Source organism: Pseudomonas sp. REB1044 (genome assembly GCF_038813925.1).
GTDB lineage: Bacteria > Pseudomonadota > Gammaproteobacteria > Pseudomonadales > Pseudomonadaceae > Aquipseudomonas > Aquipseudomonas boreofloridensis.
Genome location: NZ_CP046139.1, coordinates 4,696,297 through 4,753,967, shown reverse-complemented (window position 1 = coordinate 4,753,967; position 57,671 = coordinate 4,696,297). Strand labels below are relative to the sequence as shown.

The 57,671-nt window shown below is 64.3% G+C and carries 40 protein-coding genes, 4 pseudogenes and 1 riboswitch (2 of these 45 only partly in view); of the genes and pseudogenes, 26 read left to right on the top strand and 18 right to left on the bottom strand.

Annotated features, from left to right (window positions below; genetic code table 11):
- From yccS to GKC70_RS21550, 7 genes and pseudogenes are all read right to left on the bottom strand, one after another.
- Nucleotides 1-583 carry the 5' portion of a YccS family putative transporter gene (gene yccS, locus GKC70_RS21580; protein WP_304484429.1) on the bottom strand. Its footprint begins 1,601 nt before the window's first position, so 583 of the gene's 2,184 nt are visible here — the first part of the coding sequence; the start codon lies at nucleotides 581-583; its stop codon lies off the left edge, out of view.
- Between the two features lie 117 nt (nucleotides 584-700).
- Nucleotides 701-1,882 (bottom strand): NAD(P)/FAD-dependent oxidoreductase, encoded by a 1,182-nt coding sequence (locus GKC70_RS21575; RefSeq protein ID WP_295486737.1) that lies wholly within the window; start codon nucleotides 1,880-1,882, stop codon nucleotides 701-703.
- Between the two features lie 43 nt (nucleotides 1,883-1,925).
- Nucleotides 1,926-3,263 carry an ATP-dependent RNA helicase DbpA gene (gene dbpA, locus GKC70_RS21570; RefSeq protein WP_342651561.1) on the bottom strand — a complete coding sequence of 446 codons (1,338 nt, stop codon included), beginning with the start codon at nucleotides 3,261-3,263 and terminating at the stop codon, nucleotides 1,926-1,928.
- A 111-nt stretch (nucleotides 3,264-3,374) separates the two neighbouring features.
- On the bottom strand, nucleotides 3,375-4,802 hold the full coding sequence (mdtD, locus tag GKC70_RS21565) for a multidrug transporter subunit MdtD (RefSeq protein ID WP_295486740.1): 1,428 nt from the start codon (nucleotides 4,800-4,802) through the stop codon (nucleotides 3,375-3,377).
- Nucleotides 4,803-4,872: 70 nt separating this feature from the next.
- Nucleotides 4,873-6,204, bottom strand: coding sequence for a TldD/PmbA family protein (locus GKC70_RS21560; RefSeq protein WP_342649873.1), 1,332 nt, complete (start codon nucleotides 6,202-6,204; stop codon nucleotides 4,873-4,875).
- Complete coding sequence (locus tag GKC70_RS21555) at nucleotides 6,204-7,646, bottom strand: TldD/PmbA family protein (RefSeq protein WP_342649872.1); 1,443 nt, start codon at nucleotides 7,644-7,646, stop codon at nucleotides 6,204-6,206. Before GKC70_RS21555 ends, GKC70_RS21560 begins: the two co-directional genes overlap by 1 nt.
- A 55-nt stretch (nucleotides 7,647-7,701) precedes the next feature.
- Nucleotides 7,702-9,477 (bottom strand): annotated as a pseudogene (locus GKC70_RS21550) (acyl-CoA dehydrogenase); the annotation flags it as partial.
- A 231-nt stretch (nucleotides 9,478-9,708) separates the two neighbouring features.
- On the opposite strand from GKC70_RS21550, the gene GKC70_RS21545 reads away from it, so the two are divergent.
- Entirely contained in the window at nucleotides 9,709-12,615 is a 2,907-nt protein-coding gene (locus tag GKC70_RS21545; protein WP_342649871.1) for an RHS repeat-associated core domain-containing protein, read from the top strand.
- A gap of 72 nt (nucleotides 12,616-12,687) precedes the next feature.
- Here GKC70_RS21545 and putA read toward each other — a convergent pair whose 3' ends face one another.
- A complete protein-coding gene (gene putA / locus GKC70_RS21540; RefSeq protein ID WP_342649870.1) occupies nucleotides 12,688-16,638 on the bottom strand; it encodes a trifunctional transcriptional regulator/proline dehydrogenase/L-glutamate gamma-semialdehyde dehydrogenase in 3,951 nt (1,316 codons plus the stop codon).
- A gap of 354 nt (nucleotides 16,639-16,992) precedes the next feature.
- On the opposite strand from putA, the gene putP reads away from it, so the two are divergent.
- The 9 genes and pseudogenes from putP (at nucleotide 16,993) to GKC70_RS21495 (ending at nucleotide 27,660) form a co-directional block, all read left to right on the top strand.
- Nucleotides 16,993-18,471 (top strand): sodium/proline symporter PutP, encoded by a 1,479-nt coding sequence (putP, locus tag GKC70_RS21535; RefSeq protein WP_342649869.1) that lies wholly within the window; start codon nucleotides 16,993-16,995, stop codon nucleotides 18,469-18,471.
- Nucleotides 18,472-18,576: 105 nt separating this feature from the next.
- The gene (gene rlmJ / locus GKC70_RS21530; RefSeq protein ID WP_342649868.1) at nucleotides 18,577-19,413 is read left to right on the top strand and encodes a 23S rRNA (adenine(2030)-N(6))-methyltransferase RlmJ; all 837 of its coding nucleotides are present in this window, start codon (nucleotides 18,577-18,579) and stop codon (nucleotides 19,411-19,413) included.
- Nucleotides 19,414-19,522: 109 nt separating this feature from the next.
- On the top strand, nucleotides 19,523-21,280 hold the full coding sequence (locus GKC70_RS21525; RefSeq protein ID WP_029612817.1) for a carbamoyltransferase: 1,758 nt from the start codon (nucleotides 19,523-19,525) through the stop codon (nucleotides 21,278-21,280).
- A complete protein-coding gene (locus tag GKC70_RS21520) occupies nucleotides 21,264-22,394 on the top strand; it encodes a glycosyltransferase (RefSeq protein WP_342649867.1) in 1,131 nt (376 codons plus the stop codon). The genes GKC70_RS21525 and GKC70_RS21520 overlap by 17 nt, the downstream gene beginning before the upstream one ends.
- The gene (locus GKC70_RS21515; RefSeq protein ID WP_342649866.1) at nucleotides 22,394-23,290 is read left to right on the top strand and encodes a GNAT family N-acetyltransferase; all 897 of its coding nucleotides are present in this window, start codon (nucleotides 22,394-22,396) and stop codon (nucleotides 23,288-23,290) included. The genes GKC70_RS21520 and GKC70_RS21515 overlap by 1 nt, the downstream gene beginning before the upstream one ends.
- Nucleotides 23,287-24,738 carry a PIG-L family deacetylase gene (locus GKC70_RS21510; protein ID WP_342649865.1) on the top strand — a complete coding sequence of 484 codons (1,452 nt, stop codon included), beginning with the start codon at nucleotides 23,287-23,289 and terminating at the stop codon, nucleotides 24,736-24,738. Before GKC70_RS21515 ends, GKC70_RS21510 begins: the two co-directional genes overlap by 4 nt.
- Entirely contained in the window at nucleotides 24,735-25,691 is a 957-nt protein-coding gene (locus tag GKC70_RS21505) for a glycosyltransferase (RefSeq protein WP_342649864.1), read from the top strand. The genes GKC70_RS21510 and GKC70_RS21505 overlap by 4 nt, the downstream gene beginning before the upstream one ends.
- A gap of 56 nt (nucleotides 25,692-25,747) precedes the next feature.
- Nucleotides 25,748-26,520, top strand: a pseudogene (locus tag GKC70_RS21500) (glycosyltransferase family 2 protein).
- 48 nt (nucleotides 26,521-26,568) lie between these two features.
- Nucleotides 26,569-27,660: a glycosyltransferase gene (locus GKC70_RS21495; protein WP_342649863.1), complete on the top strand. Its 1,092-nt coding sequence runs from the start codon at nucleotides 26,569-26,571 to the stop codon at nucleotides 27,658-27,660.
- 3 nt (nucleotides 27,661-27,663) lie between these two features.
- Here the strand turns inward: GKC70_RS21495 and GKC70_RS21490 are convergent, their stop codons facing one another.
- On the bottom strand, nucleotides 27,664-28,269 hold the full coding sequence (locus GKC70_RS21490) for a toluene tolerance protein (RefSeq protein ID WP_342651560.1): 606 nt from the start codon (nucleotides 28,267-28,269) through the stop codon (nucleotides 27,664-27,666).
- 100 nt (nucleotides 28,270-28,369) lie between these two features.
- Between GKC70_RS21490 and GKC70_RS21485 the strand changes: the two genes are divergently transcribed.
- The 3 genes and pseudogenes from GKC70_RS21485 to hldE all read left to right on the top strand — a co-directional run bounded on the left by GKC70_RS21485 (nucleotide 28,370) and on the right by hldE (nucleotide 32,917).
- A complete protein-coding gene (locus tag GKC70_RS21485; protein ID WP_342649862.1) occupies nucleotides 28,370-29,545 on the top strand; it encodes an O-antigen ligase family protein in 1,176 nt (391 codons plus the stop codon).
- A 15-nt stretch (nucleotides 29,546-29,560) separates the two neighbouring features.
- Nucleotides 29,561-31,368 (top strand): annotated as a pseudogene (msbA, locus tag GKC70_RS21480) (lipid A export permease/ATP-binding protein MsbA).
- Between the two features lie 127 nt (nucleotides 31,369-31,495).
- Nucleotides 31,496-32,917 (top strand): bifunctional D-glycero-beta-D-manno-heptose-7-phosphate kinase/D-glycero-beta-D-manno-heptose 1-phosphate adenylyltransferase HldE, encoded by a 1,422-nt coding sequence (gene hldE / locus GKC70_RS21475; RefSeq protein WP_342649861.1) that lies wholly within the window; start codon nucleotides 31,496-31,498, stop codon nucleotides 32,915-32,917.
- A 51-nt stretch (nucleotides 32,918-32,968) separates the two neighbouring features.
- Here hldE and GKC70_RS21470 read toward each other — a convergent pair whose 3' ends face one another.
- The 4 genes from GKC70_RS21470 to GKC70_RS21455 all read right to left on the bottom strand — a co-directional run bounded on the left by GKC70_RS21470 (nucleotide 32,969) and on the right by GKC70_RS21455 (nucleotide 36,346).
- Nucleotides 32,969-33,937, bottom strand: a complete 969-nt coding sequence (locus tag GKC70_RS21470) for a metal ABC transporter ATPase (RefSeq protein ID WP_342649860.1) — start codon at nucleotides 33,935-33,937, stop codon at nucleotides 32,969-32,971.
- 25 nt (nucleotides 33,938-33,962) lie between these two features.
- On the bottom strand, nucleotides 33,963-34,775 hold the full coding sequence (locus GKC70_RS21465) for an aldo/keto reductase (RefSeq protein WP_342649859.1): 813 nt from the start codon (nucleotides 34,773-34,775) through the stop codon (nucleotides 33,963-33,965).
- The gene (locus tag GKC70_RS21460; protein ID WP_342649858.1) at nucleotides 34,772-35,947 is read right to left on the bottom strand and encodes an FAD-dependent oxidoreductase; all 1,176 of its coding nucleotides are present in this window, start codon (nucleotides 35,945-35,947) and stop codon (nucleotides 34,772-34,774) included. Before GKC70_RS21460 ends, GKC70_RS21465 begins: the two co-directional genes overlap by 4 nt.
- Nucleotides 35,948-36,013: 66 nt before the next feature.
- The gene (locus GKC70_RS21455; RefSeq protein ID WP_029612805.1) at nucleotides 36,014-36,346 is read right to left on the bottom strand and encodes an SMR family transporter; all 333 of its coding nucleotides are present in this window, start codon (nucleotides 36,344-36,346) and stop codon (nucleotides 36,014-36,016) included.
- 86 nt (nucleotides 36,347-36,432) lie between these two features.
- Here GKC70_RS21455 and GKC70_RS21450 point away from each other — a divergent pair, with 86 nt between their 5' ends.
- Entirely contained in the window at nucleotides 36,433-37,323 is an 891-nt protein-coding gene (locus tag GKC70_RS21450; protein WP_342649857.1) for a LysR family transcriptional regulator, read from the top strand.
- Between the two features lie 44 nt (nucleotides 37,324-37,367).
- A complete protein-coding gene (gene waaA / locus GKC70_RS21445) occupies nucleotides 37,368-38,639 on the top strand; it encodes a lipid IV(A) 3-deoxy-D-manno-octulosonic acid transferase (RefSeq protein ID WP_342649856.1) in 1,272 nt (423 codons plus the stop codon).
- 36 nt (nucleotides 38,640-38,675) lie between these two features.
- On the opposite strand, the gene GKC70_RS21440 is transcribed toward waaA, so the two are convergent.
- Entirely contained in the window at nucleotides 38,676-40,112 is a 1,437-nt protein-coding gene (locus tag GKC70_RS21440; RefSeq protein ID WP_039582831.1) for a TolC family outer membrane protein, read from the bottom strand.
- 160 nt (nucleotides 40,113-40,272) lie between these two features.
- Nucleotides 40,273-40,379: riboswitch (TPP riboswitch) on the top strand.
- A gap of 158 nt (nucleotides 40,380-40,537) precedes the next feature.
- Between GKC70_RS21440 and thiC the strand changes: the two genes are divergently transcribed.
- Nucleotides 40,538-42,418, top strand: coding sequence for a phosphomethylpyrimidine synthase ThiC (gene thiC / locus GKC70_RS21435; protein ID WP_039582833.1), 1,881 nt, complete (start codon nucleotides 40,538-40,540; stop codon nucleotides 42,416-42,418).
- A gap of 88 nt (nucleotides 42,419-42,506) precedes the next feature.
- Here the strand turns inward: thiC and GKC70_RS21430 are convergent, their stop codons facing one another.
- Nucleotides 42,507-43,253, bottom strand: coding sequence for an RsiV family protein (locus tag GKC70_RS21430; RefSeq protein ID WP_342649855.1), 747 nt, complete (start codon nucleotides 43,251-43,253; stop codon nucleotides 42,507-42,509).
- A gap of 172 nt (nucleotides 43,254-43,425) precedes the next feature.
- Between GKC70_RS21430 and GKC70_RS21425 the strand changes: the two genes are divergently transcribed.
- From GKC70_RS21425 to GKC70_RS21385, 9 genes and pseudogenes are all read left to right on the top strand, one after another.
- The gene (locus GKC70_RS21425) at nucleotides 43,426-44,043 is read left to right on the top strand and encodes an NUDIX domain-containing protein (protein WP_342649854.1); all 618 of its coding nucleotides are present in this window, start codon (nucleotides 43,426-43,428) and stop codon (nucleotides 44,041-44,043) included.
- Nucleotides 44,034-44,486, top strand: a complete 453-nt coding sequence (locus GKC70_RS21420) for a DUF1249 domain-containing protein (RefSeq protein ID WP_342649853.1) — start codon at nucleotides 44,034-44,036, stop codon at nucleotides 44,484-44,486. The genes GKC70_RS21425 and GKC70_RS21420 overlap by 10 nt, the downstream gene beginning before the upstream one ends.
- A gap of 168 nt (nucleotides 44,487-44,654) precedes the next feature.
- Nucleotides 44,655-45,379: pseudogene (gene cpdA, locus GKC70_RS21415) on the top strand (3',5'-cyclic-AMP phosphodiesterase).
- A gap of 155 nt (nucleotides 45,380-45,534) precedes the next feature.
- A complete protein-coding gene (locus tag GKC70_RS21410; protein ID WP_342649852.1) occupies nucleotides 45,535-46,143 on the top strand; it encodes a YqiA/YcfP family alpha/beta fold hydrolase in 609 nt (202 codons plus the stop codon).
- Between the two features lie 33 nt (nucleotides 46,144-46,176).
- Nucleotides 46,177-48,081: a DNA topoisomerase IV subunit B gene (parE, locus tag GKC70_RS21405; RefSeq protein WP_342649851.1), complete on the top strand. Its 1,905-nt coding sequence runs from the start codon at nucleotides 46,177-46,179 to the stop codon at nucleotides 48,079-48,081.
- Nucleotides 48,078-49,067 carry an esterase-like activity of phytase family protein gene (locus tag GKC70_RS21400; RefSeq protein WP_342649850.1) on the top strand — a complete coding sequence of 330 codons (990 nt, stop codon included), beginning with the start codon at nucleotides 48,078-48,080 and terminating at the stop codon, nucleotides 49,065-49,067. The genes parE and GKC70_RS21400 overlap by 4 nt, the downstream gene beginning before the upstream one ends.
- Nucleotides 49,064-49,582 (top strand): TIGR02281 family clan AA aspartic protease, encoded by a 519-nt coding sequence (locus GKC70_RS21395; protein WP_342649849.1) that lies wholly within the window; start codon nucleotides 49,064-49,066, stop codon nucleotides 49,580-49,582. Before GKC70_RS21400 ends, GKC70_RS21395 begins: the two co-directional genes overlap by 4 nt.
- Nucleotides 49,583-49,592: 10 nt before the next feature.
- Entirely contained in the window at nucleotides 49,593-51,848 is a 2,256-nt protein-coding gene (gene parC / locus GKC70_RS21390; RefSeq protein WP_342649848.1) for a DNA topoisomerase IV subunit A, read from the top strand.
- Between the two features lie 171 nt (nucleotides 51,849-52,019).
- The gene (locus tag GKC70_RS21385; protein ID WP_039582843.1) at nucleotides 52,020-52,730 is read left to right on the top strand and encodes a PqiC family protein; all 711 of its coding nucleotides are present in this window, start codon (nucleotides 52,020-52,022) and stop codon (nucleotides 52,728-52,730) included.
- A gap of 163 nt (nucleotides 52,731-52,893) precedes the next feature.
- Here GKC70_RS21385 and GKC70_RS21380 read toward each other — a convergent pair whose 3' ends face one another.
- Together GKC70_RS21380 and GKC70_RS21375 are read right to left on the bottom strand one after the other, a co-directional pair.
- Nucleotides 52,894-53,856 carry a transposase gene (locus tag GKC70_RS21380; RefSeq protein ID WP_342649847.1) on the bottom strand — a complete coding sequence of 321 codons (963 nt, stop codon included), beginning with the start codon at nucleotides 53,854-53,856 and terminating at the stop codon, nucleotides 52,894-52,896.
- Between the two features lie 305 nt (nucleotides 53,857-54,161).
- Nucleotides 54,162-55,634 (bottom strand): histidine kinase, encoded by a 1,473-nt coding sequence (locus GKC70_RS21375; RefSeq protein ID WP_342649846.1) that lies wholly within the window; start codon nucleotides 55,632-55,634, stop codon nucleotides 54,162-54,164.
- A gap of 135 nt (nucleotides 55,635-55,769) precedes the next feature.
- Between GKC70_RS21375 and serB the strand changes: the two genes are divergently transcribed.
- Nucleotides 55,770-56,984 carry a phosphoserine phosphatase SerB gene (gene serB, locus GKC70_RS21370; protein ID WP_342649845.1) on the top strand — a complete coding sequence of 405 codons (1,215 nt, stop codon included), beginning with the start codon at nucleotides 55,770-55,772 and terminating at the stop codon, nucleotides 56,982-56,984.
- Nucleotides 56,985-57,038: 54 nt separating this feature from the next.
- On the opposite strand, the gene asd is transcribed toward serB, so the two are convergent.
- A protein-coding gene (asd, locus tag GKC70_RS21365) for an archaetidylserine decarboxylase (RefSeq protein ID WP_342649844.1) crosses the window boundary here: on the bottom strand, nucleotides 57,039-57,671 show its 3' portion. It continues 231 nt past the right edge of the window; the window shows 633 of its 864 coding nt (coding positions 232-864); its start codon lies off the right edge, out of view; it ends in the stop codon at nucleotides 57,039-57,041.

Here is a 57,671-nt window from a genome sequence, read left to right as displayed (position 1 = left end):
GGCTGGCCTTGAGCTTGAGGTAGCTGCCCAGCTCGAAGAACAGCTTGGCCAGGCTCTGCTGCACCGGCTGGTTGGAGAACAGCGCCTGCCACAGCACCGAGAGCAATCCGTACCAAGCCGCGCCGGCCACCAGCAGCAAGGGTTCGTGCCAGAAGTCGCTGACCTGGCCGCCGCGCTGGTCGACGCCGATCATGGTGTACACCGACAGGATCAAGGTCGCCGAGGCGATCGCGCCATAGCGCTCGCCCAAGGCGCCGAGCATGGTCAGGCCGAAGGCGGCCAGGGCCAGCGAGACGACGAAGATCCAGGGGTAGGGGAACAGCAGCTCGACCGCCAGGGCGGCGATGGCGAAGCACACCAGGGTCACGGCCAGGGCGCTGAGGCGGCCTTGCCAACCGTCGTCGGTCTCGGCCAGGGCGCTGGCGATGATGCCCAGGAACAGCGGGATGAGCAGGCTCATCTCGTTGTGGTACCAGCACCAGGCCATGGAGCCGGTCAGGGCGATGGTCACCCGGATGGCGTAGCTGAACTTGTCCTGGCCCCACAGGCGACGCAATGAATGGCGCAACGAACTCGATGACATAGTGGCCCTGGGCTGTGAGCGAGAGGGAGTTCTGATCGGGTTCGGGGCCGCACAGCGGCCCCGGAAGTAGCCTCGCACGATCCAGCAATAACCGTTCCGTGCGCAGCGGATTCTACCTCAGACGAACTGCGCCGCGGCGTTGGCCGAGGCCCAGGCCCATTGGAAATTGAAGCCGCCCAGGTGGCCGCTGACATCCAGCACCTCGCCAATGAAGTACAGCCCCGGACTCTTCAACGACTCCAGGGTCTTGGACGACACTTCGCGGGTGTCCACGCCGCCGAGGGTCACTTCCGCCGTGCGATAGCCCTCGGTGCCGGCCGGCACCACCTGCCAGGCCGACAGCTTTTCGGCGATCTGCGCCAGTTCCGCCGGGGTGTACTGCTTCAACGGCCTGGAGACGAACCACTGCTCGGCCAGCAAGTTCGCCAGCTTGCGGGTGAATACCTCGCCCAGCACGGTCTTGAGCTCGCTGTTGGGGCGCTCGGCCTGCTGTTGTTGCAGCCATTGCAGCGCGTCGTGGTCGGGCAGCAGGTTGAGCTCGACGGTGTCGCCGCTTTCCCAGTACGAGGAAATCTGCAGGATCGCCGGGCCGCTCAGGCCACGGTGGGTGAACAGCAGGTTTTCGCGAAAGCTCACGCCATTGCAATGGGCGATGCAGTCCAGCGAGGTGCCGGACAGCTCGCTGCACAGTGCCTTGAGTTGGGGCTCGGTGACGGTGAATGGCACCAGCGCCGCGCGGGTCGGCAGTAGGGTGTGGCCGAACTGGCGGGCGACCTGGTAACCGAAGCCGGTGGCGCCCAAGGTCGGGATCGACAGGCCGCCGGTGGCGATCACCAGCGACTGGCAGGCGAACGGTCCGGCGCTGGTGTGCAGGCGGTAGCCGTCGTCGGTCTTGTCGATCCGTTCGATCTGCGTGTTCATGCGCAGCTCGGCACCGGCGGCGTCGCACTCGGCCAGGAGCATGTCGAGGATGTCGCTGGACTTGTTGTCGCAGAACAGTTGGCCGAGCTTCTTCTCGTGGTACGGCACGCCGTGGCGGGCCACCAGTTCGATGAAGTCCCACTGGGTGTAGCGGGCCAGGGCCGACTTGCAGAAGTGCGGGTTCTGCGACAGGAAGTTGGCCGGCTCGGTGTACATATTGGTGAAGTTGCAGCGCCCGCCGCCGGACATGAGGATCTTCTTGCCGGGCTTGTTGGCATGGTCGAGCAGCAGCACGCGGCGACCGCGGCGCGCGCTGAGGTGTGCGCACATCAGGCCGGCGGCGCCGGCGCCAATGATGATCACGTCGGTGGAGTGCACGGTGTGAACCTGTCTGGAGTCGAAAAGGGAGCTTGCCAAGGGGTTAGATGATGCGGACCTTGAGCGCGCGGCCCTTGATCTTGCCGCTGTTGAGCCGCTGCATCGCCTGCCTGGCCACCGCTCGCTCCACCGCCACGAAGGCGACGAAGTCGAAGATGGCGATCTTGCCCACTTGCTTGCCCGGCAGCCCAGCGTCGCCGGTCAGCGCACCGAGGATATCGCCTGGGCGCAGCTTGTCCTTGCGCCCGGCACCGATGCACAGGGTGGTCATCGGCGGCAGCAGCGGCTCGCCACCCTTGTGCTTGAGGCCATCCAGCGGTTCCCAGCGCAGCGGGCGCTTCTGCAAGTCTTCGATGGCCTGGGCGCGATGGCCTTCGGCCGGCGCCACCAAGCTGATCGCCATCCCTTTCTCACCGGCGCGGCCGGTACGCCCGACGCGGTGCACGTGAATCTCGGCATCGCGCGCCAGTTCGACGTTGATCACCAGGTCCAGGCCATCGATGTCCAGGCCGCGCGCGGCCACATCGGTGGCCACCAGCACCGAGCTGCTGCGGTTGGCGAACATCGTCAGCACCTGATCGCGGTCGCGCTGTTCCAGGTCGCCGTGCAGGGCCTGGGCGACGATGCCCTTGGCGGTCAGGTGGATGACCAGGTCTTCGCACTGCTGCTTGGTGAAGCAGAACGCCACGCACGACTGCGGACGGTAGTGACCGAGCACGCGGGTGACCGCCTCCAGGCGCTGCTGTGGATCGATCTCGATGAAGCGCTGCTCGATCTGGCTGTCGCTGTGCTGGCTCTCGACCTTGACCTGCTGCGGCGCGCGCATGAAGTCGGCGGCCAGTTGCTCGATGCCGGCTGGGTAGGTGGCCGAGAACAGCAGGGTCTGGCGCCGCGAGGGGGTCTTGCCGATGATCGCGGCGATGGCGTCGAAGAAGCCCATGTCGAGCATGCGGTCGGCTTCGTCCAGCACCAGGGTGTTGAGGCCCTTGAGGTCCAGGGTGCCCTTGTCCAGGTGCTGCTGGATGCGTCCTGGGGTGCCGACGATGATGTGCGCGCCGTGTTCCAGCGAGGCGATCTGCGGGCCGAGCGAGACGCCGCCGCACAGGGTGAGGATCTTGATGTTGTCCTCGGCCCTGGCCAGGCGGCGCAGTTCCTTGGCCACCTGGTCGGCGAGCTCGCGGGTGGGGCACAGCACCAGCGCCTGGCAGCCGAAGTAGCGCGGGTTGATCGGGTTGAGCAGGCCGATGCCGAAGGCGGCGGTCTTGCCGCTGCCGGTCTTGGCCTGGGCGATCAGGTCCTGGCCCTTGAGGATGACCGGCAGGCTCTGCGCCTGGATCGGGGTCATCGCGGCATAACCCAGGGCATCCAGGTTGGCCAGCATGGCGGCGGACAGCGGCAGGGAAGCGAAAGCGGTGGAGTCGGTGGTCACGGGACTGGCCTGCGGTGCGAAGCGAAAAATGCCGCACAGTCTACCAGCCCATGGCGATTCCCCCTACGTTTCCACGTGCTCTTCCGGACGACGGGTACGTCGGCCGTCTGTCGGCGAAAGCTGCAGGAAGATCGCCGCAGCCAGCATCGCCATCAAACCGATGGTCAGGAAGGTGAGCTGGAACGCCCCCAAGGTGGTTTCCACGCCGTCAGCGTTGCCCGAGGCCGTGAAACCACCGAGCAGGGCGCCGGCGCAGGCTACGCCCAGGCTCAGCGACAGTTGCGCGACCACCGACAGCAGGCTGTTGCCGCTGCTGGCGCTGACATCGTCCAGGTCGATCAGGGTCACGGTGTTCATGGCCGTGAACTGCAGCGAGTTCACCGCGCCCAACACGCCCAGTTGCACCAGCAGCAGCCAGTACGGCGTCTGCTCGTCGACCAGGCCGAGGCTGGCCAGCATCACGCCGAGCAGCAGGGTGTTGCCGGTGAGGATGATGCGGTAGCCCAGGCGCTCGATCAGCGGACGTGCCACCGACTTGGCCAGCATCGCTGCGGCCGCCAGCGGGATCATGCTCATGCCCGCCTGCGCCGGCGAGTAGCCCAGCGCCACTTGCAGCAGCAGCGGCACCAGGAAGGGCAAGGCGCCGCTGCCCAGGCGGGCGAACAGGTTGCCGAGGATGCCGATGGCGAAGGTGCGCACGCGGAACAGGCTGGGTGAGAACAGCGGCTCGGGGTCGCGTCCGGCGCGCAGCCAGTAAGCGGCCAGGCAGGCCATGCCGGCGAACAGCAGCAGCATCACCCGCAGGTGCGGCAGGTGCAGTTCGCCCAGGCCTTCCATGGCGATGGTGATCAGCACCATCGCCGCGCCGAACAGCAGGAAGCCTGGGCCGTCGAAGGTGGTGCGTTCGCTGCCGCGCAGGTCCGGGATGAATTTCCACACCGCATAGCAGCCCAGCGCGCCAACCGGCAGGTTGAGCAGGAAGATCCAGTGCCAACTGAGGATTTCCACCAGCCAGCCACCCACGGTCGGGCCGAGCAGCGGCCCGAGCAGGCCGGGGATGGTGATGAAGCTCATGATCCGCACCAGTTCCGAGCGCGGGTAGGCGCGCAGCACCACCAGGCGCCCGACCGGCAGCATCAGCGCACCACCCAGGCCCTGGATGACCCGCGCGAAGATCAGAAAGCCCAGGCTGTTGGCCGCCGCGCACAGCAGCGAGCCGACGCTGAACAGCAGGATCGCGCCGAAGAAGATGCGCTTGGTGCCGAAGCGGTCGGCGATCCAGCCCGAGGCGGGGATCAGCAGGGCCACGGTGAGCATGTAGGCGATGATCACGCCCTGCATGCGCAACGGGTCTTCGGCCAGCGAGCGGGCCATGGCGGGCAGCGCGGTGTTGAGGATGGTGCCGTCGAGCGACTGCATGAAGAAAGCGATGGCCACCACCCAGGGGAGCCAGCGGGCGGTGGTGGGGTCGAGCGGGGCGCGTTCGGGCATGACGTCCTCTTCTGCCTGTGCCGGCCCTGGCGCGGGTCGATCGCGGTGGCGATAGGGCCGGCAGGGCCAATCACAATGTCAATGTCAGTTCTCTGACCAGCGCGCCGGGCAAATGACTCGATCCGGTCTGCCGCTGTCCGTAGGTGCTGGTGGACAGGATCAGCTCGCGCTCGCAGGTCAGCGCTTCCAGACGGTCGCCCAGCAGGTTGTACAGGCTGTCGTCGAAGCGCATGGTGCTCACTGGTCCCTGGATCTGCCCGTTCTCTACCCAGAAGGTGGCGAAGCGGGTCAGGCCGGTCATGCGCGCGGCGGGCAGGTCGGAGTAGTTCAGGTACCACAGGTTGCTGATGTACAGGCCAGTGCCGAGGTGTTCGAGGATGTCCGCCGTGGCCAGCGATCCGGGGGCCAGGCTCAGCGCGCAGGGCGCCTCGTAACTGTCTGCACCGTTGGCCAGCAGGGCGAATTCGGCGGCGCTGCGCGCGCTGGTCAGGCGCTCGAGGGCGCGGCCTTCGCCAATCAGGGTCAGGTCCTGGCGGGGCGAGCCTTCGTCGGAGAACGCTGGGCTCAGCGAGCCGCTGACCTGTTCGGCGACGCTCACCAGCGGGCTGAGCCGGGCATCGCCGTTGTACAGGCGCTGCAGCGGGCTGTTGCCAGTGGCCAGGGCCTGGGCTGAAAAGCCGCCCCAGCCCAGCATGCCGGCGATCTCGTCCATGGCCGCGGGGGCCAGGTAGGCGCGGTAGCTGCCGGGTTCGAGGGTGATGGCCGGGCGGCCCAAGTGCTGCAGTTGCTCGCGCGCCAGCCGCAGGCGCGCGGCGAAGGCCTCGGCGCTCCAGGCCTGGCCGGCATAGTTGGCTTTCACCGCCTGGCCGTTGGCGTGGAACAGGCTCCAGTCGAAGTTGAAGCTGTTGGACTGGTGCCAGCCGAAGGCGCCATAGGAACTGGCGAAGCCCCGGCTGAGGGGACCGGCGGCATAGATGCCGACCAGGTCCAGGTCGCCGGCCTGCTGCTCGACCAGCGCCAGCACTTCGTCGAAGTCGGGCAGGGGCTCCTCTTGCACGCTGTGGCTATGCCAGGCGCGCTCGTCCAGTTTCAGGTAGGGATCGGCGGGCAGCAGCGGCAAGGTCTGGCGCAGTTGCGCCAGCGCGTCGTGCAGGCGTTGGCGGTCGAGTTGCGGGTCGTCGCCCAGGGTGAACTGCTGCTCGGCCTGACGGCCGTCACGCACCAGGCGCAGGCTCGCACTGGCCTGGCTGACATCGCCGGCCTGACGCACCTTGGCCTGGTTGAAGCGCACGAAACGCGACTGTTCGGCGCTGTAGCCGAGGGTGAACTGCTCGCCGGGATGCACGGCGTCGCGCAGGGCGCCGTGCAGGTGCTCGAAGCGATGTCGATACGAAGTGCTCATCAGGCGTCTCCTCCGAATACGTCGATCTGGCGGAACACGCAGGCCGGCGAGGCGTGGCCGACGCGGATGACCTGGTTGGGCTCGCCCTTGCCGCAGTTCGGGGTGCCGAGCACCTGGAAGGTGCTGCGGTCGCCCACCGCCGAGAGGTTGCGCCAGAACTGCGCGGAGATGCCGCGGTAGTTGGGGTTCTTGACCACGCCCTTGAGTTGGCCGTGCTCGATGAGCTGGCCCCATTCGCAGCCGAACTGGAACTTGTTGCGCGCGTCGTCGATGGACCAGGAACGGTTGGTACGCATGAGGATGCCGTGCTCGATGCCCGCGATGAGTTGCTCCAGCGAGTGCTCGCCCGGTTCGATGTTGAGGTTGGCCATGCGATCGATGGGGGCGCGGTTCCAGCCGCAGGCACGGCTGTTGGCCACGCCGTCGAGCCCGGAGCGCAGTTGCGAGAGGGCGCCGCCTAGCGGCCGCAACAGCGTGCCCTGGCGAATCAGGAACTGCTTGCTGGCGGGTGTGCCGTCGTCGTCGAAGCTGTAGCTGGCCAGCTCTTCGGGCAGGGTCGGGTCGAAGGTGACGTTGAGCAGCGCCGAGCCGTATTGCAGATGGCCGAAGTCGCTGGCCTTGATGAAGCTGGTGCCGGCGTAATTGCGCTCGTCACCGAGGATGCGGTCCATCTCCAGGGGGTGGCCGATGGACTCGTGGATCTGCAGCATCATCTGGTCGGGCATCAACAGCAGGTCGCGCACGCCGCTGGGGGTGTTGGGCGCCAGCAGCAACTGCAGGGCTTCGTCGGCCACGCGTCGGGCCGCGCCTACCAGGCCGCAGCGTTCGATGACCTCGAAGCCGCCCTGTTGACCGAAGTTCTCCCGGCCCAGGGTGCGGCTCTGGCTGTCCTGGCCATCGCTGGCGGTGACGCCCAGGCCGGGGAAGATGAAGCGCTGCGCATGGCGCAACTGCGCACCGGCCGAGTTCAGGTAGGTCTGCTCGACGAGGGTGATGCCCAGGCTCGCCTGCCAGTCCACCAGGCGTGCGTCCTTGGGCACGCTGGCCGATTCGGCGGCCAGCAGCTCAAGGCAGTCGGCCAGGTTGGGCAGGGCCTGCTCGAAGTTGGGCGAGACGTGGTCGTGACGTTGGCTGGGCACCGGCTGCTGGCGCAGATCGAGCAGGTGGTGGCCGGCGATCTGCCGGGCCAGGGCCTCGGCCTGCTCCAGCGCGCGTTGCAGTCCGGCTTGCGACAGGTCGGCGGTGGCCGCGTAGGCTTCCACGCCGTTGAGCCGAACGCTGAGCATGGCGCCCTCGTCCTGGCTGAACGAAGGTGGCTCGGCGACGTTACGCCGCACCGACAGTGATTGGTGCGCTTGCTTGACGTGGCGCAGCGAAAAGACGTCGGCCGTGCTGCGCAGCCCGGCGAAACGCTGGCGCAGCAGGGCGCTGGAATCGAACATGCAAGAACCTCCGGTACACGGTGGCTCCCCTAGAACCACCCTCGTGCATGCCCAGGCACGTGTCGTCACGTGCCTCGAGCAAGGCGAGCTCAGTATGGCAGCCTGGCACCTCCCAGATCAGAAAATAACGCGCCGCTTGCAGTTTGCCCTGATAGAAATCGCGATCGGCTTCAACTTCCTTGAGCAACCCAAGCTCGGCATGGATCGCCTGCTCCAACCAGCGCCAGCCGATCACGCAGTGACCGAACACCTTGAGGTACAGCGCAGAATTGGCCAGCGCAGCCGCCGCCTTGCCCTGGGCCAGATCGCCGAGTAGGGCCAGGGTTGCGGCCTGCAAGCGATTGACCAACTGCTCCAGCGGCTGGCGCAGCGCATCCAGGTTGGGGTGATGGCTGGCACGTTCGGCGGTGGCGGCGATCAGGCGGATCAGGTGCTTGAGCCCGGCACCGCCGTTCTGCGCCAGCTTGCGCCCCAGCAGGTCGAGCGACTGGATACCCTCGGTGCCCTCGTGGATCGGGTTCAGGCGGTTGTCGCGGTAGTACTGCTCCACCGGATAGTCGCGGGTGTAGCCGTGGCCGCCGAGGATCTGGATCGCCAGTTCGTTGGCCTTGAGGCAGAACGCCGATGGCCAGGATTTGACGATGGGGGTGAGCAGGTCGAGCAATTGCTGGGCCTGCTCGCGGGTGGTTGCATCGGGCGCGGTGTGGGTGTCGTCGAACAACCGTGCAGCGTACAGCCCCAGGTCGAAGGCGCCTTCCACGTAGGCCTTCTGCATCAGCAGCATGCGCCGCACGTCGGCATGCTCGATGATCGGCACCGGCGGGCTGTGCGGGTCTTTGTTGTCCACCTGACGGCCCTGGGGGCGCTGGCGAGCATAGTCCAGCGAGTACAGGTAGCCGGCGTAGCCGAGCATCACCGCGCCCATGCCGACGCCGATGCGCGCCTCGTTCATCATCTGGAACATGTACGCCAGGCCTTGGTGCGGCTGGCCGACCAGATAGCCGATGCACTGGCCGTTATCGCCGAAGTTCAGCGCCGTGGAGGTGGTGCCGCGCCAGCCCATCTTGTGGAACAGCCCGGCCAGCGCCACGTCGTTGCGCGCGCCGAGGCGACCGTCGGCGTCGACCCGGTACTTGGGCACGATGAACAGGGAAATGCCCTTCACCCCGGCCGGGGCGTCCGGCAGCTTGGCCAGGACCATGTGCACGATGTTCTCCGATAACTCGTGGTCGCCGGCGGAGATGAAGATCTTGTTGCCCTTGAGCCGGTAGCTGCCGTCGCCAACGGGCTCGGCGCGGGTGCGGATGTCGGCCAGCGACGAGCCGGCATGGGGTTCGGTGAGGGCCATGGTGCCGAAGAAGCGGCCGTCGATCATCGGTTGCAGGAACAACCGCTTCTGCGTTTCGTCGCCGAAGCTTTCGATCAGGTTGGCCGCGCCCATGGTCAGGAACGGGTAGGCGGTGGTGCCGGCGTTGGCGGCCTGAAAGTGGGCGAAGCAGGCTTGCGAGACCAGGCTCGGCAACTGCATGCCGCCGACGTCGAAGTCGCGGTTGGCATTGAGCAAGCCCGCGTCGAGAAACGCCTGCACGGCGGGTTTGACCTCCGCGATCAACTCAGCCCGGCCGTCCACATAGCGCGGTTCGTGCTCGTCGCCTTTGCGGTTGTGCGGGGCGAAGTACTTTTCCGCCAGGCTGCGCGCAGTGCCCAGCGCGGCGTCGAAGGTTTCGCGGTTGTGCTCGGCGAAACGCGGGCGGGCGGTCAGGGCCTCGGCATCGAGGACTTCATAGAGTTCGAACGCAAGGTTGCGGCTGCTGAGGAGTTGCTCGGACATGGCGGCATTCCTGGAATCGGGATGCGCCGAGTCTAGTGGCGGTGACCGTTACCGCACAGGCTAATGGATGTGGGTGATAGCGCTTCAAAAGCACGATGGCGGTGCTGGGTCAGGTGGGGCTGCGGGGACTGACAGTTCTGCCAGGTGCCGCCGAGGTTTTGCGACGCTAGTATGCAAAGCACACCGTGGTTGAGATTGGCGCGGATGGGTATGAAGATTGGAGGACGCTCGATGACCTGCTCTGCGCCGCTGGTTGCCCACAACACGCCCCGAGTACAAGTCTTTGCAGGGAGACTGACGGTCCGGGAAATTGTCTATCATCGCCATGACCGGAGCTTGGAGCGCACCAATCAGCGCGTCACGTGCCACGGGTACGATCGCCGAGGTGTGCTTGAGCGCAGCGTCGATCCGCGTCTGGCTAAATTGGGGCGGGTGAACTTTACCTTTGCGAACGATCTTGTTGGCAGGCCAGTGCGCGCTGAGCGTGCTGACGCCGGCATTTCTGTAGCCCTCGCCGATATCATCGGTCGCCCTCTCGTACGGTTCAGTGCGATCGCCTCCGATGCGGATGGGCGCGACGACTGCGGCCAAGTGGTCGTACGCAGTCTGGCCTATGAAACTGCCGGTTTGCCCGGGCGGCTGGTGAGCATTACCGATACTCAAGGGGGCGGTGATCCGCGCATCGTCCAACGCTTCGTATACGGCGGTGGCAGTGCATCGGAATGTGCGTCGAACCTGGCGGGGCGGTGTGTCGGCCGTTATGACGGTGCTGGACTTGCGCTGCTCGAGGGGGCTGCCCTTACCGGCACACCTATTGCGTTCACGCGGCGGCTTCTTGAGCACGGTGATGATGAGCAGACCACTGCGCACTGGCCAGGGGAGACGGCCAGTGACTGGGACCGGGCGCTGGAATCGGTCGAGTTCGCTTACACGACGTGCGCGGTGGTGGATGCCTGCGCAGCCGTTTCAAGTGTCACCGATGCCGCCGGAAACCGGCAGCGCGTGGCTTGCGACATTGCGGGTCACCTCAAGGCCGCGTGGCTGTCCCGCAAAGGGGCGCGAGAGCGCGAAATCGTGCGTTCGTTGACTTACCTGGCGTGTGGCGCCAAAGCGTCTGAGCTGCACGGTAACGGTGTATTGACCCAGTACTTTCACGACCCCACCACGCGACGTCAGACCGGCCGACGCATCGAGCGGCCAGCGGCTCATGCGCGCGGCATGAAAGTGTTGCAGGACGTGCGCTATACCTTCGATCCGGTCGGTAACCTGGTCGGGGAGTTGGACATGACCGACGTTGCCAGCTTCTGGCGAAACCAGAAGGTGGTGCCCAAAAAGACCTTCCGCTACGACAGCCTCTATCAACTGGTCAGCGCTTCGGGACGTGAACACGCCCAGGGCGAGGCTGCACCAGGAATGTCCAAAGGCTGTCAGGTTGGCGCAAGCGACCAGACCCTCCTGACCGGCTATAGCCGAGACTTTACCTACGACGCAGCCGGCAATTTGATGCGCACGGTGCACCTCTCGCCCGCCAGCAGTCGCTGCTATGTCGTGGGCATGATGGTCAGTGACCGCAGTAACCGGGCGGTACTCGACACGATGGCGAGCAGCCCCGCTGAAGCGCAAGCCGCATTCACAGCGAGTGGGCATCAGGCCATGCTGCTACCTAATCAGCCATTGCTCTGGACGTCGAACGGCGAACTGCGTCAAGTGGTTTCGGTGCAGCGCGAACAGTCGCAACAGGACGACAGCGAGCACTACCGCTACGACGGCGATAGCCAGCGAATCACGAAGATCAATACGCAGTGGACTTCTGCGAGCCGGCGCAGGCAGCGCGTCATTTATCTGCCAGGGCTCGAATTGCGCCGCACTGTCAGCAATGCGCGTGTCGAAGAGGAGCTACAGATACTAAAGGTCGGAGGGGGCGGGTATGCCCAAGTTCGGCTTTTATATTGGTCCAACGCCGCCCCCCCGGATTTACAGAACGATCAACTGCGCTACAGCTACGACAACCCTTTGGGTAGCAGCATTTTGGAAATCGACGGGGATGGTCGCTTGATCAGCCACGAAGACTACTATCCCTACGGCGGCACGGCATTTTGCCTAGCGCGAAATAAGCTTGAGGCGACCTACAAGACGTTGGGCCATGGTGGCAAGGAGCGAGATGTCACTGGGCTTTACTACTATGGCCAACGCTACTATCAGCCCTGGGCAGGGCGCTGGCTGAGTGCCGATCCAGCGGGTGCAGTCGATGGCCTCAATCTGTACTGCCGGGTACGTAATAATCCCGTTACCCGTCGGGACGACGACGGCTTGCAGAGTTTTGAAAGCGAATTTGGCCCGAACTTCAGTGCTTTGGATAAAGTCATCGACTTTCCAGAGATTTTCAAGGCTGCGCCTGAAGGTGTCGTCCTCAAGGGCAATGTCAGCGAGCATTCACCGGGGCGATTGAGGTTGAAGGTGTATTGGCAACGGGAAGTGCCTACCTACCAGCCCTTGCCTTCTGAACGAGTGATCGGTGCGCTGGGCGATGATGGGCGTGGTCAGCTCGGCCCCGATGCCCAGCGTGCACGTACGCTTGGGGTGACCGAGCAGTTCGCTAAGGACCTGCCTCGCAGCAGTTACACGGTGATTGAGGGTGGCCAAGAAAAGCCGTTAGGCGAACACACCATCGATCAGTTGTTCACCCGGCAGCAGAAAGAGATCGTTTCTACCCTTGCGCACCAAGCCCACGCCGCCGAGCTGGCCGTGCTGAGCTACGGCATTGAAGCCGCTGGCGGCACGTTCGACGAGCAAGGCCAGTTCCGCGCTTCTTGGGTGCAGGCCCCCGGAGCTGACCCTGAGCACATCATCGAGAAGCCTTCACCGAGCGACAGGTCGCTCATTGTCAGGTCACGGCAGATTTTCAGTCTCAAGTACACGGAAACGGAGCAACTGGCTGCCGACCTGAGCCTGACCGCCGAGCAGATTTCGGTCTTGCGTGTGGACAGGCAGGGTGGGGAGATTACCTACCACTATCAGGACGCACAGCCGACGATTCAGAAGTTGCAGATTTCCTACGTGACTCCCGTCGCGCCCGTCAGTACCAAACGTTCACTTGCCTCAAAGATAAAATTCTGGCGATCGTCCAGCAAACAGTGAGCAGGCTTGAACGGTGGCCAAACGAAAGCAGGCGCGCCCGAGACGCGCCTGCTTTCATCGCCACGCGTGATCCTAGCCGATGGTCATCAAGCTCGCGTTACCGCCCGCCGCCGCCGTATTCACGCTGACCGCCCGCTCGATCACCAGTCGCTCCAGGGCGATCTGCTGGTCACCGCTGGACAGCCCGTGCACGCCGACGATGGCACCGGCACGTTTGGCCACCTGCTGGCACACTGCGCGGAGCTGGTCGGAGTGACCGTGGTGGATGACAGCGTCGAAGGCCACGTCGTCCTTGGTCCATTCGGCCACCAGCCTGAGCTTGCCTTGCAGCTCTTTCGGCAGACGACTGCGCAGGCCTTTGGCTGGCTCGCCATCGCTGCACAGCGCCGAGCTGCCGACCGCCAGCACCGCTGCGAACTGCGTCAGCAGGTCGGCTTCGTTGTCGGCCAGGCACAGCACGTGCTCGCGGGGCAGCACGCTGTAGGTGTTGCGCTCGCCGGTTGGGCCAGGCAGCACACGGGTAATGCCGCTCTGCGAATGCTCGGCGAACTGCTCGCACAGGGCGACCAGCTCAGGCTGGTGGCTGGACGCCCAGGTCTTGAGTGCGTGCAGTGGTTTGAGCAGTTGCTCGTGCAGCGCGTCGTCGGCCTTGCCGTGTGCGTCGGTACGCTGGAAGTGCCGGGCGATGGCGTCGGCCGGGCGGGTCGACAGCAAACGGTACAGGTACAACGGACCACCGGCCTTGGGACCGGTGCCGGACAGGCCTTCACCGCCGAACGGTTGCACGCCGACCACGGCGCCGACGATGTTGCGGTTGACGTACATGTTGCCGGCATTGACCTTGTCCACCACCTTGGCGATGGTTTCGTCGATGCGGGTGTGCACGCCGAGGGTCAGGCCGTAGCCAGAGGCGTTGATCTGCTCGATCAGTTGGTCGATGTGCTTGCGGTTGTAGCGCACCACGTGCAGCACCGGGCCGAAGATTTCGCGCTTGAGCTCGTCGAAGCTCTCCAGTTCGATCAGGGTCGGCATGACGAACGTGCCACGCTTGCATTCCTCGCCCTCGGCCAGGGCCACCTGATAGACGCTGCGGCCCTTCTCGCGCATGGCCTGGATGTGCTTCTCGATGCCGGCCTTGGCCTCGGCGTCGATCACCGGGCCGATGTCCACCGACAGGCGCTCGGGGTTGCCCATGCGGTTCTGCGCCATGGCGCCCTTGAGCATTTCGATGACCCGGTCGGCGCAGTCCTCTTGCAGGCACAGCACGCGCAGGGCCGAGCAGCGCTGGCCAGCGCTGTCGAAGGCCGAGGACACCACGTCGATTACCACCTGTTCGGTGAGCGCCGAGGAGTCGACGATCATCGCGTTCTGCCCGCCGGTTTCGGCGATCAGCGGAATCGGTCGGCCCTGGGCGTCGAGGCGCCCGGCGACATTGCGTTGCAGCAGACGTGCCACCTCGGTGGAACCGGTGAACATCACGCCTTTGACCCGCTCGTCACCGACCAGACCGGCACCGACAGTTTCGCCGCGCCCTGGCAGCAGTTGCAGCACGCCCTCGGGAATGCCCGCTTCGAGCAGCAGGCGCACGGCCTGGGCGGCGATCAGTGGAGTCTGTTCGGCGGGCTTGGCCAGGACCGGGTTGCCAGCGGCCAGCGCCGCCGCCACCTGGCCGGTGAAGATCGCCAGCGGGAAGTTCCACGGGCTGATGCACACCACCGGGCCCAAGGGGCGGCAGGCGTCGTTGCTGAAGTCGGTGCGCGCCTGCACCGCGTAGTAGCGCAGGAAGTCCACGGCCTCGCGCACTTCGGCGATGGCGTTGGCGAAGGTCTTGCCGGCCTCGCGGATGAGCAGGCCCATCAGCGGTTGGATCTCGGCTTCCATCAGGTCGGCAGTGCGCTCCAGGATCGCCGCGCGCTCGGCCGGCGGGGTGGCCTGCCAGATCGGGGCGGCGTTCAGCGCGCACTGGATGGCGTTGTCGACGTCGGCGACGCTGGCCTCCTGCACATGACCCACCACGTCGCGGTGGTCAGCAGGATTGAGCACGGCCTCGACGGCCCCTTCGCTGGCCGTGCAGGCCAGCAGGGGCGAAGCGTGCCAGTCGTTGTGCGCGGTGGCCAGCAGGGCGCAGGACAGCGAAGCCAGGCGGTGCTCGTTGGCCATGTCGATGCCGGCCGAGTTGGCCCGCTCGCTGCCATACAGCTCACGCGGCAGCGGGATGCGCGGGTGCGGCAGGCCGACGTTGCCTTCCTGGGTGGCCATGCGTTCGATGCTCAGCACCGGGTCGGCGACCAGTTCCTGGATGGAAATGGAATGATCGGCGATGCGGTTGACGAACGAGGTGTTGGCGCCATTTTCCAGCAGGCGCCGCACCAGGTAGGCCAACAGGGTTTCGTGGGTGCCGACCGGCGCGTAGACGCGGCACGGACGGTTCAGCTTGCCGTCGGCGATCTTGCCGACCACCTGCTCGTACAGCGGCTCGCCCATGCCATGTAGGCACTGGAATTCGTACTGCCCTGGGTAATAGTTCTGACCCGCGATGTGGTAGATGGCCGACAGGGTGTGGGCGTTGTGGGTGGCGAACTGGGGGTAGATGGCTTCCGGCACCGACAGCAGCTTGCGCGCGCAGGCGATATAGGAGACATCGGTGTAGACCTTGCGGGTGTAGACCGGGTAGCCCTCCAGGCCTTCGACCTGGGCGCGCTTGATCTCGCTGTCCCAGTAGGCGCCCTTGACCAGGCGGATCATCAGGCGGTGGCGGCTGCGCTTGGCCAGGTCGATGATGGCGTCGATCACATAGGGGCAGCGTTTCTGATACGCCTGGATGACGAAGCCGATGCCGTTCCAGCCCGCCAGCGACGGCTCGAAGCACAGGCGTTCGAGCAGGTCCAGCGACAGCTCCAGACGGTCGGCTTCCTCTGCGTCGATGTTCAGACCGATGTCGTACTGCTTGGCCAGCAAGGTCAACGACAGCAGCCGCGGGTACAGTTCGCCCATGACGCGTTCGTACTGCGCACGGCTGTAGCGCGGGTGCAGCGCCGAGAGCTTGATCGAGATGCCCGGGCCTTCATAGATGCCGCGCCCGTTGGACGCCTTGCCGATCGAATGAATCGCCTGCTCGTACGAGGCCAGGTACTTCTGCGCGTCGTGCTCGGTGAGCGCGGCCTCGCCGAGCATGTCGTAGCTGTAGCGGAAGCCCTTGGATTCGAAGCGGCTGGCGTTGGCCAGGGCCTCGGCGATGGTCTCGCCGGTGACGAACTGCTCGCCCATCAGGCGCATGGCCATGTCGACGCCCTTGCGAATCATCGGCTCGCCGCTCTTGCCGATGATGCGGGTGAGCGAAGAACTCAGGCCGGACTCGTTGTGGGTGGACACCAGCCGGCCGGTGAGCAGCAGGCCCCAGGTGGCGGCGTTGACGAACAGCGACGGGCTGTTGCCCAGGTGCGGTTGCCAGTTGCCGGTGCTGATCTTGTCGCGGATCAGCGCATCGCGGGTGCCTTTGTCCGGGATGCGCAGCAAGGCCTCGGCCAAGCACATCAGGGCCACGCCTTCCTGGGACGACAGGGAGAACTCCTGCAGCAGGCCTTGGACGATGCCGGCACGGCCGCTGGCGCTTTTCTGATGGCGCAGCTTGTCGGCAAGCCCCGCAGCCATCTTGTTGGTCGCCTCGGCCAGCGGGGCGCTCAGGCGCGCTTGCTCCAGCAGCATCGGTACCACTTCCTGCTCGGGACGGCGGTAGGCGGCGGTGATGGCCGCGCGCAGCACCGATTGCGGCAGGATGCTCTCGGCGAACTCGAGGAAGCATTGGTGCGCGTGGTCGGTCGGCACGTCGCCGGCATCGTCGCCATTGCTGGCGGCCAGGCCGTCGATGTCGTTGGGGTTGGCACCACCCTCGAGCTTCTCCAGGTAGTTGAAGATCGCCTGCTTGATCAACCAGTGCGGGGTGCGGTCGATGGACTGCGCAGCCGCTTTGAGTCGTTCACGGGTCGGGTCGTCGAGTTTGACCCCAAGGGTGGTCGTCGCCATTTCTTATCCTCGTTATTGCCACGGGAGTGGCTAAGCTGGCGGCAAGATTAGCGGGCGGCGTTTGCAGGTGCAACCGGGTGCAACCCGAATTTTTTCTGAAAAAGGTGCAACTCGTCTGCCAGTCTCTTAAGGAACCTTCTTTAGTCTATTTTTGCTGCCTTAGCGTCTTAAAACTCTTACTTTTGTCGCAAAAAGTAGCAAAAAGCGGTTTTATCTGAAAATGCATTTATGGGTGCAACTTGCAAATGAAAAGTGGTTGCACCTGATGAAGGTTGTTGCATAGGATGCGCCGCCTGGGTGCAACCCCCTCGTCGTGTGGGTTGCGAGAGATAACAACAACGCCAGGACATAATTATGGGCAATCCAATCACGATCACCTTCGTGGTCTACATCGCAGCAATGGTGCTGATCGGCTTCGCCGCCTATCGCTCGACCAAGAATCTTTCCGACTACATTCTCGGCGGCCGCAGCCTCGGCAGCGTGGTCACCGCCTTGTCGGCCGGTGCTTCGGACATGAGTGGCTGGTTGCTGATGGGCCTGCCGGGCGCCATCTACCTGTCGGGCTTGTCCGAGGCCTGGATCGCCATCGGCCTGACCGTCGGCGCCTACCTCAACTGGCTGTTCGTCGCCGGTCGGTTGCGTGTACAGACCGAACACAATGGCGATGCGCTGACCCTGCCGGACTTCTTCTCCAGCCGTTTCGAAGACACCAGCGGTCTGCTGCGGGTGATCTCGGCCATCGTCATCCTGGTGTTCTTCACCATCTACTGCGCTTCCGGCATCGTCGCCGGCGCCCGCCTGTTCGAAAGCACCTTCGGCATGTCCTACGAGACGGCGTTGTGGGCCGGTGCAGCAGCGACCATTGCCTACACCTTCGTCGGTGGTTTCCTGGCGGTGAGCTGGACCGATACCGTGCAGGCCACGCTGATGATCTTCGCGCTGATCCTCACGCCGATCATCGTGCTGATCTCCACCGGCGGCTTCGACACCACCCTGCTGGCCATCGAAGCGCAGAACCCGGCCAACTTCGACATGTTCCGCGGCGCCACCTTCATCGGCATCATTTCGCTGATGGGCTGGGGGCTGGGCTATTTCGGCCAGCCGCACATCCTGGCGCGCTTCATGGCGGCCGACTCGGTGAAGTCCATCGCCAATGCCCGACGCATCTCCATGACCTGGATGATCCTGTGCCTGGCCGGCACCTGCGCGGTGGGCTTCTTCGGCATCGCCTACTTCTCGGCCAATCCTGGCCTGGCCGGGCCGGTGACCGAAAACCATGAGCGGATCTTCATCGAGCTGGCGAAGATCCTGTTCAACCCGTGGATCGCCGGGGTGCTGCTGTCGGCCATTCTCGCTGCAGTGATGAGCACCCTGAGCTGCCAACTGCTGGTGTGCTCCAGTGCGCTGACCGAGGACTTCTACAAAGCCTTCCTGCGCAAGGGCGCTTCGCAGACCGAGCTGGTTTGGGTCGGTCGCCTGATGGTGCTGGCCGTGGCGCTGATCGCCATCGCCCTGGCCGCCAATCCGGACAACCGCGTGCTGGGCCTGGTCGCCTACGCCTGGGCGGGCTTCGGCGCGGCGTTCGGCCCGGTGGTACTGCTGTCGGTGCTGTGGAAGGGCATGACCCGCAATGGCGCGCTGGCGGGTATCGTGGTCGGTGCGCTGACCGTGATCCTGTGGAAGAACTACGTCGGGCTGGGGCTGTACGAGATCATTCCGGGCTTCCTGTTTGCCACCGTCGCGATCGTCGTGGTGAGCAAGCTGGGGCGTCCGAGTGCCAGCATGGTTTCGCGGTTCGAGACGGCTGACGCGGCCTACCACGCCGACAAGTAAGCGACAGGCCGAGCGCGGGCTTGCCCGCGACTCGGCCAGCGCCGACCACCGCACCTGACGCCGTCAGCCCGACAAGGTAAACTTGCCGGTTCCTCAGGAGCCCACATGAACTATCGTCACGCCTTCCATGCCGGCAACCACGCCGACGTCTTCAAGCACATCGTGCTGACCCGCCTCATCGCCCTGATGTCGCGCAAGGAGCAGCCGTTCGCCTACCTCGACACCCACGCCGGCCTCGGTCTGTACGACCTGCAGGGCGATCAGGCGACGCGCACCGGCGAGTACCTGGAAGGGGTAGCGCGACTCTGGGGCCGCGACGACCTGCCAGCGCTGACCGACGACTACCTGCGCATCATCCGCCGCCTGAATCCGGACGGCGAACTGCGCTACTACCCCGGCTCGCCGGAACTGGCGCGGCGCCTGATGCGCCAGCAGGATCGCGCCCTGCTCAACGAGAAGCACCCCGAGGATGGGCCGCTGCTCAAGGACAACATGAAGAAAGACCCGCGCGTGACCGTGCACCTGGGCGAAGGCTGGCACGTGCCGCGGGCCTTGCTGCCGGTGCAGGAAAAGCGCGCGATCATGCTGATCGACCCGCCGTTCGAACAGGCCGATGAGCTCAAACGCTGCACCCAGGCGGTGAAGGAGGCGATCGGGCGCATGCGTCAGACCGTCGCGGCCATCTGGTACCCGATCAAGGACCAGCGCTCGCTGACCCGCTTCTACCAAGACCTCACCAGTACCGGCGCGCCCAAGCTGCTGCGGGTCGAGTTGTACGTGCATCATCAGGACAGCCCGCAGGGCCTGAACGGTTCCGGCCTGGCCATTGCCAATCCGCCGTGGGGCCTGGAGGACGAGCTGCGCGAGCTGCTGCCGTGGCTGGCCAAGGAGCTGGCACAGAGCGCTGGCAGTTGGCGCATGGACTGGCTGATCGCCGAGTAGCAGGCGCAGCCGTGCGGTACAGGTTGTTTGCGCTATAATCGCGCGCTTTGGTCGCCAGTCGCCCACCCGGCTCCTGGCGCATCTCATATCGAATGAAGAGGCGAGTCCCTTGGCATTGACGATTCTTGGCCTGTCCGGCGCCCTCAGCCATGACCCTTCCGCGGCCTTGTACATCGACGGCAAGCTGGTTGCCGCCGCCGAAGAAGAGCGCTTCGTGCGTGACAAGCATGCGAAGAACCGCATGCCGTATGAATCTGCGAAGTTCTGCCTGGAGCAGGCCGGCATCAAGCCGTCCGACGTAGACGTGGTGGCCATTCCGTTCGCCCCCATCAGCCTGTTCGGCAAGGCCCGCTGGCACTACGCCAAGCGCTATTGGTACGCCCCGGACCGCGCCCTCGACGCTATCCTCATGGGCAACCGTCGCTACAAGCGCTACCGCAAGAAGATCGTCTGGTGTCTGGAGCAGTTGGGCTTCGATCCGAAGAAGATCAAGATCGAGCCGGTCGAGCACCATCTGGCCCACGCGTCCAGCGCCTACCACTGCTCGGGCTTCAAGGAAAAGACCGCGATCCTCGGCATCGACGGTAAGGGCGAGTACGCCACCACCTTCTTCGGCTACGGCGAGAACGGCAAGATCCACAAGATCAAGGAGTTCTTCGATCCGGATTCGCTGGGCGGCCTGTACGGCGCGATCACCGAGTTCCTCGGTTTCGAGATGCTCGACGGCGAGTTCAAGGTGATGGGCATGGCGCCGTACGGCGACGCCAGCAAGTACGATTTCTCCCGTCTGGCCAGCTTCGAGAATGGCGAACTGGTGATCAACACCGAGTACGCCAACGTCATCGGTCTGCGCCGCTATAAAGAGAAGGGCAAGGGCTTCTACTTCTCGCCCAAGCTGATCGAGTGGCTCGGTCCCAAGCGCGAAGGCGACATCGCCGACGAGCCCTACATCCACTACGCCGCCAGCATGCAGGCCCTGTTCGAGAAGCTGGCCCTGCAGATGATCGACCATTACCTGGGCGACATCCTCAAGGAAACCGGCAAGCTGGCCTTTGCCGGTGGCTGCGCGCTGAACGTCAAGCTTAACCAGAAGATCATCGCTCGCCCGGACCTCAAGGAGCTGTTCGTCCAGCCGGCCTCCGGCGATGCCGGCACGGCGGTCGGGGCCGCCGCCTACGTGTCGCACGCCCGTGGTGTGCCGGTCGAGAAGATGGAACACGTCTACCTCGGCCCTGCGTACTCCAACGAGGACGTCATCGCCGCCTGCGCGCGCCATCCCAGTGCGCCGAAGTGGCGCAAGCTCAACGACATGCCTCAGCGCATCGCGCAGATCATGGTCGATGGCAACCCGGTGGCCTGGTTCCAAGGCCGTATGGAATTCGGTCCGCGTGCCCTGGGCGGTCGTTCGATCATCGGCTGCCCGAGCGTGCCGAACGTCGCCAACCGGATCAACGAGCAGATCAAGTTCCGCGAGCGCTGGAGACCCTTCTGCCCGTCGATGCTCGACACCGTCGCGCCGCAGATGATCAAGATCGACCACCCGGCTCCGTTCATGACCTTCACCTTCGAGGTGGCCGAGGAATGGAAGACCCGTGTGCCGGAAGTGGTCCACGAAGACGGCACCTCGCGGGCCCAGGTGCTCAAGCGCGAGTACAACCCGCGCTACTACGACATGATGAAGGCGCTCGAAGACCTCACCGGTAACGGTGTGTCGCTGAACACCTCGCTCAACCGTCGTGGTGAGCCGATGATCTGCTCGCCGACCGACGCGCTGAACATGTTCTTCGGCTCGGACCTGCAATACCTGATCATGGAAGACATCCTGGTGGTCAAGGACGGCGCGGCGGCGTATGACCAGCCGCTCTGACCTGCGGGTCCTGCAGTTCTGCCACGGCTACGACGGGCCGTTCCTTGATTGTGCCCGTCAGTACGCCAGCCTGTTCGAAGGCCGGGGCTACAAGGTCACCACGGTGTTCCTCACCGGCAAGGCCGACCCCCAGGTGGCTGCCGGCTGTGGTGGCGATGAAGTGCTGTTTCTCGAATTCAGCTCCAAGGCCGTGCGCGGGCTCAAGCTTGGCGCCATCGCGGCCTTGCGTCGAATCGCCCGAGAACGCACGTTCAGTTTCTGCATCGCCCACCGCTTCAAGCCACTCTATGTGGCGCTTTTGGGCACTGCGCTGCCGGTGATTGGCGTGCACCATGCCTTCGGCGACTATCAACGCCAGGGCCGTCGCCTGTTTGCCAACCTGGCGCGCAAGCGCCTCAGCCTGCTGGGCGTGTCCGACGCGGTGCGTGACGACATGCGCCGCTGTCTGCCCGGCTGGCCAGCCGAGCGTATCCAGACGCTTTACAACCGCATCGACGTCGAGGCGCTGCAGGCTGCATTGCTGCCGCGTGACGAGGCGCGGCGTGCCTTGGGGCTGGACGCTCAGGCGTGGATCGTCGGCAATGTCGGCCGCCTGCACCCGGACAAGGACCAGGCCACCTTGCTGCGCGGCTTCGCCCAAGCCTTGCCGGGATTGCCCGGGAACGCTCGACTGGCGCTACTGGGCAAGGGTCGTCTGGAAGACTCGCTCAAGGCGCTGGCCGCCGAACTGGGCATCGCCGAGCGCGTCGATTTCCTCGGCCAAGTGGCCGATGCCCGTCGCTACTTTCAAGCCTTCGACGTGTTCGCCCTGAGTTCCGACCATGAGCCATTCGGCATGGTCCTGCTGGAGGCCATGGTGGCTGGCGTGCCGGTGCTGGCCACCGCTTGCGGTGGTGCGCGCGAGGTGGTCGAGGGCGTGGGCGTGCTGTTCGCGCTGGGCGATGCCGGGCAATTGGCCCAGGGGCTGCAGCACATGGCCGGTCTGAGCGACGAGCAGCGCCGCGAATACGCCACCCTGATGCTGCAGCGTTTGCATGAGCGATTCTCCGATGAGGCCGTGCGTCAGGTGTTCTGGCAACTGCCCCAGGTACGAGCGCTGGAGGCGCGGGTCTGATGCTCAATCATCTGCGCGCCTGGCGCGAACGCGGCTGGACCGCCATCGACGCGAACGCTTATGCCCAGGCCTGGCAACGCTTTGGTGGCAGTGTCGCCAGTCATCCGCTGGTGCTCGAGCAACTGGCCGACCTGGCACAGATTCCCGTGCGCTACCTGGGCTGGGAACGTGACGGCGAACTCGTGGCGGCAGTGCCGACCTGGGGCCGGCACCTGGCGCTGTCCAAAGATGTGCTCAAGCGCCACGGCAAGAAGGGCCTGTTCGACCTGGGCAATGCCGAAATCATCCTGCCCGCCGCTGACGATGCCGCTGCACCGCTGCGCCATGCCGGGCGTTACTTGTCCGAGCTCAATCACGGTCGCTTCGACGGCCTCAACGCGCAGACCGAGCAACTGGCCCTGGCGCGCCCGCACGAAGACCTTTCGAAGAAGTTTCGCTACAACCAGCGTCGCGAGCTGCGCCTGCTGGAAGAGGCGGGCGGGGTGGTGCGGCCGATTAGCGAGTTCAGTGCCAGCGACATCGCCGCCATGTACTGCGATCTGTTCCAGCGTCGTTGGGGCTTCCTCGCCACGGGGGCTGCGCACATGGCCGAAGTGATCGAGCGCTTGCGCGAGCTGCTGATCGGTTCGGTGCTGTTCCTCGACTCGGCGCCGATCGCCATCCAGCTGGTGTATCGGGTCGAGTCACCGCAATGGGTCAGCGTCGAGTACGTCAATGGCGGGGTCGATCCTGAAACTAAGGCGTTCAGCCCCGGTAGCGTGCTCAGCTTCCTCAACACCCAGGCCGCCTGGGAAGACGCCAAGGCGCGCGGCAAAGCCCTGCGCTTTTCCTTCGGTCGGGCCGACCGGGAATACAAGGAGCGCTGGTGTCATCCGGTGCCGGTGTACCAGTCATGAGCCGCAAGCAGCAGTTGCTCAAGCGCCATCGCCGCAACAAGCGTATCGGCTTGCTGGTGACGCTGCTGGCCTTGCTGCTGGCGGGCGTGCTCGTCGCCTGGTGGTTGCCGGTGCTGCTGCTGCCGCTGCTGTGGGTGGCCCACGAGGCCTGGTTTGCCGATCACCTGTTCTACGCGCCTGGCGATGACTATGTCTTCGACTTCGGCCCGCACGCCGAGGAAGCGGTCGTCCACCTCGACCATGGGGCGCTCAAGAGCGATACGCCGTTCGACGACCAAGACACGCTGATCCTCGAGGTTCGCTTGAGGTCGAGCTGGCTTGGACGCATCCTTGACCCTCGTGTCGAGCTGACAACAGACACCCAGGGCGACCGTCAGACCTTCGAGCGCGGTGTCGGCGGGGTGCGCATGCTGACGCTCACGGGGCTGGCCGCGCCTTTGCGCGAGGGGCGTCTTCGCATTAAAGGTCGCTATTGTCGGCTGCATGGCCAGCCGCGGCTGTGGGTGATACCGGCGGTCGAGTTACGTCACCGACGCGTCATGGTGATCGCTCCCCATGCCGATGATGCCGAACTTGCAGCCTACGGCCTGTATAGCCAGGCCGAAGAAGCGTGGGTCGTCACCTTGACAGCGGGTGAGATCGAAGCCGAACACTACCAGCGCATGGGCTTGAGCGTAACGGAGGCAGCGCGGCTCAAAGGTCGTCTGCGTGCCTGGGACAGCATCACCGTGCCGCGGTGGGCCGGCGTGCCAGAGGCGCGCTGCGTTCAGCTCGGCTACTTTTGTCTGCAGCTCGCGGCCATGCGCGCCGCACCCTGCGAGCCGGTAGGTTCGCGTGAGGCGCAGATGACCGACATCCGTCCATTGCGCCGCTTCAATACTCTTGCGCTACCGGCTGACGCCGATGGTGCACCGACTTGGAACAACCTGCTCGCTGATCTTCGCACGCTCATGGAGGTGGCTCGACCTGAGGTAGTGGTGATGCCGCACCCTCACCTCGATCCACATCCTGATCACATCTGCGCGCAGGTAGCGGTTTTCGAGGCGTTGCAGGGATGCGCCTGGCAGCCGCAGACGCTGCTGTGTTACGCCAATCACCTGCACGACAACGATCGCTGGCCTATGGGCGACAGCGGCGATGGCGTAGCCCTGCCGCCGCAGCTTCAGGCCGACGAGCCCTGGACGCCCTGCACGCTTGTGCTGGATCTTTCGACTCAGCGTGACAAGGCCATGGCGCTGGCAATGATGCATGACCTACAACCTCCGACGCCCTTGAAGCGGCGCATACGCAGGTTGATCCAGCGCTGGCTGGTGGGGCGTCGTTGGTCACCTTATGGAGACAATGAGTTCTTCCGCAAGGCTGTACGTAGGCATGAGCTGTTCTGGCGTCGCGAGCTAGGGGCAGGGATGATCGATCATGATGATAGGCGTGTGCGAGGCATGAAATGAGAGTGCTGTTTCTGGTCCAGAAGGAGCAACGTGCGATTCTCGACCGGTTGTACGACGGTGTCGTTGCCAACTGCGACTGTGATCTGCGCTGGCTGTCGAGCGACGAGCAGCGCAACCTGCGGCGTTACTTCAAGCGCGAAGTGGATGTCACGCGTTATGACCGGATCGTGTTTTTCCTGCGATTCAAGCAGGAAATCCGCCAAGTGGCGTTCATCCGCACTCTGCCGAACCTGGTCATACTAGAACACGATGCCTATCAGAACTACATCCCCTGCAAGTACACGGGCGCCTTCAGCGCGCATTACCGTAAATTGCCATGGGCACGGGTGATCAGCTCCGGCTTCACGGTCAGCGAGCGGCTGCGCCAGGAGGGCTTCGATGCAGTCTTCGTACCCAAGGGTTACGATGAGCGTTTGTTGACGGACCGAGGCCAGCCACGCGACATCGAGCTGGCGTTTGTCGGCAGTACCGCCAGTGTGGCCTACAGCGGTCGCAAAGCCTTGCTCGAGGAGTTGGGGCAAGTGGAAAACCTCGTGGTCACGCGCACCAAGTCGGGCGAGGATTATTGCAATACGCTGAACCGCATCCGTTTTTTCGTCAGCGCCGATGTCGGTATGGGCGAATACATGATCAAGAACTTCGAGGCGATGGCCTGTGGCTGCGTGCTGCTGGCGTTCGACCAGGGCGAGGCGGAAAACCGCGTGCTGGGTCTTCAAGACATGCACAACGTGGTGCTGTATGACAGCATCCCGACGCTTCGGCAGAAGCTGGGCATCCTGCGCGCCGATCCGGCATTGGCTGAGCGTATTGCCGCCAAAGGCCGTGAGCTGGCAGTCTCGGGCTTCAGTTTTTCCCAGGTCGGGCGTAGCATCGTCGACCACATGAGACCCCCACTGAGGCCGCGACCAGCGCTAACTGCGTGGGAGCGTTTGCGTCTGAAGCTGGGGTTTTGAACGATATGGCCCGATCCGCGACGGTCGCGGATCGGGCCGCCAGTTGGAGGAAGCCGGTGCGCTTCTCGGAAAACAGTGATATCACGCTGGTGGTCACCAGCTGCGGTCGCCTCGACCTGCTCAAGGCAACGCTGGAGAGCTTCGATCGGCTCAACACGGCGCCGATTCGCGAGGTCTTCATTACCGAAGACTCGGGAGACGAAGCGGTCCATGCAGTGGTGCCAGAAAGCTGGAAGAACCACTGCACCGTCTTCGTCAATCGTCCAAAGCTCGGTCAGCTCGCGTCGATCGATTTGGCATACAGTCATGTCAAAACGCCTTTTATCTTCCATTGCGAGGATGACTGGAGCTTTTATCGCCAACATTTTGTCGAGGATTCGCAACGCGTTCTCGAAACGAGCCCGCAGGTTCTACAAGTCTGGTTGCGTAGCCATGCCCACGATCTGTCGGTACACAGCCCTACATTCGTCTTGGGCCACGACAGGTGATCGCGGGTGTCCCCTGTTATCCGTTGTTATCGGAAAAATCCGATTGGCAGGCGTTCTCGCTCAATCCAGGATTGCGCCGTCTGAGCGATTACCAAACCTGCGCGCCCTTTGCTGCCTATTCTGGTGAGAAGGCGCTCTCGCGACGCTATGCCGAGTTGGGAATGACCGCTGTTACGCTTGAGGGTGACGCGGTGTTGCACACGGGCTTCGGGAGTCATGTCACAGTGCCGGAGGAGGTCAAGCGCAAGGCCCGAAGGCGCCAGCGTGACCGAATCAAACTGATGACAGTTCTTGTCATAGGGACATTGGTCGGTATTGGAATCGGCTTTCTTGCTCACTGAAACACTTGATCCGATGAGCGATCCGTCGGGTACAAGGGAGCTCTACCGATGAATGTGATCAACGTCATGTGGTCAGGCGGTGCCCCGTATATGTCTGTACATACGGTGCACCAGCAGATGCTGCGTCATCTCGGCGACGACGTCGAGATCGCCAACTGGTTGCTGTTGGGTAATGGGCTGTGCAATGGAGCGGGCTCTGTTCGCGAATGGCACATGCCAACGCGGGCGCTCAAGGGGCGCCGCCTCTGGTCCTTATTGATGCCGTTGTTGCGCGCTCGACTGCGCGTAGCGCTGGAGCAGGAAAGGCCCGATGCCATATTGATCGATGGCTTGGGTGTTGCTCGCCTTATCCTGCCGTTGATGCGCCATCTTCCCGAAACGCGTGTCACCGTACTTTTTCATGGAACGACTCGCTTGCGCGGTGAAGACGTTCGGTTGCTTCGTGGCTTGGCCCCCGGTCAATTGTGCCTCGCTGCCGTTTCACAGACGCTTGCTCGATCTATGGAGCAGGTGTTGGGGCGTAGTGTGCAAACCTTGCGTATCGCTCTGGATCCCTCTGCATTTGCCTTGGACCTGCTTGATCGTGGGCAGGCCAGGCGTGCGCTGGCACTGCCAGACCGGCCAGGTCGTGTATTTGGCGCAGTGGGGCGACTCGTTCCGAGCAAAGGCTTCGAAATGCTGGTCAAGGCATTCGCCCAGGCACGACAGAGTCAACCTGATATTCGGCTTGTGATCATGGGCGACGGCGAAATGAAGGCGCAGTTGCAAAGTCGGTGCGATGAACTCGGACTAGGTGACAGCCTTTTGCTATGCGGTTACCGATCCGACGTTTCCCGACTCTACCGCGCTTTTGACTGGTTGCTGATTCCATCGCGCTCCGAGGGCCTGGGGCTGGTTCTGCAGGAAGCGGTCATGGCGGACGTACCTGTGCTGTGTAGCGATCTCTCGGTGTTTCGCGAGCAGTTGGGTGAGGCCGGATGCTACATACCGGTCGGCGATCAAGCGGCGTGGACTCGCGCAATCGTGGCGTGTAACGGGTTGGATGCGAGCGCTACGGCGGCAGTACAGCGTCGGGCTCTGGCGCCCGAGCAAGCGTGGCTGGCCTTCAGGCATAGCTCAAAGGCCTTGCTGCAAGGCTGAGTATCAGTGCTGGAGGACCGCTGACTGCAATTGGGCGAGAGGAAAATCTGCACCGAGCCCTTCACGTTCGAGATAGTTCACCAAGTGTTGAACGTTACGCTGCGCCATCCGGTGGCTTAGCGGTGCACGCATGAAGCGCATGTCTGCCACATCGATCAATCCTAGTTCCTCGTCCGGGGTAACGACGACGTTCCCCAGATGCAGTGACCGGAAATAAATACCGGAACGGTGCAGGTACTTGATCAGCCCGATCAGTGCCGGCAAGCAGTCATTCCAATGGAAGCCTTGCTGATGCGAGCGCTGCAGCAGCGTTTGTCCGGGTAGTGGACGATACAGTACCGCAGTGCGGCCGGGCTGTTGCAGCTTGTGGTGACTGATCACGTCCAGAGTGGGAATGCCCAATTTCCTGAGGCGTGCCGCATTTTCCACGAAGCGTTGGGAATAGGGGCGCAGCAGTGCAGATGAAATCAGACGTTTACGACGAAAAACCTTGAGGATATTGCCATCCTCAAGCAGGTAAACTTTCGCGCCATAACTGTCGGCTTCCAGAATCCTGGCGCCGCGAGTCAGCTGATCGAAGTCGGCCTGGGGAAGTCGGGAACATCGCATGGAGTAGTGCCTTTTCTTCTGCGAGCAAAATGACTGGCAATAATGCCGAAAATAGCGGGACAGCACCATGACGGTGTTACCAGAGTGATCGGGGGAAGGGATGTTGCATGAAAAGCGCTGGGCCCAGATTTGGCTTGGCTTTGGTTTCGTCTGGTTCCTGGCCGCGATTGCCTTGGCGCCGAGCAACAAGCTCTATCAGCAGGGTTTGATCCTCTTTCTTTGGCTGCCGACGCTGCTGCTGGTATGGCCCGCCCGTCAGGTGTTCGTCGCTGGCTGGCGGCAGCAGCCGGCGCTATGGAGTGCGGTCGCTCTGTTTTTGTTATGGAGTGCGCTCAGCTTGATCTGGTCGGCCACTGACGAAGGCGGACGGGAAGCCAAGCGACTCATCTACATCCTGCTGTTCCTGATGTTCTTTGCGCTGTTGGCGCAGCTTGGGAGCAAGTGCGTGCGAATGCTGCTGCAGCTTGGCGGTGCGCTGTTGGCGGTTGCCGCACTGATTTCGTTCTATCGATTCTATGGGATGACCGACAACCCTCTAGTGATGCGGTTGTATGGGATCGGCGGGATTGATCATCCTATTCTGGGTGCCTATGTAGTGAGCGTGCTGGCGCTGGCGATGCTCTACGATTATCCCCAAGGGCGAATGATGCAACTGGGCTGGGCGCTCGTGCTGTTGTGCCTGGGGGGGTTCGTTGCCCTTTGTCAGAGCCGTGGCGCTGTTATCGGCGTATTGTTCGCCGTGCTGTGCGCACCTTGGTGGATGCGCGACCGGGCCAGCAAGGTGCTCGCAGTCTCGTCCGTGATCCTTGTGGCAGTAGCCGTCTACGTGTTTTATAACCTGTTGATGAGCCGCGGATCGTCCTTCCGCATGGAGATCTTTCAAGCCTCCGTGCAGATGATCGAGCAGCATCCCTGGACGGGGCTGGGAATCGGTGCGTTTTACCGGATACAAGCGGCCGGACAGCAGTTCGACCATACCCACAATATGCTTACCCATGCTGCCATCGAGCTGGGCTTGCCTGGCATGCTGCTATGGCTGGCAATATGGCTGTTGGCTGCTCGGGAAATGCTCAGAGCGCGAGAGGCCCCGCTTGCCAAACTGGCGCTGTGCATCTGGGTATTCTCCTCGGTCGCCATGCAGCTCGACGCCGCCAGCCTGACTGGCACCCCGCGCGCCGAGTGGTTCATCAGCTGGCTGCCGGTAGGGCTGGCGATGATGTTGCCGTGGATGCATGCCCAGGGAAAAGCCTGTGGTAAAATTCGCGGTTCAACCTGAACAGCGAGCTCGACGATGGCCGAAATACCGCGCCCGGCGGACAATTCAAGCAGCCTGAAGATCTACTTCCGGCTGTTGAGTTATGTGAGACCCTACCTCGGCATTTTTCTGTTGAGCATCATTGGTTTCGTGATCTTCGCGTCCACCCAGCCAATGCTGGCCGGGATTCTGAAGTACTTCGTCGATGGCCTGAGCAACCCTCAGGCCGTGCTTTTCCCCAATGTCCCTATCTGCGCGACCTGCAGTTACTGCAGGCCGTTCCCTTGCTGATCATCCTGATCGCCACCTGGCAGGGCATAGGCTCCTTTCTGGGCAATTATTATCTGGCCAAGGTTTCGCTGTGCCTGGTGCATGACCTGCGTCTGGAGCTGTTCAACAAGCTGCTGGTGCTGCCCAACCGTTACTTCGACAGTCACAACTCCGGGCATCTGATTTCTCGCATCACGTTCAACGTGACCATGGTCACCGGTGCTGCCACCGATGCGATCAAGGTCGTCATCCGCGAAGGGCTGACCGTGGTATTCCTGTTCGTCTATCTGATGTGGATGAATTGGAAGCTGACGTTGGTAATGATCGCCATCCTGCCGGTCATTGCGCTGATGGTCGGTTCCGCCAGCAAGAAATTCCGCAAGCAGAGCAAGAAGATCCAAGTGGCAATGGGCGACGTGACCCATGTCGCCTCCGAGACCATCCAGGGCTACCGTGTGGTACGCAGCTTCGGTGGCGAAGCGTACGAAGCGCGGCGCTTCGAGAACGCCAGTCAGAGCAACACCGACAAGCAACTGCGAATGAACAAGACCGGCGCACTCTATACGCCGGCCTTGCAGTTGGTGATCTACACCGCCATGGCGACGCTCATGTTCCTGGTGCTGTTCCTGCGCGGGGACGCCTCGGCCGGCGACTTGGTCGCTTACATCACGGCGGCTGGATTGTTGCCCAAGCCCATTCGCCAGCTTTCCGAGGTGAGCTCGACCATCCAGAAGGGCTTGGCCGGCGCCGAGAGTATTTTCGAACAGTTGGATGAAAAACCGGAAATTGATGCAGGTACGGTAGAAAAGGCCCGCGTTGAGGGGCGCCTGGACGTGCGCAATTTGAGCTTCACTTATCCAGGTACCGACCGGCAGGTGTTGTTTGATATCAGCTTCGTTGCACAGCCCGGCCAAATGATCGCCTTGGTGGGCCGCTCCGGGAGCGGCAAATCGACGCTGGCGGCACTGATCCCCCGGTTCTATCACCATGACACGGGCGAGATCTTGCTCGATGGCGTCGAAATCGAAGACTACCGACTGCGCAATCTTCGCCAGCATGTAGCGCAAGTTACCCAGCACGTCACGCTGTTCAATGACACCGTAGCCAACAATATCGCCTACGGTGATCTCGCCGGTGCACCCCGTGAAGCGATCGAAGCCGCCGCTGCGGATGCCTACGCCAAGGAGTTCGTTGAGCAGTTGCCAAACGGCTTCGACACCGAGGTTGGCGAAAATGGCGTATTGCTCTCCGGTGGTCAGCGCCAGCGTCTGGCAATTGCGCGGGCCTTGCTGAAAAACGCACCGTTGCTGATCCTCGACGAGGCCACCTCGGCGCTGGACACCGAGTCCGAGCGGCACATCCAGGCGGCGCTGGACCATGTCATGCAAGGGCGCACCACCCTGGTGATCGCCCACCGGCTGTCGACCATCGAGAAAGCCGATCTGATCCTGGTGATGGATCAGGGCCGGATCGTCGAGCGCGGCGACCATGCCACGCTGATCGCGCAGAATGGCTATTACGCCCGCCTGCACGCCATGGGCCTGGACGAACCCGGCAAGGCCGACATTACTTGAAACACCGGCACTCGGGGCCTGGCGCCCCCAGTGCCGGCGTGTTTTTCGGCTCGGCAGTTGGCGCTAAAGCCGCCGCCTGCCCTGTGCTAATATCCCGCCCCTGTTCATTTTTCCATTTGGGTTGCCCATGAAGTTGTCCATGCCGCGTTTCGATCAAGCCCCGGTACTGGTGGTCGGCGATGTGATGCTCGACCGCTACTGGCATGGCGGTACGTCGCGTATCTCGCCGGAAGCGCCGGTGCCAGTGGTCAAGGTCGACCAGATCGAGGACCGTCCGGGCGGTGCGGCCAACGTGGCGTTGAACATCGCCGCCCTGGGCGCCCCGGCGGCGCTGGTGGGAGTGACCGGCCAGGACGAGGCGGCCGACAGTCTGGCCAACAGCCTGCAGGCCGCCGGCGTGCGCTCGATTTTCCAGCGCATTGCGCACCAGCCGACCATCGTCAAGCTGCGAGTCATGAGTCGCCATCAGCAACTGTTGCGTATCGATTTCGAGGAGCCCTTCGCCACCGACCCGCTGTCGCTGGGTGAGGAAGTCGATGCCCTGCTCGACGGCGTCAAGGTGCTGGTGCTGTCCGACTATGGCAAGGGCGCGCTGAAGAATCACCAGTCGCTGATCCAGGCCGCGCGTGCCAAGGGCATCCCGGTGCTGGCCGACCCCAAGGGCAAGGATTTCTCCATCTACCGGGGCGCCAGCCTGATTACCCCGAACCTCAGTGAGTTCGAGACCATCGTCGGGCGCTGTGCCGATGAGTCCGAACTGGTTGCCAAGGGCCTGCAACTGCTCGAAGACTTCGACCTCGGCGCGGTGCTGGTCACCCGTGGCGAGCACGGCATGACCTTGCTGCGCATCGGTCATCCGGCGCTGCACCTGCCGGCCCGCGCCCGTGAAGTGTTCGACGTCACCGGCGCCGGCGACACGGTGATTTCCACCCTGGCCGCCGCCATCGCCGCGGGCGAGGAACTGCCGCACGCCGTGGCGCTGGCCAACCTGGCCGCCGGTATCGTCGTCGGCAAGCTGGGTACGGCGGCCATCAGCGCGCCGGAACTGCGCCGGGCGATCCAGCGTGAGGAAGGCTCCGAGCGTGGCGTGCTGGTCCTTGAGCAACTGCTGCTGGCCATTGACGACGCCCGTGCGCACAACGAGCGTATCGTCTTCACCAACGGCTGCTTCGATATTCTCCACGCCGGCCACGTCACCTACCTGGAGCAGGCCCGTGCCCAGGGCGATCGGCTGATCGTCGCGGTCAACGACGACGCCTCGGTCAGCAGGCTGAAAGGACCGGGTCGGCCGATCAACAGCGTCGACCGGCGCATGGCGGTACTGGCGGGGCTGGGGGCGGTGGACTGGGTCGTCAGCTTCAGCGAAGGCACGCCTGAAAACCTGCTGCGTGAGGTCAAGCCCGACGTGCTGGTCAAGGGCGGCGACTATGGCATCGACCAGGTGGTCGGTGCCGATATCGTCAGCGCCTACGGCGGCACGGTGAAGGTGCTGGGCCTGGTGGAGAACAGCTCGACCACCGCGATCGTCGAGAAGATCCGCAAGCACTGAAGTGGCAAATGGCTGGCCCGTGTCCAGGGGCCAGCCCTCAAGCAATGAGGCTTACTTGTTCAGCGAGCTCCGCGCCCGCTGCAGCAGCGCTCGGGCCTTGTCGCTGAAACGCTGCAGATGCGAGGGCTTGTGCGGCCGTGCCTCCACCAGCCCTTGCTGGCGCAGCCAGTCCTTCCAGCGCACCCGTTCCTCGCGCACCACCCAGCCGTCCTGCTGGGCGAAGCTTTCGGCCAGGTACAGCCCGCGTGTGCTCGCTGGAATCAATTGATCCTTCTTCAGGGTGTACAGCTCGGCGATGGGCTGGCCGTCCTGAAGCGGCATCAGGTACAGGTCGGGACGTTTGCGGTTGAGCCGGGTGACCAGTTGATCGCCTTCCAGGCGCTCGTCCACATGGAACAGGCTCAGCGACTTGGCCTCCCTTGGCACCTGCAAGCGCAGGTCGTAGATCAGTTGCAGCGACGCGGTGGGCAGGTGCACATAGGCCCGAGGCCGCTCCAGCAGCGTCAGGTTGGCGCATTGCACCGGACGTGCCGCGCCGGAGGCCGGGCTCAAGGTGAACGGCGGGGTTTCCCGGTAATGCAGGGCGGCGGCGTAGGGCGTCGGTAGCCAGGTGTCGTTGAAGCGTCCGCCGAGCCAGCCTTCCGGAGTTTCCAGCAGGCATTCCTCGGCCACTTCCTGAATGGCTGTGTGCAGCGGCAGATTCAGTTCCTGGGCAGGCACGTAGCCGGAAATCAGCTTGAGCACCACATCGCCACGGTCCTGGCGGCGCTGGCGCACCAGCACCCAGTAGTCGCGGTTCTGCCAGGTGAGGGTCAGGCGCACCGACACGCCGAGGTTGGCCAGCTCGATGGCGAAACGTTCGCTGTCTTCCACGTGCACGGCCTTGCGCCGCTGCAGGGTCTGGGCGAAGTTCAGCGGCATGCCGACGCTCTGATAGCTCAGGCCCTCGGGGGTGGCTTCGACATGCAGTGGCAGGGTCTTGAAGTTGCTCGGGTTCTTGCGGATCAGGGTGCGCGCCACGAGGCTCCTCCTTGCATTCGACGGCTTAGGCCTTGCCCAGGATTCGGGCCACGGTGGCCACGTTATGGGCCAAGTGCAGCGGATTGATGGTGCCGACAATAGCACTGCTCACCCCTGGGTGGGCGAACAGCAGCTCGAAGCTGGCCTGCACCGGGTCGACGCCCGGCGACAGGCACACATGCCCACTGGCCAGCGCCTTCTTCACCAGGATGGCCTTGCCGTGCTCGGCAGCGTAGTCGAGTACCGCGCGTTCCGCCTGTTCATTGAGGTTGTAGGTGACCATCGCGCAATCGCCCTGTTCCAGCGCTTTCAGGCCCCCGGGGACGGTCTTGCCGGAAAGGCCGAAGCCGAGGATCTTGCCTTCCTGCTTGAGGGCAGCGAGAGTCTGGTAGACCTCCTGCTCCTCGAGGATAGCCAAGTCGTTGCCGTCCGAATGCACCAGCACCAGGTCGATGTGGTCGGTTTCAAGACGCTGGAGGCTGCGCTCGACCGAACGGCGGGTATGGGCCGCGCTGAAGTCGAAGTGCGACTGGCCGGCCTCGAATTCTTCGCCGACCTTGCTGACGATCACCCAGTGCTCACGCTGTCCGCGCAGCAGCGGGCCGAGGCGTTCTTCGCTGCGGCCATAGGCGGGGGCGGTGTCGATCAGGTTGATGCCCAGCTCGCGGGCCTGGGCCAGCAGCAGGCGCGCGTCGTCGTCGCCGGGGATGGTGAAACCGGTGGGATACTTGACGCCCTGGTCGCGGCCGAGCTTGACGGTGCCCAGCCCCAGGGGCGAGACGCTCAGGCCGGTGCTGCCCAGTGGACGATGGAGGTCGTGCAGGGTCGGCAGGCTCATGGCAGCAGTTGCTCCCAGGCCGGTACGCCGAGCGGCGGACGCGGCAGATCGGTGAGGTCGGGGCGGGCGGCGGGGCGGATGCCGTCACGCTCGAAAGTGGCCAGCACGCGGTCGGCGAAGTCCGGGGCCAGGGCCAGCTTGGTCGGCCAGCCCACCAGCAGGGGTGCCTGCTCGCTGAGAAAGGCGTTGTCCGGACGTACCAGGCCCGATTGCGCCGGCTCGGCGCGGTCTACCCGCAAGGTGGCCCAGCGGATCTGTTGTTGATCGACCCAGGGCAGCAAACTGCCGATTTCCCGCTGCGCGGCGGCGATCTGCGCGGCTGGATCGCGGGCCACGCCCTCGGCCTCGGCCAAGTCGCCACCCAGGTACCAGACCCACTGGCCATCGGCAGCCGGGTGGGTAGTCACCGTGACCCGGGGCTTGGGGCCACCTCCCAGGCAGTGGGCATACAGGGGTTTGAGGTTGGGACCTTTGGCCAGCACCATGTGCAGCGGTCGGCGCTGCTGGGCCGGTTGGCTCAGGCCGAGGGCGTGCAGCAGGTCTTCGGTGCCGCCCCCGGCACTGAGCACGATGCGTTGCGCACGGATTTCACGGTCGTCGACCGTCAGCCCCACCAGCGCCTGGTCGTCGTGCAGTGGCGCGATGCGCTCCCCAGCCAGCAAGCTGTCGCCGGCCAGTTCAGCGAGATTGGCCAGCAGGCTTGGCACGTCGATGACCAACTCGGCCAGGCGGTACACCTTGCCTTTGAACGCACGGTCCTGCAGAGCCGGGGGCAGGTGCTCGCCCTTGACCTGATCGACCCGACCGCGCACGGCCTTGCTGGCGAAGAAGCTGGTGAGGTTGCCGGCCAGGGTGCCGGGTGACCACAGGTAATGGGCCTCGGACAGCAGGCGGGTGTGGCGCAGGTCCAGTTCGCCATTGCCGGCCAGGGCTTCGCGCCAGCGCCGTGGCATGTCGGCAATGGCCTCGGAGGCGCCGGTCAGGGCGCCGTGTAGGGCATACTTGGTGCCGCCGTGAATGATGCCCTGGGACTTGAGCGTCTGTTCGCCGCCGAGACTGGCGCGCTCCACCAGCACTGTCGAGTAGCCCAGGCGCCGCAGCCTGGCATTGAGCCAGAGGCCTGCGACCCCGGCGCCGACGATCAGTACGTCAGTGGAAATGGCAGATGGCATGCGGGCACCTCGAAAACCGGAACGATTGCCCAGTATACAGGTGCGCTGCGGCCGTGGTCTTGACGCTCAATGGCCGGCGGTCTTGGAGAACACCTGGATCACCACCACGCCGGCGACGATCAGCGCCATGCCCAGCATGGCCGGCAGGTCCAGCTTCTGGCCGTAGATCACCAGCGCGGCCACGCTGATCAGCACGATTCCCAGCCCCGACCAGATCGCGTAGGCGATACCTACCGGGATGCTGCGCACCACCAGCGTCAGCATCCAGAACGCAATCGCGTAGCCGCCGATCATCAACAACAGCGGCACGGGTGTGCTGAGGCCTTTGACGGCTTTCATCGATGCGGTGGCGATGACTTCGGCGCAGATGGCGATGGCGAGATAGCTGTAGGCATTCATGGGCAGTTCCTCCGGTACAGGCTCGGCATTCTAGCGGTGGCATAGATGCGGTAAAGTCATTACCTATCCGCTTTGGAGATGGGTTGATGGCCGATCAGTGGAACCTCGAACAGTTGAAAACCTTTGTGCAGGTGGCGGAGCTGCGGTCCTTTTCGGCGGTGGCACGGGCGCAGCGCAAGGCGCAGTCGGCAGTCAGCACGGCCATTGCGCTGCTCGAAGCCGATTTGGGCGTGAGCCTGTTCGAGCGCAGCAGCGGCCGCCAACCGTCCCTCACCGAAAGCGGTGAGGTGCTGCTGGAGGACGCCCGTGAATTGCTGCGCCAGTGCGAGCGTTTCGACAGCCGCGCCCTGGCGCTGATGCGCGGCCAGGAGGCGTTGTTGCGTGTGGCCCAGGACGAGGCCATGCCTTATCAGCCGGTACTCGACAGCATGGATGACCTGGCCAGCCGCTTCCCGTACCTGCAGGTGCACCTGGCCAGCGGCGCCCAGGGCGATGTGGCGCGCAAACTGGTGCAGCGCCGCGCCGATCTCGGCTTGTTCTTCAACCACGAGAGCATCCCGGCCTCGTTGGAGCGCCGCACGCTGGGCAGCGTCGAGATGGTCACTGTGTGCGCCGTGAATCATCCATTGGCCCGGCAGGGGCGTGTGTCCCTGGAGCAGTTGGCCCGCCACCGACAATTGCTGATCACGCCGGGCGACAGTGACTACCCGGGCGGGCAGGCGATCAGTCCGCAGGTGTGGCGCGCCGACAGCTTCTATGCCATGGCCGAGTTGCTCATGCGCGGGCTGGGGTGGGCCTGGCTGCCGCGCCATGTGGTGCAATACCCGACCTACCAGGCGCACATGCTCGAACTCGACAGCGAATGGCGCCCGCCGGCGCTGGTGGCCGAACTGGCCTGGCGCCGCGACGAGCCGCTGGGCCCGGCCGGGCAGTGGCTGGCCGAGCGCTTCGCCGTGCATTTGCGGGCCATCGGCTGAGCGCGACAGGTGTTTTGCGGCGGATCCGGGTACACTGCGGCGCCATGAACAGAACCCTCTATACCCTGCTGTTTCACTTGGGCCTGCCGCTGATCGCGCTGCGCCTGTTCCTGCGCGGGCGCAAGGCACCGGCCTACCGCCAACGCATTGCCGAGCGCCTGGCCTTCGGCCTGCCGGCCATGCGCCAGGGGGGCATCTGGGTGCATGCCGTGTCGGTGGGCGAGAGCATTGCTGCGGCTCCCCTGGTCCGGGCGCTGTTGCAGGCCTATCCGCAGTTGCCGATCACCCTGACCTGCATGACGCCGACTGGCTCGGAACGCATCCGCGTGATGTTCGCCGACGAACCCCGGGTACAGCACTGCTACCTGCCCTACGATCTGCCTTGGGCCGCCGGACGTTTCCTTGACCGGGTGCGCCCGCGCCTGGGCATCATCATGGAAACCGAGTTGTGGCCCAACCATATCCACCAGTGCGCACGGCGTGGCGTTCCCGTGGCCTTGGCCAATGCGCGGCTGTCGGCGCGTTCGGCGCGTGGCTATGCGCGGTTCGCAGGACTCACCCGGCCGATGCTCGAAGAGATGAGCCTGATCGCCGTGCAGACCGAAACCGAAGCCGAGCGCTTTCGCAGCCTGGGCGCCCGTGCCGAGTGCGTGCAGGTCACCGGTTCGATCAAGTTCGACCTGAAGCTGGATGACACCTTGGTGCCGCGTGCTCGGCACCTGCGTGAGCAGTGGGGCGCCAGCCAGCGGCCAGTGTGGATCGCTGCCAGTACCCATGAGGGTGAAGATGCGGCAATCCTCGACGCCCACCGGCGTGTGCTGCAGGTCCATGGCGATGCGTTGCTGATTCTGGTGCCGCGCCACCCGGAACGATTCGACGCCGTGCACGCGCTGTGTCGCGCAAGCTTCACCACGGTGCGGCGATCTGCCGAGGTGGCAGTGGACGGGCAGACCCAGGTGTTGCTCGGCGACACCATGGGCGAGTTGCTGTTCCTCTACGCCCTGGCCGATATGGCCTTCGTAGGCGGCAGCCTGGTGCCCACCGGTGGGCACAACCCGCTGGAGCCGGCGGCGTTAGGGTTGCCGGTGATCACCGGTGCGCATGTGTTCAACTTCCTGGAAATCAGCGCGATGCTGCGCGATGCCGGCGCCTTGCAGCAGGTGGACGACGCCGAAGGCTTGGCCGCCGCTGTGCGTCGTCTGATCGAATTGCCCCAGGACGGCCGACGCATGGGCGAGGCGGGCAGGGCGGTGATGCAGGCCAACCAGGGCGCCTTGCAGCGCTTGCTCGACGGGTTGGCGAAGCTGATCGGCTGACCCGCGCGTCCGATCGGCCCCGCCAATGCCGCCGCCTCAGCGTCGGCGCTCGAAGTTCTTCGCGGCTGCCGCTGCCAAGTCTGGCGGCAGGAAGTCCTTGTCCGGGTTGTAGTCGGGCTTCAGGTAGCGTCCCAGGTCTTGCAGATCCTGTGGGCTGAGGGTGCCGGCCGCCTGTTTCAGGCGCAGGTTGTCGAGGATGTAGTCGTAGCGGCTGTTGTTGTAGTCGCGCACCGAGGCATACAGCTGACGTTGGGCGTCGAGCACGTCGACGATGTTGCGGGTGCCCACCTGATAGCCGATTTCGGTGGCTTCCAGCGCGCTCTGGTTGGAGACGATCGACTGCTTGCGTGCCTGCACCTGCTCCACGTCGGTATTCACCGCCCGGTGCAGGTTGCGGGTGTTCTCGACCACCTGGCGGCGCAGGCTTTCGCGCTGCTGCTCGCTCTGGTTCAACCGCGCATAGGCCTCGCGCACCTGCGAACTGGTGAGCCCGCCGCTGTAGATCGGAATGTTCAATTGCAGGCCGACGCTGGTCTGCTCCACATCGCCGCCGTAGCGCACACCGGGTTGCGGCGCTGGATTGCTGAATCCAAGGTTGTCGTTGTCGCCTTTCTGGTAGCGCGCCACGGCATCGAGGGTGGGTGCATGGCCGGCCTTGCGCTGGCGCAGGGTTTCCTCGGCAGCCTCCACCGCGTGGTTGGTGGCCAGCAGGTTGAGGTTCTGCCGCGCGGCGGTCTCGACCCAGGCCTTGGCGTCATTGGGCGTGGGCACTTGCACCGGCAGGCTGTGCACCACGCCCTGCAGCGAGCCGTACTCACGGTTGGTCAGGGTCACCAGTGCCTCGAAGGCGTCCTGCACCTGGCGCTCGGCCAGGATGCGGTTGGCGCGGGCGGTGTCGTAGCCGGCCTGGGACTGCAGCACGTCGGTCTTATCGGACAGGCCCACGTCGAAGCGCTCGTTGGACTGGTCGAGCTGGCGCTTGAACGCTGCTTCCTCGGCCTTGGTCGAGGCCAGGTTGTCCTGGGCGCGCAGCACCGTGAAGTAGCGCTCGGCGCTTTGCAGGATCAGGTTCTGTTCGGTGGCCGACAACTCCAGCGCGGCCTGTTCGTTGACCGCTTCGGCGGCCTGCAACTGGAACCAGCGGTCGGCACGGAACAGCGGCTGCGACAGGGTCGCGCTCCAGGCGGTGCCGCTGCGCGTGGAGGTGATCGACGGCTGATCCAACTGGGTGCGGGTGTTCATCGTCTCGGCCCCCGCGGACAGGTTGGGCAGCAGGCCGGCCCGCGCCTGCGGCACCACTTCCCGGCGCGCGCCGTAGTCGGCGCGGGCGGCCGCGAGGTCGGCATTGTTGCCCACCGCTTCCTGGTAGACGCTGACCAGGTCGGTCTTCACCGTCATGGGCACAGCCGCTGCCCAGGCCGCACCGTGGGACGCACAAGACACGGCGAGCGCCAGTGAAAGTTTGCGCAGCATAGGGCAATCCTTGTACGAAAAATAATTTCTGAACTGTTGAGTATCGGGCGATGTGCCAGTGTAGTGCCGGGCGCCGCCGGCAACAATCGGCGGCCTGCGCCTTTCGTCCCTTGCCCGGCAATGCGCTTGGCTTTGCAGACCAGACCAGTCTAGACTGCGCAAGTTCTTGTCGGGGTGCCTTGAGTCGAAGGCTGAGATCGGAGAGTTCCGGATCCCGTTGAACCTGATCAGGTTAGCGCCTGCGTAGGGAACAAGATTGCTCACCTTCCCGGGGAGCCTCTTGTGCCAGGTCCGGGATCGTCGTCGCTGTCACACAGCCAAGGCACCCCATGTATCCGGCACTGCACTCCAGCAAGGAGTGCGTCCGCGCCTTTCAGGTTCGCCCCGACATTCCGCCCGCTAGGAAGCTGTCTGGAGAGCCTGTGATGAGTCAACAAGAAAAAACGATCAGCCTGAGCGAGTCGGCCCGCGTCGACCAGCAGTCCGTGCAACCGCTGCCCAATTCGCGCAAGGTCTACGTCCAGGGCTCGCGCCCGGACATCCGCGTGCCCATGCGCGAGATCAGCCTGCACGACACCCCCACCGACTTCGGCGGCGAGCAGAACGCCCCGGTACTGGTCTACGACACCTCCGGCCCCTACACCGACCCTGACGTCATCATCGACGTGCGCAAAGGCCTGGGCGATGTGCGCTCGGCGTGGATCGACGCGCGTGGCGACACCGAGCGCCTGGACGGCCTGAGCTCGAACTTCGGCCAGCAACGGCTCAACGATGCGGAGCTGACCAAGCTGCGCTTCGCCCACGTGCGCAATCCGCGCCGAGCCAAGGCCGGCGCCAACGTCACGCAGATGCACTACGCGCGCCAGGGCATCGTGACCGCCGAAATGGAATACGTGGCGATCCGCGAGAACATGAAGTTGCAGGAGGCCCGCGCCGCCGGCCTGCTCGACCAGCAGCATGGCGGTCACAGCTTCGGCGCCAGCATCCCCAAGGAAATCACCGCTGAGTTCGTCCGCGAGGAAATCGCCCGTGGGCGCGCGATCATCCCGGCCAACATCAACCACACCGAGCTGGAGCCGATGATCATCGGCCGCAACTTCCTGGTGAAGATCAACGGCAACATCGGCAACAGTGCCCTGGGCTCGTCCATCGAAGAGGAAGTGGCCAAACTGACCTGGGGCATTCGCTGGGGGTCGGACACGGTGATGGACCTGTCCACCGGCAAGCACATCCACGAAACCCGCGAGTGGATTATCCGCAACTCGCCGGTGCCGATCGGCACCGTGCCGATCTACCAGGCCCTGGAGAAGGTCGGTGGCGTTGCCGAAAACCTCACCTGGGAGCTGTTCCGCGACACCCTGATCGAGCAGGCCGAGCAGGGTGTGGACTACTTCACCATCCACGCTGGCGTACTGCTGCGCTACGTGCCGCTGACCGCCAAGCGCGTCACCGGCATCGTCAGTCGTGGCGGCTCGATCATGGCCAAGTGGTGCCTGGCGCATCACCAGGAGAACTTCCTGTACACGCACTTCGACGAGATCTGCGAAATCATGAAGGCCTACGACGTCAGCTTCTCGCTCGGCGACGGCTTGCGTCCCGGCTCGATCGCCGACGCCAACGACGCCGCCCAGTTCGGTGAGCTGGAAACCCTGGGCGAGTTGACCAAGATCGCCTGGAAGCACGATGTGCAGTGCATGATCGAAGGCCCCGGCCATGTGCCGATGCAGTTGATCAAGGAGAACATGGACAAGCAGTTGGAGTGCTGCGACGAGGCGCCGTTCTACACCCTTGGCCCGCTGACCACTGACATCGCCCCCGGCTACGACCACATCACCTCAGGTATCGGCGCGGCGATGATCGGCTGGTTCGGCTGCGCGATGCTCTGCTACGTCACGCCCAAGGAGCACCTGGGCCTGCCGAACAAGGACGACGTCAAGACCGGCATCATCACCTACAAGATCGCCGCCCACGCCGCCGACCTCGCCAAAGGTCATCCTGGCGCGCAGATCCGCGACAACGCGCTGTCCAAGGCGCGTTTCGAGTTCCGCTGGGAGGATCAGTTCAACCTGGGCCTGGACCCGGACACGGCGCGCGCCTTCCACGACGAGACCCTGCCCAAGGAGTCGGCCAAGGTCGCGCACTTCTGCTCGATGTGCGGGCCGAAGTTCTGCTCGATGAAGATCACCCAGGAAGTGCGCGAGTACGCCGCCAAGATCGACACCGTCGATGTCACGGCCGAGCAAGGCATGCGCGAGCAGGCTCAGCGCTTCCGTCAGGAAGGCAGCCAGTTGTACCGCAAGGTGTGAGTGCAGCGGGCAGCGCGGTTGCACACCGCGCTGCCCTTTTCAGCGAGTCGAAGTGCCGTTCGCGGGCAAGCCGCAACGGCCGACGCGCTTAGCCTCGGCCAGGGAACAGCTCTGGACGGATGACGCCGTTCAGGCGTGGGTAGGGGATTTTCAGTTCTACGTGGCCCATGGAGTAAGGGGCGATGGCATAGACCTCGTACTTCACCACGACCGCACCGTAGGTCAGGGCGATGTGCGGCGATGGCTTGAACGGCCAGGTTTTGACGAACTCGGCGTCCTTGTCCATACCCGTGCTGATCAGCCAGGCGCGGTGCGATTCCTCGACGGTTTTCCAGAAGGTGTCTTCCTGGCCGGGGATCAGCATGTCCTGCAGGGTCAGCACCTTGTCCTGCTTGCGCGAATAGTTGATGAAGGCGCGGCCCGGCATGCCATGGGCACCGCCGCTGTCCAGGTAGCTGGACAATTCGACGATCACCAGTCCGTCATGCTGCTCGCGTACCTTGGCTTGCAGGTAGCTGCTGTTGCGCGCCGGGGCGCTGGCCAGGTACTGCTGTTCGTATTGCTGCAACGTGGTCGGCGCAGTGCCGCGCTGATTGTCTTCGGTCAGTTGCAGCAGGCGGCGCTCCACCAGGGCATCGAGCTTGGGCAACGTCGGGAAGTGCACGGTGTCGATATTCACCAGAGGGCAGTCGCGCTCGCTGCAGCCGGGTTTGACGTGTTCCCAGGCTTCGCGCTTGACCTCGACCGGCGCGCGGTAGTTGGGCGCGAACAGGCTCTGGCAGGCGCCGAGGATCATCGCCAACAGGGCGACGGCGGTCAGTTTGACGAGCGTCATGGGAGTCCTTGCAGAACGGGGTTGATCGGCCTTGGACCGTCGGCAGGGCCTTCGGTTCGCCACTAAGCTAACAGAGTGCAGGCGGCCTGTCCCGGTCGCGGGAAAGGGATGAAACGCGGCGATTCGCAGAGTAGGATGGCGCGATGCAGTGGTTGATGTAGCGAGGAATTTCATGTCAGACACCTTGAACCCGGTGCCCAGGACGGTGCAGATCGTCGAGCGGACCAATTGCTTCCAGGGCTTCTACAAGCTCGACAAAGTGCGCCTGCGCCACGAGCTGTTCGCCGGCGGCATGGGCCGTGAGATCAGCCGTGAGCTGTTCGTGCGCCATGATGCGGTATGCGTGCTGCCCTACGACCCGCAGCGCGACGAAGTGGTGCTGATCGAGCAGTTTCGCGTCGGTGCGCTGGACAAGACCGACAACCCTTGGCTGATCGAACTGGTCGCCGGTCTGATCGACAAGGACGAGCAGCCCGAGCAAGTGGCCCATCGCGAAGCCGAGGAAGAAGCCGGCCTGCACTTTGCCGCGCTATGGCCGATGACCCGCTACTTCCCCTCGCCGGGCGGCAGTGACGAATACGTGCACCTGTTCCTGGGTCGCTGCAGCAGCGAGGGCGCCGGCGGACTGCATGGCCTGGAGGAGGAGGGCGAGGACATCCGCGTGCGCGTGTGGACCTTCGACGACGCTTTGCAGGCGGTGCGCGACGGGCGCATTGCCAACGCCGCGAGCATCATCGCCCTGCAATGGCTGGCGCTGAACCGCGACGAAGTGCGGGGGATGTGGAAGTGAACCTGCTGCGCGAACGCTATCGGGTCGACCTGGCCGGGTTGCAGGCGGCCTGTGAGGCCAACTACGCCCGGCTGATGCGCCTGCTGCCGGACATGCGCAGCACTCAGAGTTCGCGACGCATCGGTATGACCCAGGGTGACCAGATGCTCGGAGTGCTGGTGCTCGAGGTGGTGCTGGCCTGCCCCTATACCACCACCTTGCGTGTGCGCCAGGAGCACAGCCTGCCCTGGTTGCCGGTTCCGCAGTTGGAGGTGCAGGTGTACCACGATGCGCGCATGGCCGAGGTGGTCAGTGCCGAGCATGCGCGGCGCCTGCGCAGCATCTATCCGTATCCGAATGCGGCGATGCACCAGCCCGACGAAAAGGCTCAGCTCAACCTGTTCCTCGGCGAATGGCTGAGCCACTGCCTGGCCTGCGGCCATGAGTACGAAACCGTGCGTTGAAATGTGACGCTCGTCGATTTTGCGTCTTTGCCTCACCTTTCGCTGCGTCCATAATTCTGCCGATTCCGCACAAGGAGACGGCCGTTGTCGCACCCACCCACGCCTCCCGCACCGCTGCACCTGGTGCAATTGACCGACCCTCATCTGTTCGCCGATCCCGCGGGGGCCATGCTTGGCCTGAACACCCGCGACAGCCTGCGCCATGTGATCGCGCAGGTACGCCGCGAACAGCCGCGCATCGACCTGCTGTTGTGCACCGGTGATTTGTCCCAGGATGGCAGCGCCGCGTCCTATGCCGCGTTTCGCCAGCTCACCGACGAGCTGGGCGCCGCAGCCCGCTGGCTGCCGGGCAATCACGACGACGCCCGACTCATGGCCGAGGTGACCGCGCACAGCGCGCTGATGCAGGCGGTGACCGATATCGGCGCCTGGCGCATCGTCATGCTCGACAGCGCCGTGCCCGGTGCCACCCATGGTCAGCTCGCAGCGGCGCAACTGGCGCTGCTCGACGCTGCCTTGGCCAGCGCGGGGGACCGCTACTGCCTGGTCTGCTGCCATCATCAGCCGGTGGATATCGGTTGCGCCTGGATCGCCCCGATCGGCCTGCGCAACGCCGATCAGCTCTTGGCGCGCCTGGCGCAGTACCCTCAGGTCAAGGCGCTGCTCTGGGGCATGTGCATCAGGAGTGGGACGAGGTGCGCGAGGGTCTGCGGTTGCTGGCCAGTCCATCGACCTGCCTGCAATTCGCCCCCAGCAGCGCGGATTTTCAGGTGAGCGAGCAGCAGCCAGGCTATCGCTGGTTGCGCCTGCATGCCGATGGACGGTTGGAAACCGGCGTCGAGCGGGCACGGGATTTTCAGGTCACGCTGGATTTCGACAGTCCTGGCTACTGAGGCCTGCGGCAGCCTCGAGAGGGGCGTGCTCAGGGTGTTTTGCCGAAGAACTCGTAGGTAAAGTCCGAGCCTTTCGTCAAAACCCCGCGAACAGGCTAAACTGCGCGTCCTACGCCCATCACATCGGGCGCGAAGCCGCAGATTCCGGGGGTAGCATGTCGGGTTCGATCCTCTATATCCATGGCTTCAACAGCTCGCCGCTGTCCACCAAGGCCCGGCAGCTCGAAGCCGTCATGCAGCATCTCGGCCTGGCCGAGCGATTGCGCATCCCGGCCCTGCATCATCACCCGCGCCAGGCCATGGCCCAGCTCGAAGCGGGCCTGGCCGAGCTGGATGCGCCGCTGCTGGTCGGCAGCTCGCTTGGCGGCTACTATGCCACCCACTTGGCCGAGCGCCACGGGCTCAAGGCCCTGCTGATCAACCCGGCGGTCACGCCCCATCGGCGCTTCGACGGTTATCTCGGCACCCAGCGCAATCACTACAGCGGTGAAACCTGGGAGCTGACCCTCGACCATGTGCAGGCCCTGGCCGAACTCGAAGTGCCGCCGCCGCAGGACGCGACGCGTTATCAGGTGTGGCTGCAGACCGGCGACGAAACGCTGGACTACCGCGACGCCGAGCGTTTTTACCGGGCGTGTGCCCTGCGCATCCAGGCCGGAGGCGATCACGGCTTCCAAGGCTTCGTCGAGCGCTTGCCCGCCCTGCTGGCCTTTGCCGGCATTGCCCGCGGACAGTACGCGGCGCTCGACTTCTCTGTATTTTGACCTTTGCATTCACCAGACTGACGACGAGAACCCATGGCCAATCCCAGCGCTAGCGCCTATAACGCAGACGCCATCGAAGTCCTCTCCGGCCTCGACCCGGTCCGCAAGCGACCGGGCATGTACACCGACACCAGCCGGCCCAACCACCTGGCCCAGGAAGTCATCGACAACAGTGTCGACGAAGCCCTGGCGGGCCACGCCCGTTCGATTCAGGTCGTGCTGCACGCCGACCACTCCCTGGAGGTCAGCGACGACGGCCGTGGCATGCCGGTGGACATCCACCCCGAAGAGGGCGTGTCCGGCGTCGAGCTGATCCTCACCAAACTGCACGCCGGGGGTAAGTTCTCCAACAAGAACTACCAATTCTCCGGCGGCCTGCACGGCGTTGGCATCTCGGTGGTCAACGCCCTGTCCTCCCAGGTGCGCGTGCGCGTCAAGCGCGACGGCAACGAATACCAGATGACCTTCGCCGACGGCTTCAAAGCCAGCGAGTTGGCGGTGGTCGGCACCGTCGGCAAACGCAACACCGGCACCAGCGTGTACTTCGCCCCCGATCCGAAGTATTTCGACTCGCCCAAGTTTTCCATCAGCCGCCTCAAGCACGTGCTCAAGGCCAAGGCTGTGTTGTGCCCGGGGCTGTCGATCAGCTTCGAGGACAAGGGCACCGGCGAGAAGGTCGAGTGGCATTACGAAGACGGCCTGCGCTCGTACCTGGTCGACTCGGTCAGCGACTTCCTGCGGCTGCCCGACGAGCCGTTCTGCGGCAGCCTGGCCGGCAACAAGGAAGCGGTCGACTGGGCGTTGCTGTGGCTGCCCGAGGGCGGCGACAGCGTCCAGGAAAGCTACGTCAACCTGATTCCCACAGCCCAGGGCGGTACCCACGTCAACGGGCTGCGCCAGGGCCTGCTCGACGCCATGCGCGAGTTCTGCGAGTTCCGCAACCTGCTGCCGCGTGGGGTCAAGCTGGCGCCGGAAGACGTCTGGGAACGCATCACCTTCGTGCTGTCGATGAAGATGCAGGAGCCGCAGTTTTCCGGCCAGACCAAGGAACGGCTGTCGTCGCGCGAGGCGGCGGCATTCGTCTCCGGCGTGGTCAAGGATGCCTTCAGCCTGTGGCTCAACGCCCACCCCGAACTGGGCATGCAACTGGCCGAACTGGCCATCAGCAACGCCGGGCGGCGTTTGAAGGCGAGCAAGAAGGTCGAGCGCAAACGCATCACTCAAGGCCCGGCGCTGCCCGGCAAGCTGGCCGATTGCGCCGGTCAGGACCCGATGCGTGCCGAGCTGTTCCTGGTCGAGGGCGACTCGGCCGGGGGCTCGGCCAAACAGGCGCGGGACAAAGAGTTCCAGGCGATCCTGCCGCTGCGCGGCAAGATCCTCAACACCTGGGAAGTCGATGGCGGCGAGGTGCTGGCCAGCCAGGAGGTGCACAACATCGCCGTGGCCATCGGCGTCGATCCGGGTGCCGTTGACCTGTCGCAACTGCGCTACGGCAAGATCTGCATCCTCGCCGACGCCGATTCCGACGGCCTGCACATCGCCACCTTGCTGTGCGCGCTGTTCGTCCAGCACTTCCGTCCGCTGGTCGAGGCCGGCCATGTCTACGTCGCCATGCCGCCGCTGTTCCGCATCGACCTGGGCAAGGACATCTATTACGCCCTCGACGATGCCGAACGCGATGGCATTCTCGATCGTCTGGTCGCCGAGAAGAAACGCGGCAAGCCACAGGTCACCCGCTTCAAAGGCCTGGGCGAAATGAACCCGCCGCAACTGCGCGAAACCACCATGGACCCCAATACCCGGCGCCTGGTGCAGCTCACCCTGGACGACTTGCCCGGCACCACCGAGATCATGGACATGCTGTTGGCCAAGAAGCGCGCCGGCGATCGCAAGCACTGGCTGGAGACCAAAGGCAACCTGGCCGAGGTCCTGGTTTGATGCGGTCACTGTGCGCGGTGCTGCTCACGCTGCTCAGCGTTTCGACGCTGGCCAGCGAGTGGCCCGAGCTCACGCTCACTGCCGAGCATCCGATCGACGGCATGCGCGGCGGCAACCTGTCGGGTCTGGCCCAGTGCCGGGGCGCCCTGTGGGGTGTTTCCGACCGCGACGACGACCGTATCTACCGCTTCGAGCAGCACGACGACGGCGTGTGGCAGAGCGAAGCGCTCACCTTCACTGCGCCGCCTCCACCGGAAAGCGGGTTGCCCTGGGGACTGAAGTCGCGCAACTGGGCGGCATCCTACATTCGTGGCGGTGAGCTGGACTTCGAGGGCATCGCCTGCGACGGCGCCGACAACCTCTATGTGGTCAGCGAAGCCCACGCCGGCGTCCTGCAACTGCCGTTGCAGGGCGAGCCGGACTGGCTGCGCATCGATCCGGCCATGGTCCGCCAGGCCAGGGCCAGTGGCATGTTGCTGCATTTCAACGCGCTGTTCGAAGGCCTGGCCATCAATCCTGCCGGCGACCGCCTGTGGCTGGCCGCCGAACGCGAGCGCCGTGGCCTGATCTCGATACAGCGCCAGCAGTCGCTATGGACCTGTGGGGCCAGTTGCGTACTGCTCAGCGAGGCGGGCCTGGAGATGCAGCCACCGCAGATGCCCAATGCCCGAGCGGTGTCGCGGGACTTCGCCGACTTGGCGCTGTTCGACGGCAAGCTGTTCACCCTCGAGCGCAACGCCTACCGCATCTGCCGCCGCGATGCCGACAGCGGCGCGGTGGAGCGCTGCTGGTCGTTCGCCGCCGAGGCGCTGGTGGAATCGCGCCGCTACGACCAGCCTTACGGCCTGGCCGAGGCGTTGGTGATCGACAAGGATGGCGCCTGGATCGGCCTGGACAACAACAACGGCCGCCGTGCCGATGGCGAAACCCGACCGATCGTCTGGCGCTTCGCCGCGCCGGCCGGCGGCTGGAGCGCCAAGCCTTGAGTCAGCCACCGGGCAAGCGTGCCGGACGCGTGCTGATGATCGTCGCCTGGGCGGCCGCGCTGTTTCTCGCCACGCGCTTTTTCGGCCAATGGGAAGATCGCCAGCTCAATCCCAACAGCGCGGTGCAGTCCTCCCATGGCGAGGGCTTCATCGAAGTGAGTCTGTTGGCCAACGGCCAGGGTCACTTCGTGGCCGACGGCGCGATCAATGGCCAGGGTGTGCATTTCATGCTCGACACCGGCGCCACCGACGTGGCGATCCCTGAGGCGCTGGCTCGCGACCTGGCGCTGCAACGCGGCGCGCCGGTGATGCTCAGTACCGCCAACGGTCGCACCGAGGGCTATCGCACCCGGCTCAACAGCCTGCAGTTGGGCGATATCCACCTGCGCGAGGTGCGCGCCCTGGTGGTGCCCGGGCTGGACGGCCAGACGGTGCTGCTCGGCATGAGCGCCCTGAACCAACTTGAATTCACTCAGCGCGGCGGCACCATGCTGCTGCGCCAGAACCTGAAATGACGAGGCTCGCATGAGCGACTTACTGGACAGTCTCGAAGGCGTCGAACGCCGTTCCCTGGCCGACTTCACCGAACAGGCCTACCTCAACTATTCCATGTACGTGATCATGGACCGGGCCCTGCCGCACATCGGCGACGGCCTCAAGCCCGTGCAGCGGCGTATCGTCTACGCCATGAGCGAGCTGGGCCTGGATGCCGACGCCAAGCACAAGAAGTCGGCGCGTACCGTCGGTGACGTACTGGGTAAATTCCATCCCCACGGCGACTCGGCCTGCTACGAAGCCATGGTGCTGATGGCGCAGCCGTTCAGCTACCGCTACACGCTGGTCGATGGCCAGGGCAACTGGGGTGCGCCGGACGATCCGAAATCCTTCGCGGCCATGCGCTACACCGAGGCGCGGCTGTCGCGTTATTCCGAAGTGCTGCTCAGCGAGCTGGGCCAGGGCACCGTGGACTGGGGGCCGAACTTCGACGGCACGATCCAGGAGCCACTGGTTCTGCCGGCGCGCCTGCCGAACATCCTGCTCAACGGCACCACCGGTATCGCCGTGGGCATGGCCACCGACGTGCCGCCGCACAACCTGCGTGAAGTCGCCAGCGCCTGCGTGCGTTTGCTCGACGAGCCGAAGGCGACCCTCGAGCAACTGTGCGAGCACATCCAAGGCCCGGACTACCCCACCGAAGCCGAGATCGTCACGCCGCGCGCCGACATTCTCAAGATGTACGAGAGCGGCAAAGGCTCGATCCGCATGCGGGCTGTGTATCGCGTGGAAGATGGCGACATCGTCGTCACCGCCTTGCCGCACCAGGTGTCCGGCGCCAAGGTGCTGGAGCAGATCGCGGCGCAGATGCAGAACAAGAAGCTGCCGATGGTCGCCGACCTGCGCGATGAGTCCGACCACGAAAACCCCTGCCGCATCGTCATCATCCCGCGCTCGAACCGCGTCGATGCCGCTGAGCTGATGCAACACCTGTTCGCCACCACCGATCTGGAAAGCAGCTATCGGGTCAACGTCAACATCATCGGCCTGGACGGGCGTCCGCAACTCAAGAGCCTGCGTGCGCTGTTGCAGGAGTGGTTGCAGTTCCGCATCGGCACCGTGCGCCGCCGCCTGCAGTTCCGTCTGGACAAGGTCGAGCGTCGCTTGCACTTGCTCGAAGGCCTGCTCACCGCCTTCCTCAACCTGGATGAGGTGATCCATATCATCCGCACCGAGGAGCATCCCAAGCAGGCATTGATCGAGCGTTTCGCGCTGAGCGAAATCCAGGCCGACTACATCCTCGAGACCCGTCTGCGCCAATTGGCGCGCCTGGAAGAGATGAAGATTCGCGGCGAACAGGACGAACTGCTCAAGGAGCAGGCCAAGTTGTTGGCGCTGCTGGGCAGCGAGGCCAAGCTGCGCAAGCTGGTGCGCAGCGAGCTGATCAAGGATGCCGAAACCTACGGCGACGCGCGTCGCTCGCCGATCGTCGAGCGCGCCGAGGCCAAGGCCCTGTCGGAAACCGAGCTGATGCCGACCGAGCCGGTGACCGTGGTGCTCTCCGAAAAAGGCTGGGTGCGTTGCGCCAAGGGCCATGACATCGATGCCACCGGTTTGTCGTACAAGGCCGGCGATGGCTTCAAAGCGGCAGCGGCGGGGCGTTCGAACCAGTTTGCGGTGCTCATCGACTCGACCGGCCGCAGCTACTCGCTGGCGGCCCATAGCCTGCCCTCGGCCCGTGGTCAGGGCGAACCGTTGACCGGTCGGCTGACGCCGCCGCCCGGCGCCAGCTTCGAGTGCGTGTTACTGCCCGAGGACGATGCGCTGTACGTGGTGGCGTCCGATGCCGGCTACGGATTCGTGGTCAAAGGCGAGGACCTGCAGGCCAAGAACAAGGCGGGCAAAGGGTTGCTGAGCCTGCCCAATGGCGCCAAGGTCATTACCCCGCGTGCGGTCGATGATCGCGAGCAGGATTGGCTGGCGGCAGTGACGACCGAAGGGCGTTTGCTGGTGTTCAAGGTGGCCGACCTGCCGCAACTCGGCAAGGGCAAGGGCAACAAGATCATCGGTGTACCGGGGGACCGGGTCGCCAGCCGGGAAGAGTACGTCACCGACCTGGCCGTGATCGCCGAGGGCGCGACCCTTGTGTTGCAGGCTGGCAAGCGTACCCTGTCGCTCAAGCCAGATGATCTGGAACATTACAAAGGCGAGCGGGGCCGCCGTGGTAGCAAGTTGCCACGGGGTTTCCAGCGCGTCGACAGCCTCACGGTAGAGCGTCCGGCGTGAACCGACTGTCCGTCCGGAACGGCGTTTTCAGCGTCGATCTGGGCGGAAATGCTGGAGTCTGCCGACCATTTCGCGGATGATACACCCCTCGCGGGCCGGCGTGGCCGTGTGCCCCAGGAATCCACACGAGTATCACTGCGGTTGCCGCGCGGCAACCGCCTGGATGGGACGATGAAATTTCTGCGCCTTCCCTTTGCGCTGTTGATGACGGGACTGCTGGGCCTGGGCGGGTGCACCATGCACCAGCCGGTGGCCTTGTATCAGCTCGACAGCGGTGACCCCGGCCAGCCGACGCAGGCTGCCGGCATGGCGGTCGTGCTCGGACCGGTCTCGGTCGCCGACTACCTGCAACGTGAAACCTTCCTGCAACGTCAGCCCGATGGCAGCCTCACCGCCGCGACCGACGGTCGCTGGGCCGGCAGCCTGTCGTCGGATATCGACCAGTTGCTGGTCCGCCAGCTTGCCTGGCGCCTGGACAGCCAACGCGTGGTCCTGGCCCCGGCCAGCACCGGCTTCACGCCTGATGTGCAAGTGCTGCTGTCCATCACCCGCCTGGACTCCGGCAGCAGCCAGCCGGCGATTCTCGATGCCCAGTGGCGCGTGCTCGACCGTCGCGGCCATGTGCGCGACAACCGTATCGTCCACCTCGAGCAGCAGCACGAAGGCAGCGAAGCGTCCCAGGTTCAGGCCCAAGGGCAACTGCTGCAGCGGTTGGTCGAGCAGTTGAGCAGCGCGGTCAAGCCTTTGGCCAACCAGCCGGCGCTCGCCGAAGAAGCCCCGAAGAAGCCGGCGGCCCAAGCCCAGGTGAAGAAGCAGCCCGAGAAATCGAGAATTCCGATGGCTTCGCCGATTCGCACGGACATGGAAGTGTTCCGCTTCTGACCCATCCGGCACAAAAAAGCCCGCAGCGATGCGTGATGCGGTTCACTTAAGATCTGTTTTGCTGGAATTGGGGCTGCTGCGCAGCCCATCGCGGCGCAAGGCCGCTCCCACTGGGTCCGTACAGCCTCATGTTTAAGGGTTTGCGCGGACTTTGTGGGAGATTCTATGGTTGTGGGCAATGCTTTTTGCCGCCTTTGCTCACGTATTCGCCTTGAGTCTTCATCAAGGCGAATGCAATTCTGGCCAGCTTTCGCGCCAGGATGACCAGGGCCTGAGTGGTTGCCTTACCTGTACTCCGATAATGTTCATAGACCTCCTTCCAGGCCTCGGTCTTGCTAGCGGACATGGCGGCGTTGTGCAAGAGTCGGCGCACTTCTGAGCAGCCGCGCTTGGTCAAGCGTCTGCGTCCGCATTTCTGGCCTGATTCGGAAACTTCCAGATCCATACCCAGAAAAGCGATGAACGAGTCGCTTCGCTTAAAGTCGCCACGGATGAAGGCAGTGACCAAAGCGACAGCCGTTAGAAAACCAATGCCTTCAACTGCTTGGCAGCGGGCAACCTGCTCGCTCAGCCCTGCCTCTCTCACTAATGTCTTCAAACGCTTTTGAATCAGCAGATCAAGCGATGCAAAGTGCTTGGCAAAACTTTTGAAGGCTTCTTTGAGGGACACTTCGTTTCCCCAGCTCTGGGTCAGGCTGGTGCGTGCCGACACCAGTGCTGCTCGGCGTCGCAGAAGGCTCTGGAGCTTGCTGTAGACGGCTGGAGGGGGCGTCCAAGGACGAAGCGCACTGCCCTCACGATTAAGGAAACGGGCGAGTAGACAGGCATCAGACGCGTCGGTTTTGACACGCCCGCCAATTCCTTTTCGGTAGTTGCTCAGCTGGAACCCATCGACGACATAGACGGCAAAACCCACTTCGTAAGCCATCTCCACCAAGTCCAGGTGATAAACGTTGGTGGCTTCAACACAGATGGCCGTATTGGCAGGCTGAAGTGCCAGCCATTTGCGGATCTCAGGCTTGGTATTTTTAAACACGTGTTGTTGAGCAGTGTCCTCGCAGTAACTGACCAGTTCGACCTTGGCGACATCGACGCCAATGATGAACTTCTCGACTCGCATTGCCATGACCTGAACTCCCACGGTATGGTTTTTGGGCTCGGAGGGGGTTCACCAAGAGGCGCTGGCTTGCTTCTATCGTCGCTTGCAAACGATGCATTCTTTATCGGCGCTTTGGTGAAGGGGTGGGGCGAGGTCTCCCACGGTCTGTACTGTTTGTGGACAGTCAGATTCGGCCTTTTCGTCCCACCACCCCTTCGAGTATCACCATACAAGCGGCCTTGTGCCGCGAAAGGGCCGCGAAGCGGCCCCAGCATTCTTTAAGTCAACCGCATTACGCAGCGCCGCGGGCTTTTTTGTGCGTTGGCCTCCGATCAGCCGCGCCGCTCGTGCATGCGGCCCAGTTGGCGCTCCAGCATCGACGGATACGGTTCCATCAGTCGTTCGACACAGCAGGCCCCCTCGGGGCTGGCAATCGGGCGAATACGCGCACGCTGGCGGATCAGCGCATCGTCGCTGACCTGACGTTCGACCAGCAGCAGGTTGCGGCTGTGCTGTGACAGGGCCAGGGCCGCCTGGGCCTTGTCGGTCATCAGCAGGTCCACCTGGTCCATGTCCAGCAGGTCTTCGCCCAGCGCCAGGCCCAGTTGCAGTTGCAAGGTGATGCCGCTGTCGGCCACCTCGATCTGCAAGGCGTGGCCCAGGGCGCGCAGCAGCTCGCCGCAGCAGATGGCGTTGGTGAGGTAGTCCTCGCCGCTGTGACGGCTGTGGAACAGCAGCAGGGTGCTGCCATCGTTGAGCGTCTGCACTTCACCTTCGTAGAGCGACGCGGCCTGATCCAGGCAGTCGCGGTAGCGCTCCAGAAGCTCGGTCAGGCGCGTGCGCGGCAGGCGCCGCAGTTGCTCCTGGGAGCCCAACTGCACTGCCAGCACGGCGCTGGTGTTCGGTTCGTCCGGCTCGGCAACGCTCAGCGCCTTGGCGCTGGGCTCGTTGTCCTCGAGCAGGTCGGCGAAGGCGTCGTCGTCGGCCTCTTCGTCGGCCGCGACGGGGCGGGCGCTCACGGGCTTGGCGGTGGCCTTGCGCGCGGCGGGCTCGACCGGCAGGTCGGCGAAGTCGTCCTCGTCTTCCGGCTCGGGTTCAGGCTCCGGTGGTGGCGGCGGCGCCAGCTTGGCGTGCAGTTGTCTGGCCAGATCGCCGATCTCGTCCTGACGCTCGATGCCCGGGGTGTAGGGGTGAGGATCGCGCAACCAGACCCGCAGTTGCAGCAGCGGCGTGGAGATGAAGCGACCCAGGCGCAGGCTCAGGGTCAGCGCCAAGGCCAGCAGGATGGCGGCGAGAATGCCCATGCTCTGCAGGCTGATCAGCATCGGCTGCTGGAACTGGCTCATGTCCAGGCTGATGCGCAGTTGCCCGGCGGTCACGTCCTGGAAGGTGATCTTGGTCTGGTAGACACCCTCGGCCTCGCCCAGCAGGCTGTTCTTCGGCCGTTGCCCGGCCTCGGCGAGGATGCGATTGTCGGGGCTGTAGATCGCCGCGTGGGCCACCAGCGGGTTCTTCACCAGGTTGCCCAGCAGCACGTTGAGGCTGAGGATGTCGTTGGACACCAGCAGCTCGGTCGCCGACGTCGCCGTCTGGGTGGTCAGGCTCTGGCCCACGGCATCGGCCTGCTCGTGCATGGCCTGCTTGAACTGCAGGCCCATCACGCAGGCATAGATCACCAGAGCCAGCGCCACCAGGAAAATGTTGTGGCTGGCGATGCGCAATGCCAAGGGAATACGGCGTTGGCTCAGGGCTCGGAAGATCATCAGAAAGAAGTTGTCGGTTTTGACGGGCGTGGGCCGGTTCACAGAGCGCGGCTCTTTATGGCGGAATTGATGCCGGGCAGTATAGCGACCCGCGTTTTGTCGGCAAAGTATCGGTGCTGCCCGGTGGTCACTGAAAGTGGGTAGAATGCGCACTTTTCATCGAGTTGGAGCACGGTCTTGCGCGAAATCGTCCTGATCAACATCACTGGTGAAGACCGTCCGGGTCTCACTGCGGCCCTCACCGGCGTCCTGCTCCAGGGCGGTGTGAACATTCTAGACATCGGTCTGGCCGTCATGCACGGCACGCTGTCGTTCGGCATTCTGGTGGACATTCCCGACAACGAGGTGGCCACCGCCTTGCTGCAAAGCGTGCAGTCCAAGGCTCACGAGCTGAACCTGCAGGCGCGCTACACGCCGATTTCCGAAGAAGACTACCAGCAGTGGGTCGACGGTCATGGCGACAACCGCCACATCGTCACCCTGCTCAGCCGCAAGGTCACCCCGGCACAGTTGCAACGCGTCAGCGCGCTGATCAGCCAGTATGGCCTGACCATCGAGCGTATCGAGCGCCTGTCGGCCCGGGTCGCGCTCGATGCGCCCACCGAACAGGGGCGTGCCTGCCTGGAAATCTCGGTGCGCGGCGAGCCGACCGATCCCCAGGCCCTGCGCGCCGAGTTCTTCGCGCTGTCCTCCGAGCAGGGCGTCGATATCGCCTTTCAGCAGGATGACCTGTTCCGTCGCAACCGCCGCCTGGCGGTCTTCGACATGGACTCGACCTTGATCGAAGCCGAAGTGATCGACGAGCTGGCCAAGGCGGCGGGTGTCGGCGAGCAGGTGTCGGCGATCACCGAACGCGCCATGCGCGGCGAACTGGACTTCCGCGCCAGCTTCAAGGAGCGCATGGCCTTGCTCAAGGGCCTGGATGTCGGCGTGCTGGACGAGATCGGCGCCTCGCTGCGCCTGACCGAAGGCGCCGAGCACCTGTTCGCTGAACTCAAGCGCCTGGGTTACAAGACCGCCATCCTCTCCGGCGGCTTCTCCTATTTCGCCAAGCAGGTGCAGGCGCGCCTGGGCATCGACTACGTCTTCGCCAACGAGTTGGAAGTGGTGGATGGCAAGGTGACCGGGGTGGCGGTGGAGCCGATCGTCGATGCCCAGCGCAAGGCCGATCTGTTGCAGGAACTGGCGATCAAGGAAGGGCTGCAACTGGAGCAGACCATCGCAGTGGGCGATGGCGCCAACGATTTGCCGATGCTGTCGCTGGCGGGCCTGGGCGTGGCCTTCAGGGCCAAGCCGCTGGTGCGTCAATCGGCCAAGCAGGCCATTTCTACGCTGGGTCTGGACGGGGTGTTGTATCTGCTGGGCTGGCGCGACCGCAACGGTTGCGCGTGAGGGCCTGGTAGAGGCATGAGGGCGCGGCAGGCTGCCGCGCCCTCATGTGTCTGGTCAGCCTTGGGGCGGCAGTGCCAATTGCTCACCCATGCGTACGGCCGACAGCGCGCCGAGGTTCTGCGCCCACTTCACCTGATCCGGCCCGAACAGCACGATGGCGGTGGAGCCCAGCTTGAAGCGGCCCAGTTCCGCACCTTTCTCCAGATGGATCGGCGCACGGCTGGCTTCGTCGTAGCGAACGGTCCTGAGTTCGCGCTTGGGCGGTGTGACCAGCCCGGCCCACACCGTCTCGATCGAGGCGACGATCATTGCGCCGACCAGCACCACGGCCATCGGCCCGCGCTCGGTGTCGAACAGGCACACCACGCGCTCGTTGCGGGCGAACAGTTCCGGTACGTTTTCAGCGGTGGTCTGATTGACCGAGAACAGCCGACCTGGCACGTAGACCATCTCACGCAGGGTGCCGGCCAGCGGCATGTGCACGCGGTGATAGTCCTTGGGTGACAGGTAGATGGTGGCGAACTCGCCGCCCATGAACGGCGCTGCCAGCGCCGGATCGCCGCCCAGCAGCTCCAGGGCGCTGTAGCTGTGGCCCTTGGCCTGGAAGATGCGTCCGTGTTCGATCGGGCCGAGCTGGCTGACCGCGCCGTCGGCCGGGCACAGGATCGCGCCAGGGGTGTCGTCCAG

What these genes read in the sequence shown, in the direction of transcription:
- dbpA (WP_342651561.1), bottom strand. Translation starts at nt 3,263, where the DNA reads ATGCTGGCCAACCTGGATGCCCTGGGTTATGCCGCGATGACCCCGATC.
- mdtD (WP_295486740.1), bottom strand. Translation starts at nt 4,802, where the DNA reads ATGCCCGAACGCGCCCCGCTCGACCCCACCACCGCCCGCTGGCTCCCC.
- GKC70_RS21560 (WP_342649873.1), bottom strand. Translation starts at nt 6,204, where the DNA reads ATGAGCACTTCGTATCGACATCGCTTCGAGCACCTGCACGGCGCCCTG.
- GKC70_RS21555 (WP_342649872.1), bottom strand. Translation starts at nt 7,646, where the DNA reads ATGTTCGATTCCAGCGCCCTGCTGCGCCAGCGTTTCGCCGGGCTGCGC.
- GKC70_RS21545 (WP_342649871.1), top strand. Translation starts at nt 9,709, where the DNA reads ATGACCTGCTCTGCGCCGCTGGTTGCCCACAACACGCCCCGAGTACAA.
- putA (WP_342649870.1), bottom strand. Translation starts at nt 16,638, where the DNA reads ATGGCGACGACCACCCTTGGGGTCAAACTCGACGACCCGACCCGTGAA.
- putP (WP_342649869.1), top strand. Translation starts at nt 16,993, where the DNA reads ATGGGCAATCCAATCACGATCACCTTCGTGGTCTACATCGCAGCAATG.
- rlmJ (WP_342649868.1), top strand. Translation starts at nt 18,577, where the DNA reads ATGAACTATCGTCACGCCTTCCATGCCGGCAACCACGCCGACGTCTTC.
- GKC70_RS21520 (WP_342649867.1), top strand. Translation starts at nt 21,264, where the DNA reads ATGACCAGCCGCTCTGACCTGCGGGTCCTGCAGTTCTGCCACGGCTAC.
- GKC70_RS21515 (WP_342649866.1), top strand. Translation starts at nt 22,394, where the DNA reads ATGCTCAATCATCTGCGCGCCTGGCGCGAACGCGGCTGGACCGCCATC.
- GKC70_RS21510 (WP_342649865.1), top strand. Translation starts at nt 23,287, where the DNA reads ATGAGCCGCAAGCAGCAGTTGCTCAAGCGCCATCGCCGCAACAAGCGT.
- GKC70_RS21505 (WP_342649864.1), top strand. Translation starts at nt 24,735, where the DNA reads ATGAGAGTGCTGTTTCTGGTCCAGAAGGAGCAACGTGCGATTCTCGAC.
- GKC70_RS21495 (WP_342649863.1), top strand. Translation starts at nt 26,569, where the DNA reads ATGAATGTGATCAACGTCATGTGGTCAGGCGGTGCCCCGTATATGTCT.
- GKC70_RS21490 (WP_342651560.1), bottom strand. Translation starts at nt 28,269, where the DNA reads ATGCGATGTTCCCGACTTCCCCAGGCCGACTTCGATCAGCTGACTCGC.
- GKC70_RS21485 (WP_342649862.1), top strand. Translation starts at nt 28,370, where the DNA reads ATGTTGCATGAAAAGCGCTGGGCCCAGATTTGGCTTGGCTTTGGTTTC.
- hldE (WP_342649861.1), top strand. Translation starts at nt 31,496, where the DNA reads ATGAAGTTGTCCATGCCGCGTTTCGATCAAGCCCCGGTACTGGTGGTC.
- GKC70_RS21465 (WP_342649859.1), bottom strand. Translation starts at nt 34,775, where the DNA reads ATGAGCCTGCCGACCCTGCACGACCTCCATCGTCCACTGGGCAGCACC.
- GKC70_RS21460 (WP_342649858.1), bottom strand. Translation starts at nt 35,947, where the DNA reads ATGCCATCTGCCATTTCCACTGACGTACTGATCGTCGGCGCCGGGGTC.
- GKC70_RS21455 (WP_029612805.1), bottom strand. Translation starts at nt 36,346, where the DNA reads ATGAATGCCTACAGCTATCTCGCCATCGCCATCTGCGCCGAAGTCATC.
- GKC70_RS21450 (WP_342649857.1), top strand. Translation starts at nt 36,433, where the DNA reads ATGGCCGATCAGTGGAACCTCGAACAGTTGAAAACCTTTGTGCAGGTG.
- waaA (WP_342649856.1), top strand. Translation starts at nt 37,368, where the DNA reads ATGAACAGAACCCTCTATACCCTGCTGTTTCACTTGGGCCTGCCGCTG.
- GKC70_RS21440 (WP_039582831.1), bottom strand. Translation starts at nt 40,112, where the DNA reads ATGCTGCGCAAACTTTCACTGGCGCTCGCCGTGTCTTGTGCGTCCCAC.
- thiC (WP_039582833.1), top strand. Translation starts at nt 40,538, where the DNA reads ATGAGTCAACAAGAAAAAACGATCAGCCTGAGCGAGTCGGCCCGCGTC.
- GKC70_RS21430 (WP_342649855.1), bottom strand. Translation starts at nt 43,253, where the DNA reads ATGACGCTCGTCAAACTGACCGCCGTCGCCCTGTTGGCGATGATCCTC.
- GKC70_RS21425 (WP_342649854.1), top strand. Translation starts at nt 43,426, where the DNA reads ATGTCAGACACCTTGAACCCGGTGCCCAGGACGGTGCAGATCGTCGAG.
- GKC70_RS21410 (WP_342649852.1), top strand. Translation starts at nt 45,535, where the DNA reads ATGTCGGGTTCGATCCTCTATATCCATGGCTTCAACAGCTCGCCGCTG.
- parE (WP_342649851.1), top strand. Translation starts at nt 46,177, where the DNA reads ATGGCCAATCCCAGCGCTAGCGCCTATAACGCAGACGCCATCGAAGTC.
- parC (WP_342649848.1), top strand. Translation starts at nt 49,593, where the DNA reads ATGAGCGACTTACTGGACAGTCTCGAAGGCGTCGAACGCCGTTCCCTG.
- GKC70_RS21385 (WP_039582843.1), top strand. Translation starts at nt 52,020, where the DNA reads ATGAAATTTCTGCGCCTTCCCTTTGCGCTGTTGATGACGGGACTGCTG.
- GKC70_RS21380 (WP_342649847.1), bottom strand. Translation starts at nt 53,856, where the DNA reads ATGGCAATGCGAGTCGAGAAGTTCATCATTGGCGTCGATGTCGCCAAG.